Source organism: Exiguobacterium sp. A1_3_1 (assembly GCF_048985645.1).
GTDB lineage: Bacteria > Bacillota > Bacilli > Exiguobacteriales > Exiguobacteriaceae > Exiguobacterium_A > Exiguobacterium_A indicum.
Window position 1 is genome coordinate 1 of the sequence record NZ_WBYY01000008.1, and the last position, 40,395, is coordinate 40,395.

The window sequence follows — 40,395 nt, forward strand, 5'->3', positions numbered from 1 at the left end:
ATTATTTTTTGCTTGAAAAACAGTGCGTGACTTTCGAATCATTTCCGCGTTTTTTAAAATCAGACTAAAAGCAGAGAAGTTAGTCTAGCTTTTTTGATAAAAAAATCATTCGACACCCAGTCGTGAAAACGTGTCACTTTTTGTCGAAAAAAAGGTGTTTTTTAACAGTAGGGTAATCGGAAAATCATTTTCCATAAGACACCATGTAAAAAAATTTTAATAAGACCATTAGATTGCATTTTAGTTACAAATTTAGGGTTGTTGAAATGAAACACTTTCGGTATATTTATTCTTGTAGGTCGAGACAACTGGTAAACAGTGGGATTAACCTGCAAATTCATGAAAAACGATTTTTCTTCGAGAAATCGTTAAACATTGGAGTATCAGGTGTCGATAAGAATTATGGAATGACGATTACATACTGATTCGATAGAAAAGGGAAAATTAGGTTTCTAATATTACCTATTTTATCTAATTATCAATTTTCGTCAGGACGTAAGACTTCTTCCTTTATCTGACTTGGATTTGAAATACAATTGAAATTTAGTTGGTAGAAATAGCAACTTCATTACCATTGTATGGACGAGAAAAGGCTGGGTGAAGGAGATCCTGAAGTTTGTCTTTTGTCTTTTATTGGAGGCAAGTCGTCAAGTCAACTAGTAGTTTAATTAAGGGAGGATTTTTACACATGGGCACGAAGAAATCGAACAAATTATACGCTGCAGCAGCTGCTCTTGCAGTGACAGCTTCAGCAGTAGCACCAGGCCTTACGGCGGATGCTGCATCGAAAGTCACAGTTAAATCTGTTACAAACCCAGCTTCAATCTCACACTACGGTGGTTACACATTCGCAGTGAAAAAATTGTCACTTCCAAAAACGGTCAAAGTATTGCTTTCAAACAAGAAATACGAAAACCGTTCAGTCAAATGGGGCAAAGTCTCTTACGACAAAAAATACATCGGTAAATACCAAACAATCTCTGGTACTGTTTCAGGTACTACGAAAAAAGCTTCGATCAAAGTCAAGTTGAACAACTACCCAGTCGACGTTGTTGAGCCAAAGCTCGCTCCTGTCGCAGTTGGTGAGAAACTCAACCTTCCTTCAACAATCGACGTGAAATACAAAGACGGTAAAGTCATCGCTCGTTCTGCTAAATCTTTCAACCTCACGGCTGAAAAAACAGACAAAGCTGGCATGATGAAATTGTCTTACAACTACATGGGCAAAAACTCTTCAATCAAGGGTTCAATCGCTTATGAAGTCAAAGCTGCTGAAATCACAAACGTCATGGACTCAGTTAAAGAAGATACACTTTCAGTATCTGCTGACGTGAAATTCCCAGCGAAAGATGCGAAAGCTCAGCTTCTCATCTTCCCAGGTAAAGACGAAAGCAAAGCACTTCCAGCAATCGACGGTAAACTCGAAGGCGGTAAGTTCACTGCTGAAGGTAAAATGATTCCAGACGGAACACATTCTTACTCAATCAAAATCGGTGATGTTGTTACTTCTGCAAAAGAATTCAAAGTAGACAACGCAGCTAAATTAGTTAATGTAAGTGCTGTAAGCGCAAAATCATTTAAAATCGAGTTTAACAAAGCAGTAGAAGATACTAAAGCTAAATTCGAAGTGAAGAAGGGAACAATCACTGCTAACGTAGCTAAAGTAACATTCTCTGATGATAAAAAATCTGCAACAGTAGAATTATCTTCTAAACTTACTAAAGGAGACTATACTGTTAATGTTACTGGATTAACTACTGAGGCTTTAACTAAAGTTGTCGCTGTAGAAGACGAAAAAGTAGCTAAAGTTGAAGTACTAAGTGAAAATGCAGTTCTTAACAGTGACTCTACAGTTACTACTGGTTATAAAGTATCAAATCAATATGGAGAAGATATCACTAAATCAGCTACTGGTTTAACTGTTACTTCTAACATCTCTGGAACTGGAAGCAGCACAGTAGCTTCACCATCAACTGGAGTTGTAACAATTACAAATGCTACTGGATCTACTTTTAAAGTTGGGGATAAGATTTCTCTTAGCATTCTTGATGCAAATACTTCTACTTTTACTTCTAAAGTATTGACTGTATCTAACAAATCTGCTGTTTCTGATATTTCAGTTAAGGGATTATACAACGAAGATACAGCTGCTGTTTTAAACACAGATGCTACAGCTACTGACTTCCATCTTTTAGTAGATGCTAAAGATCAATATGGTCAAGAAGTTGCTTTCTCAAGTATTGCTAATGATGTAGTTGTTACTTCTTCAGATTCTTCAGTAATCGATGTTAAAGGTGGAACGGCAACTCCTACATTTGAGCAAGTTACTATCGATGGTAAAAAGCAATCGGTTCTTGAGCTCAAAGCGCCAACTGGTGGATTGAAAGCTGGTAAAGCAACGATTTCGATTATTTCTAAAACAACTGGTAAAGTTGCACAGTATGTTGTTGAAGTAAAAGAGGGTGTAAAAGCTGATGCAGTAACATTATCTGCACCAGAATTAGCGGTTGCTGGAGAGAAAACTGAAATTCCATTTACTGCATTTGATTTAGATGGAAAAGAAATCACTAAAGCCTCTACTTTGAATGGTCCTAAGGGTCTAACAATTTCAGATAATGATAGTAATTCTACTGTTTCTATCGTCAATGACACTAAAACAGGTAAAGCAAAATTAGTTTTAGATGATACTGCAGGTTCTACTGCACGTAAAGTAATTCTTACTGCTACATCAGCTAACGGGAAAGTTTCAACACTTATTGTTGATGTCAAAGCTGCTGCTGAGCCAAAAGTCATTACTGCAACTAAAGATGTTGTTACTGATCTTGCGGTAGGTGGTCAATTTAAATTAAATAAAGATACTTTAGTATTAAAAGATCAGTATGGTCGTGATTTCGACTTGACTGGCAAGCTTTCTGCAAAAGCACCTGCTGTTGCTGATGCTGGAAAGTATCTAATCAAAGTAGAAAAATCTGATACGTTAGCAGATAAAGTAGCACTTTCAACTGATAAGTTGATTGCTTCAAACAATGCCGATGTAACTGTTACTGGTTCGAAAAAAGGTTCTGAAGCGATTAAATTATCAATTCAAAAAGTTGATAATCTTGGTGTAGCGCAAACTGTAGCTTCGAGTGAGCTTGAAGTAAATGTAAAAGTTGCTGAGAAATCAGATATCGTTTCTTATGAACTTAAAGACATTTCGTCTATTTACGATGAGCCTACAGGTACTGTCGGTGAAGGGTATGCCAAAAAATTAGTTGTTTATGGTGTACTTGCAGACGGTAAAAAAGTAGTTCTTCCAAACACTGAGTATGCAGTTGTTACAGGAAACGAAAAGTTAGTTTATGACAAAACTACTAGTACATTAGATGTTGCGGTTGCTGATAATATCGTTGATCAAGATGGTAAGGATGTTGCAGTTAACGTTAAAGTAATTGTTGATTCTACAAACGGTCCAGTTGTTTTAGAAAAAGCTGTTACTGTTACAACTGCGAAACCTAAAGCTGATTCAGTTGAACTAAAGTCTAAAAATAACCTTAAAGTTGATGGCAATATTGTTACAGGATCGATTTCAGATGTAACTGATGCTGCAGATTTAAAATCAATCTTGTATGTAGTGGATCAGTACGGTGAAGATATTTCTTCAACTGCTGATGTCACATTGACTGCTACAAATCTCGTCAATTCTGATAAAGATAACACGGTTCCTGTTGCTGTAAATAATGGTTCTGCAACACTTTCGTTTACTGGTGTAGAGTCTGGTGATTCTTACAACTTGACATACGTAATCGATGGTAAAGTTGTAACTGTAAAAGTTATTGCTGACTAATCAAACAGGCAAAATTATTAATGCTGTCAGTTGTTAATATTTCTAATAAATAGCTCTAGCTGATAATTAGTTTTATTAATAATCGAATGACCGTCGACTTCTTATTTATTAAGAAGTTAACGGTCATTTTTTACGTGGAATAAATTATACTTGATTTTATATCACATATATTGATGTGTGAGAGGCAAGAAATATAACGAAAAGAGGAAAATAGAGTATTCTTTTAAAATCTTATATTTTCTAAAAAGGTATCTTAATTTAATTGAGAAAAATCATACTGGTATTCTAACTTAAAAAAATAAATATGAATAATTAGCCTAACAGTGTCATTATCTCCTGTCGCAGCAGAAGTCGATACACCAATGACGACATCATTCGAGCTATACGGACAGTTTAATATCATCAAAGGACAAGAACTCGTATGGGGATGGTCTTCTTATCAAAAACCGGGACTGATTAATCTTCAAAATGACGAACGTATTCAGTCGCTCCCGAATGGTGACTCGTCGATTGATGGGTTTTATGCATCCGATGATCAGAGTCTACGTGTTGCAGTATCAGATGGAATCAATTCATGTCTATGACGCCTTTGGATCGAAAATCAAAGAAAGATCGACGATTCTAAATAAGGAGGAAGAAATTTCTGACTTCGTTGAGGTTCAGTTCATTCCGGGTACGCATACGGTCATTTTACTAGTCGAAAATAGCGGGGATGGTAAGATGCTATCGTTTGACCTAGATTCGGAGCAACTCTTAAGTGTCCGAGGAACAAGTCAATTCGGTCAGATTTTAACGGCACGCGATTATGTAGCCATCATTTCTTCGTCAGATGCTAATGTCTATACATCCGATCTCTCCTATAAAGGCGTCATTCATGGAAAAGAAGAGGAAAGTATCGAAGCGTTTGATATGAATGATGATGGATTACTTATCATAGGAGAAAATAATACATCACAGCTTGATGTCTATGATTTGAATCGGGGATTCAGAAAGATTCAAACGAGTGGACAGTTCGTGACGGGAAAAGATATGTCGTATAACGATATCTCAATCTATGAGTCGGGCAAATTCATTGCCGTTACTTCTTATGGAAGCGGTCGACCGTTCTCTTTATTTGAACGGGAGACGGGGCGTCGTATTCATACGTCCCTCGACTATGATCGAGATCTTGCATACGAATCAAGAGTTGAACTTAGTAATGAAGCGCGCTCAATCGTCGTCGAAGGGTACAGTAGCACGAATGTCTATAGTGGGAAAGAGCTATACAAACGACCAAATACCAGCAGCTCATCAAAGTGTGGACAGTGGTTCTTCTGAAACGTTAGCCCTTGAAGTCATACGAGCTGATGGAAAAACGGTTCTCGTCAAATCTGGTGTCAGCTGGGCGACAGACAATCCAACGAAAGCCTATATTAAATCTGGAAAGCTGTACGGCAAAACACAAGGAACATACACCTTAAAAGCGACGTATGAAGGCTTTACGACGACAGTAACCGGTAAAGTCATGCCGCCGCCAAAGTTATCGTCGCTAAAGGATGTTCCGTGGTTGGAACGTCACCGACAGTCGCTCCTCGATAAACAGTCGTTCGAAGGACTACCGGTCCTCGTATCATCGTACTCGAAGCTAAAAGGAACGAAAGGGAGCATGTTCATTCCGGAAACGGATGCGAACACGAACGGAAAATGGAAAGGGAGCGTTCTCGCTTCACGGTATGTGCGCTACGGAGAGAGTCAGCCCAACCGAATTGAGTTGCTGACGATGCTTCCAGCACTTGAAAAACGTTTGATTTCAAAAGCAGAGATTAAATCTGCCTTTGGCAAATCGGAGACATCCGAGACGTACTCTTCTTCCGTACCACGTCATTTTTCAAAGTCTAATAAGACGTTCGCAAAGTATTCGGTCAAAAGTTACTATGAGTATCAATTAAAAAATCTATCCGTGGAAGTGTGCTTTGATAAACAAGATAACGTGAAGTTCATCACTGTAAGTAAGCGATAATATAAAACGGTTCATCGGAAGGTCTCATCATGGGATCTTCCGTTTGTCTGATAACTGATATAGAACGTAGAACGCGTTGCCTTTATACGTGTGTGCTCAGCACGAATAGCTGAGTAAGGAAAATAAGGCTAAAGAAATTACATTGATGAAGGAGAACGATCATATGCTTTACGTCATCATCGGAATCATCATTCTAGCGATTGTCTTAAGACTGACAGGACCAGTGGGATGCGGCTGTTTCGTATTTCTTGTAGTCGGCGGCTTCATCCTTTGGCGAATCGGCTTGTTAGGATTCGTCATCCGCATGATTAGTGGATTCGTACGTTGGTTGATCAGAAAAATCGTCTATTACTACTATAAGTTTTTTGGAGAAGAAAGCAGTGCGCTCGATTGGACACGTGAATTGATTTTAGCTGGTTTTTAAATGATTTAACTACTTCAATCTACGCGTTGATAAGAAGAGAGTAATTCTTAAGTTATCTGATCTAATAGTCGGATAACTATAAGACTCTCTGTCTTTCAAACGGTTGAAGACTTGTCCAAAACTGATTTTTTTAGCAGTTCTTCACTTCTATCACTTAGAAATGTAAGTATTTACGCTTGGTTTTGATGAAAAAAGGAGATGCATAACGTAATAATTTGGTCAGCCACCTTGAATATAGGGTGGCTTCTTCTAATTGTGAGATGTGTGGAAATTATTTTAATGGGATGCAATCAAAAAACTAAAAATAGATTTCCATCATGAAAAGAGTACTCCGAAAATCGTGCTTCAAGAGTTGATATCATGAAGTAAAGAATGAATTCATGAAGTAAAGAATGAATTAAAGAAAGGGGAGTAGGAATGATGAAGAAATGGATAGGCGTAAGTAGTCTGTTGATCTTGTTGTTTTTCTTTTATAGAGCAGACTCGGTATCAGCTGCGAGCTTCGTTGTGTCTCCTGAAAAAATGACACTCGTCACGGGACAAACGAAAACGATACAAGTGAAAACAAAAGGGATTTCTAAACCAAGCTATAGCTGGAAGACATCGGATCGTAACGTGGTAACCGTTTCAAAAGGAAAGGTAAAAGCGATTGGAGCGGGCAAGGCGACGATTACGGTATATGAGCAAAAAACGAAACGAAAACAAATCGTCGCGGTGACGGTAAACTGGAAAAAACTTGACGCACAGGCAGCTTTTAAATCCGTTAATCCATCTGTTGCATATATTGAAATGATAGATAGGAAAGGTGACGTTACTTCATTAGGGAGTGGCTTCGTCACAAAACAAGGAGAAGTCGTAACGAATCATCATGTCGTTTCAGGAACGGATAATGAGAGAGCACGTATTCATTTTCCGAACGGAATGATCTATGAGGCAAAATACGTCAAAGCAGTGAATGAACAATTAGATTTAGCTATATTAGATGTTCCTCAAATGGTGAATATTGCTTCCTTGCGTACAGCAAAAGCAGGAAGTACGGGTTCTGTTATCTATGCTCTCGGGAGTCCAAAAGGTATTAGTAATACGATCACTCAAGGGATTCTTAGTAATCGTAGAGTATATGATGGAGGACTTCCTTATATTCAATTCAGTGCGACCGTTAATCCTGGAAACTCGGGAGGACCACTCATCGATCAATATGGTCGGGTGATAGGTATCGTCTCTTGGAAACGTAGTGATGCGGAAAACATGAACTATGCTATTCCTTACGAACAATTAGATATCGTGTTACGGAAGCGTCAAACGATTTCGAACGTCCAACAGCAACTTGTCGAGGTACCAATTGTTCAAGGAGAAGGAGAGACATACGAACAGGAATTAAACGATACGTTCGATCAAGCAGACATCATTCCATACGCGCAAGGTTCGATTTCAGGTACGACATTCGATGACGAGGATGTGGATGTGTTTAGCTTTCGTATTGATAAACAAATGAAGTTTTTCATAGCAGGAGATTACGGAAGTCGATTAGCCGAATATTTTTACATCGGTCTCTACGGTGTGGAAGGTGAGCCGATTCAGTACAGTCAACCGTTTGATTATGAAGGAAATCCATTGCAAGGGTTATCAGTCGACCTTTCACCAGGAATATACGCGATTGCTGTATTCTCAAAAGAAGGGCTTGATCCAAAAAATTATCAAGAAACTCCGTATCAATTGTTATATCAACTGTCATCGGGTCAGTCGACGAACATTCCGAAGTCGAAGAAAATTATCCAACAAATCGAACACATTCTAAATGAAAAGAAAAAGTGAGAATATCAAACAATTTACTAGTTAAAATATATTTTTGATAAACGAGAAACGACCTGAATCTCTTCGGTATGAAGAATTCAGGTCGTTTCAGTATATTACAACGTATTCTACGCATGCTTATGCCGTTAAAAACTTATGGAAGAAGTACCGTAGTTTAAAATTTCATTCAATTGCTTAATCGTCTGCTGTTTGTCGAGTAGATTGATACGATGTATACGAATCTGACGAGAGGGTTGATCCTCAAGATGCCAGACGTCATCAGGAAGAGCAACGCACTCGTGATCGAACAAAGGATATAACAGAATGACGGTCGAGACATTTGTGAAACGTGTCAAATAGGCATACATCTGATAGATATCATTACGTTTGACATCAGAGTACGTGTCTTGTTGTACAAGACGTTTCCACTTCGTATCGAGTATGAGTAGACCGTTAGGACCGCTTATAAAAAAGTCAGGTCGAAGCGCAAGAACGTTTTTTTGATGTGCTCGGTGCAAGAGATACGTCGTCTTGCGGTTCATTAGTGAATAATTTGCAATGGAGTAACGGAGTAAAGATCCGATATAAGCCTCATAGACGCGTGGCATGTCAAACAGAAGCGAAATGGAGAGGTGTGAATCGGAAACTTTCTCCGTTGAGTGACCGAACATAATTTGTTTTGAGAGTTCTAACGCTCCGTAAAAACGTTGTTCGGTTCGATTTAGCGTGACGGATTGGATTTGTTCTTTTGTCCATGTGACATACGTGACATCGTCTAAGAGATGAGTCGTTTGACGTAATAGTTGTTGTGTCTCCATCTTTTCACACATCCTATGTAACAAATGATTCGTACTTAGAAATAAGCGATTCAAATCATGATCCACTATGCGTTCCTCATACTCACAGACTGCATGATGTCCTTGATTTCTACTCATTTGTTGTTGGATATACTGGTTGACGAGTAAGCGACCTTTCAAAACAGGAGAAGTCGCTCGTAAAGTCTGATACCGTAGAGTGGGTCCTTGGCGTAAAGCAGCTGCGAGTTCATTGGCGTACACATAACCAAGTATTTCGGGTAAGGGTTCATCGAATAACTCATAATGCGCAATTGGATTCACTTGAACGGGTAGAAGATTCGATTCAGATAGCATGTTAAGAAGTGCTCGTCTCATCATCGTATGATTAGCTCCGGGAATTTTCGGAAGAATTTCGATGATGAACGTCTCGCATTGAATGAAACCAACGTAATCAAGAATGCGTAGCGAATTGTATCCCCATACGAAATGACGAGATGAATAGTTTTGCTGTCGTCTATGCTGTTCTAACGCTTCTGCCTCTTCGTGCGTCAACCCCTGTGCTCCATCATTTGATATGTTCAAAGTGTCGAAGTTTTCGACGATCGTAAAGACACGTCGTGAATTACTCATATATTCTTCTCAGCGCATTTACAGATGGATTTGGAACCATCTCATATCGAATCTTTTCTTCACGCAATCCGGAGTGATTAGGGAACAGATCCTGAGCCTGTAAAGTCTTTTTACACAAGAAATAGGAGGAGTCATCCGAGTCGTTCGTCGCACCTCTGAGTACGAGAGCGATTTTTTCAAAATCATCATAGAAATACTCCTGTAACAACGGAATGATCTTTTTTTGCATGATGTGAATCAACGATTCTATCGTCAAGTGTTCATTCAAAAAGAAACCATGACCAATCGTATGATCACGATCATATAGATACTCGATGCGCTCATTCATCGTGATCAACATTTGCCGCACATCGACCCCTTCGATATTCTGAGGCAGCAGGTCTGGATCAGGCAGAAGTTCCGTGAACTCGAAGCGACGACGGAGAGCGGTATCCATCAAAGTGATGGAACGATCAGCGGTATTCATCGTACCGAGGATATGAAGGTTTGCCGGCACACTGAATAGTTCTTGCGAATAAGGGAGCGTGACAGTAATTTCATTCATAGCACCACGACGTTTATCGTCTTCGATTAATGTAATCAATTCACCAAAGATACGCGAGATGTTCCCGCGATTGATTTCATCGATTACGAGAACAACGTTTCCTGGTAAGATGTCCTGTGTACTAGAAGGTGTATGTCCTAGAAAGAGAGGAAGTTTCTCTACTTTCATTACTTCCTGAGACAGCGGATAAAGTGGAATTTGAACGAAATTATTCTTAAACAACTCTTTAGCTGGTATAACCGAATCTGCAGGACGATGGAATATCCAATCGACTTTACGAAAATGAGCGTAAGGAATAGGGGACGTCGAATCATAGTAATAATCACCTGTGACAATCCCAATCGCGCGGAAGTTATGATTGCCATGCGAGGCGATGATCATGTCACCGATTTGGATTTCGAATTTCAGCATATTAATTGTTCGAGAGACGGTATCAATATTTTCAATGGATCCGTCAGCGTGAATTTTTTGTGTGATGTCATTAGCATTATTACAATCCGTGAAGTCAATCTGACTACCGTATCCTAGCGCAATCACTGATTCATTCAGACAGTACTCGAAAATCTTTTCTTCTTGTTTTTGTCCGAGAGACATCTTATATACTGAGCGTTGCGCTACATCAATTGTCGAAGCTACTTGTGCGATTGTTTTTTTGATTGAATCAATGTGAGAGGCAGTCGTACAAATTTGTTTGAATATTCCGTTCTTCGGTTCGAATCCGCCTTTTCCGTCACTACGAAGACCTTCGACGAAGTCTTCGTATGAGAATGATTGATGGAAGGTGCAAAATTGGATACGATTCGCTTCCACGTGAGATTGATATAAACGAGTCCAGTCCTCACGAGGTGATTTTTGTTCTTTAAGACGTGCAACCCCTTCTGGGTCAACGATTGCTAATGTTCGTTCGACGACGGCATACGTTTTTCCGGTTCCAGGCGGACCGAATAAAATTTGGTTTTTAGTAGTCATAAATCACAAGTTCCTTTCTATAGGTGGTATAAAGATGAATTTTATTCCAAATAAAGTATTTAATGTAACAAGTTTGATTATAAAGGAATTTTTAATTGTATAGAAAGGGTATTTGTATTTTATGTAAATCGTTTTTTTATATTTATTCATTTCTGTTTTTAAAATAAAAAGTAAGATTATTCATGAGCGATATCTGTTTTTGGACGACGACAAAAAGCTCTCCTACCTATAAGGTCGAGAGTCATTTTGCCGTAATCGAAGAGAACATTCCTCTCTTTTAACGCTAATGTTGCGAAATATTATTTCTGTCTACTTAACATAGGTATCAAGTAGTTGCCGAACGGTAACAGACTTATGATAGCAACACGAACACGAGTAACGTCATTATTCATTCAATGAACTGAGTGCAAAAAGACGTACATGATCGTTTTTATCGAACGCAATATAAAGATATTGTCCGTTCACATGATAAACGGATGCATTGTATATTTTATATTTCGCAAAAGTTTTCTTAGATTTATCAATATGATACGTTAACGGTTTTTTATTAGTGTACGTCTTCGTAGCTTTGCCAAATACTTCTTTTACTTCGTTCTTCGTTAGTGTTCGTTTCTCTAGAGATGGCAGCATCACCACTAAGTCGATTTGATCAGTATTGTTCTCGTTTACTGAGGAGTCGCGTGAGTATAGGATATTTCCTTTCCACTTTCCAATCCATACCGCATCTGTGTTTGGGATAGATAGTTTTCCTGAAACTCCGCTGATTTTTTTATAAGAAGCGTTCGGGGCGATCGCTCCCTCAAACGACTTGTTTGTCAGGATTCCTTGTCGATGACGCTTTAACCAAGGAACATCTTTTAAGGATGATAGTTTAGGAGGTGCAACGACTTTTCCTTCTATACGCGTCGTATATCCTTCATACGTAGCTTTTAACGTGTACGTGCCAATACTTTTCCCGATTAGCTGATTTGATTTCAGATATGCGTTTGTCGGAGAGTTCGTCGCCCATTTGATGCCCTCTGTAATTGTCACTTTTTTTCCGTCAGCCTGTGTGACTTCTAACGAAAGTGATTTTGAAGTTCCCATTATCACTTCCTGATTCTCTTTTGGTATGTTGATTGCGACCGGTCGTTTGATGATGTTTCGACCGTCCATAACGAGTGTTTCTTCGTAATCTTTTCGAATCAAAATTTTTTTTGCGTCTTTCGTCAGTTCAATGGAAGTTGAAGGATAAATCGTGTCAGTTCCCGAATCAAGTGTCGTAAAAATCTTTTTTCCTGACCGCTCAAATAAAGAAAATTTGTCTGGGTAACCATCGTAAGTTGTTGCGATGAACTGACCCGATTCATCAATGTCAATATCTTCGTATTCTCGAAGAGACTCATTCATGAATGACATTGGAGTAGATATTTTTTTGAAGTCTTGTTTTCCATCGTATACTTTCAATTGTTTACTACCACTTTCACCAAGCACTAATAAACTGTCTTTGTTAAAATCATAAGCTTTGATATCACCGTTTTCTGGATGAATGACTGTGTCATAATTTCCATCATGGCTATAAAAATAGGCATCCTTTGAATTGATAACGGCTATTTTATCGTTTGAGATCAAAATTTCACCCAGATGGTCTGTTCCTCTTGAGAATGTTATTGTACCTTGATTTACATCATATCCAAACAACTTACCGTTTTTGTATTTATTCGCCAATCCGATTAGCGTATGAGAACCTGGTAAGAATGTAACATCATAAAAGTTTTCCAGCGTTTCTTCTTTGTAATTAATGGAATCAATGGTTTGAACAAGTTCAGCAAACTCATCGTAAATTCTTATTCTAGAACTATCAATTAAAGCGATATATTTTTGATCATCTGAAATTGAAAATTCTTTGATATTACTATTGTATTGAGTTTGAATGGTTTGAATTTTCTCTCCATTTTTTAAATCGATTAAAGCAATTTTTCCAGAACCAAGGTTAGTCCAAGCAAGATCTTTCCCGGAAATTAATTCGTAGTGCCCTTCACTCAGAAATGAGGCGGTGCTAGGTAAATCTATTACTGCTCCAACCTTGCTTCCCCCTAGGCTAACTACAATCAGTGTAACTAAACTAATAATTGTTTTTCTCATACTCCACACTCCTTCTTTGATATTATCCTTACGTATAGTGTAGCGAATTTATAATTTAATTATTTACTTTTTTGTTAAAATAAGTAAATATAATTTTTTTCATAGTGCTGGGCTGATGCTTTAACGGCCAAACTCGATGCAGAATTTTAATGAGAATCTTTCAAGGTTGCGATAATCATAACCATGACATTTCTTTGCGTGTAAGTACTCTTCTTTTAAAAGAGCGGACGAGAGATATCATGTAGACCAAAGACAATGGGAAACTCTTCATTTGACGACATTCGGATGTGAAAAAGATATGAATGTGGAAGAAGTAATTGATGAACTGCTGAGGAAAGGTGGAAACTCTAATCGTGACTTGTACTAAGAGGCGATTACAATATTGGGGTTTCTCTTTTTTTAAATAGCCGATAAATTTATATATTTTAAATAAAATATTGAAATAAACGCAATATGGTAATAAAATCAATTAGAGTTATTAATTTCAATGGAATCAAAAGGAGAGAAGGAATTGAAGCAAACGATCGTAGGCTATGTTTTGGGGGTGCTCTTATGTTTCTTACTTCCGAGCATGGTCCTGGCAACCGAACACCCGACGCTTCTGCCGTATAAGGTAGAAGATCAAATACTAAAAGGAAAGGCGGAAGCGAAGACGACCGTTCATGTTCATGTAGACGACGTCTTATATACGAGTCAAGCGGATGAATCTGGTAGCTTCTCGATTAAGCTTCCGCAGCCAGTTGGCATGAAATCCGTTCACCTATACATACTGGATATAGACGGATATAAAGAGAACCAGATTTCCTATGAACCGACGAATCCGACGCCGACCGAAGAACCATTACCATCCGTTACTTACGTCGGACAGACGGAGAATAGTTTCTATTTAACGACGTCACCCGACGCGACGATCTATGCGTCTTACGAGGGGGACATCTATACGGGGAGACAGCAGCTTCTCGTTCCGAAAGGCGTTATGTCAGAGATGCGGGTCTATGCGAAGACGGATCAAGGGGCGAAAAGCGAGACGACACTGCTATCGACAAAAGTGCCAGCCACAATCGCCATTGAACCCTATGCGTTCGAAACAAAACAATTCGTCGGGAAAGCGTGGCCGTATGCCGTTCTGACTTTCAAAGACGAAGAGACGGGAGCCAGCTGGACGGTCGTTGCAGATCCGAAGGGGAACGTGACGTTCCCGTATACGCCAACGCTCGAGACAGTGAAGACAGGACGTACGCTTCAAGTAGTGAGTGCAGGATCTGTCTCTACTAAAACGACAGCAATCCTCCCGGCGTATCAGCCAAGTCTGACCGCAACGTATTATCTACTCGTCGAAGCGCCACAAAACCAGATCGAAGGACTGACCTATGCAAACAGTCAAGTGCTGCTCGATGATACGATTTGCGCAACGAGTGACGCGACAGGTTATTTTCAGTGTGACGTCACGGAGATGCAGGAGCCGGTTCATGAAGTGACGTTCAAACATGATGAACGGTCCCGATCGACATTCGTCGAGTTACCGGCACGACCAGAATCGTTCCCGTTGACGCTCGATCAGCCGATTTCGTCCGAACATCCTGTTTTGTCCGGGAAGACCATTCCGAAGCGAGACTTTCGGGTCGAGTATGACGGATTAAGGTTTCTGCTGACTTCAGACGAGAACGGACAGTTTCAGATGGAGTTCCCGAAACAATATAAGAGTGAAATCCGTTTGTCCGTCCGCTCGTTAGATGGCACTTTCTACGAAGTACGGTCTTGGACGGTTCAAGACAGACGACCGCTCGCCAAACCAGCGATGTCGTTCAACGGGAACACACTGGAACTGACGAATCCACTGAAGGGGTTACCGGACGTCACCGGTAAGATCATCATCGAACATGCGGATGGCAGTTTTGATGCTCAAACGTTCCTCTTTCCGAAGCGAGACACTGAGGGGCAGCCTGTACAAATCACAGGAATTCAGGAGGGCGATCGTTATACGCTGACGCTCGTGACGGACGAGCAGGATGTCCGAAAAGCGACGTTCGAGGGTGTCCTTCATCCGTTGACTGAGATGACTCTCGACTCCTTCGGTCCGTATGACCAGACGTTGACGGGGAAAGGTGAACCTGGCACGCGGATCCGTCTAGAGATGCCGATTGCGTATGATGCGTATAACTCGGGCGGATACACTATATTTGAAGGGACAGTTTCAAAAGACGGGAAATTCCTTTTGAAAACCGCCTCTATCGATACGTCAAAGACACGATCCATCGATTACTCAGGATGGATGCGGATCTCCATCACGCGTCCAGGAACGAAAGATGTCCTGAAGTATAACCGTCAATTGACAGATGAAACCGTACCAGCGATTCGGATTCCGAAAATCAGTGACTCGAAGCGCGAAGTTTTGTTTAAATCCGACGATCTCCTGAAATCGGCGGACGTGCGTTATTACAAAGGAGAAACACTCGTTAAGACGGTGAAGCTGGACCTCTCACGATTCGGATTCTATCGCCATACGTGGGACAGCCAAACGAGCAGGACGTTCAAACAGGACGGCATCACCCGAATCGAAGTTCGGGGGACGAACCGTTCGGATATGACGTCCGATTGGGTGAGTACATCCGTTTTAAGTACAACTTATCCACCACTGACCGTCTACGAGATGCGTTTTGGTGAGACGGTGTTGCAAGCAAAAACAGCTCCACTTACGAAGGTCCAAGCTGTCATCGGTGAGCAAAAGTATGAAGCGACAGCCGATACAAAAGGTCTTGTGACGATGCGCTTAAAACGAGCGCTCACGCAGCAGGATATCGTTCGTGTCACAATCCGAAACGAGGCAGGCACAGCGAAAACGACGGAAAAACGACCAGTCGATTACCCGGTTCAAGATATCCACTGGAGTGAGAAGAAGAACAAGATCTGGTTCGTCACACGGGATACACATCTTCGTCCGAGCCGTTATACGTTCAAAATCAACGGAAAAGAAGTCAAGCTAGCCGGTACGCGTCCGCGCTCCGTCTTCACCTTACCGAAGAAGATGAAAGCACCATTCCAAGTCGAATTGACGTTACGTAATTCGGACGGGACCGCGCGAGCGACGTTGAAAAAGACGATCCGTTCGACGTATCAGAATCAAAAGGTGACGAAGCTGACAGCGTCCGCAAAGACACGCCTGATCAAAGGGATCGCACAGCCGTATCATGCCGTCGAAGCCTATGACGACAATGATATGAACTTAGCTGGTGTCGACTTGTATCAAGATCAGCAGTTTTCGATGAAAGCGTATCGTGCACTACGAATCGGGAAGACGATCACGATCCATTCACGTGATCCCTTCGGACAACGATCAATCGTTTCGTTGAAAATCAAAGACGATATCGAACCAAAAACGCCGACGGTTTCGCGTGTCACTTCAAAATCGACCCGGATCACCGGGAAGACGGAAGCGAAAGCGAACGTCGTCGTCATGTATAAGAAGAAAGCCTACCGGACGCAGGCAGATGCGAAAGGGAACTACGTCTTACGCATCAACGCTTGGAAAGCCGGAGAGACAGTCAGCATCTACGCAGAAGATGCTGCGAAGAATCGTTCCGCAAAAGTCATCACGAAAATCGTCAAATCCTAATCGGAATGATGTTCTAAGAAAGAGGGAGAAGAACCATGAAAAAATTCTTTAAGATCGTCTTAATCGTACTAGCCGTCTTAATCGGGCTGTTAGTATTGCTTGTCGCATGTAGCGACTCGGATACAGAGTCAGGTAAAGGAAAGAGCGGTACGAAGTCGGAAATCAAATCAAAAGGACCGTTGGCGGAGAAAGACTACGAGAAGATGTATACGGATCCGAAGAAATACAAAGGATATGAAGTAACGGTCCGTGGGAAAGTGTTCTCAGAACCAGAAAAGGATGAAGACGGTGTCTACTTCCAGATGTACGGGGATCCGAAGAATGCTGAAAAGAACACGATGGTCGCAGCAGATACGTCTTTGAAAATCAAAAGTGATCAGTATGTAGAAGTCAAAGGCATCGTAGTGGACGAATTTTCAGGGGAGAATGCATTCGGTGGAGAAATCTCTGCTGCCGGCATTCGAGCAGAAAGCGTCAAGGAAATCAGCTACATCGATGCGATGGCACCAACGAAAAAGACGATTGAGCTGAATAAAGTCGTCGATCAGCATGGTCTGAAGGTTGAACTGCAAAAGGTTGAACTAGCAGACAATCAGACACGTGTTTTCATAAAAATCACGAACAAGACGAACGTCAATGCGACGTTCTTCGATTCAGGCTCCAAACTAGTCGTAGGGAATAAACAACTCGAGACAGAATACCTCGATAGTGAAGAATCTGGTCTCGCAGAAGTCCAGTCGGATATTCTACCGGGAATCGAAACGGAAGGGGTCATGATCTACCCGGCGGTCGAAGCCGGAACGACAAGCATGAAACTGTTGATTGATGCTTCGAACGATAACTATGATATTGATTTCGCTCCATATACGTTCGAGATCCCAGTTAATTAAGTGTATTTCACAGTAATACTCAAAGCTACAGTACCGAGTTGATAACCGGAGACTGTGGCTTTTTTCTAGTACAGTATTCGTTAGGATCATACAGAGATAAAAAAGACCTGAACTCCATCTTGTGAGGAGTTCAGGTCGTCTACTATATAAAAACATTATCTCTTTTGTTTCGTTTTATCTTGAGTGAGTAATCGAAATTCATACAAGAAAACGGAAAGAATCACGGCGATCAGAATCGCAGCAAAGCTAGTCCCTTTTGGTAAATCGAGTGTAAAGATGACGATGGATGCGAAGATGACGATCAATAAAGAAATCAGATAATCTTTTTTTCGATTCGACATACGTTCACTCCTTAGAAAATGTATCAGATTCGATATGTTTACAATATTTAGTATAACATATCAGAAAGTTTAGCGTTCTAACAGTGAATCATGAAAGCAAGTGGTATGACTGAATCTATGAAAAAACTGTCCCGCGTATGCCGAGACAGTTTTTTCATAGTATCTGACATAGGGAAGATGAATCAACGGAAGGGTAATAAAAAGACAAGGATACTAAAGATAATCACAGCCAAAGAAGGTAAATAACGCGTTAAACGATTCATGAATAGTAGCTCCTTTAAATTAGAAAATTGAGGAATTAAATTTGGTTTAAAACCAAATAATGTAACCTTCTTTAGTTTAAAGGAAAAAATCTTTAATTATAGGCTTCGATTAACTTTTTATGGAAATGTGTTTTTGGATTAATTCGCTTTTAAGATAATTTTTAATCGCATCTACAAAATGTCATAGGTTTTTCGGATATTTATACAGAAAAACGGTGAGAAAAAAGAAGCATGACGTATTTATGTCACACTTCTATCGATGTTCTTATTTTATTTATATTTTTTACGAAGTGCTTTACTGAAACCATCTGCATCACGATTCCCGACGACGTAGAAGTTGACGCTCGCATCTTTCTTGTATAATTTTTTGTTAATCGACATTTTATACGAACCATTACTGCGTGGCTTCGCCTTACCAAGTAGTTTCCATGATTTGCTCGACTTATGGTAGACATAAGCTTCGACGCGTACATCCTTGTTCGAAACAGATCCGGTCACTGTCCGAGTCGTACGTGTCAGTATTTTCGTATCGACGGTTACTGCTTTTGGAATGAATGTCCGCACCGTGAGGTCGATTGGATCGAGGTCGTACGAGATCGGATCTCGTGGTTCTTCCGTCGTATCGCCATCATCCTCTCCCGGCTCGTCCCCTTCATCGCCATCGTCATATCCATCATCATCACCATCACCCGGTTCATCACCGTCGTCTCCTCCATCGTCATCGCCATAAGAAGCGGCACGCGCTACGTAATACTCGTCCCAGCCATCATCCATTCCATCATCATCGCCTGTGTAATCATCAACGCTTACGACTTCAAGGAAATAGTTCGGTGTGACATCGGAAGAGCTGTCTTCGTCCTCTTCATCATAGTCATACTCATCGGAATCAGATTGATGGTAGTCGTAGAAATCCTCGCCGATCAATCCTTCTTCGGGTAACTCGATCGAATAGTTCCCATTCGCATCCGCTTTTGCATGAGCGACTTCTTGTAAGTCTTCTTCCTCTGTGTCGTCCGACTGTAAGACGACGATTGCTCCGGCAGGTGCCTTTCCTTTTAAGACTTCCGTCCGTGTGTGGATATTTTTCGTTTCTACTGTGAATTCGTCCGTCGCTGCTTCAACAGGCGAGAGGTAGACTGCACTACTGAGACCGAGCGTCACGAGTGCTGTCCATGTCATACTTTTTTTCATCGTAAAACGCCTCCTTTTTCTGTAGTATAGCAAGGAAATTACTGGATATATTTTCAGTTTTAAATGATAAAGAAATGAGATTTTAAAAAACGTTAGTATAGAGAAAATTAAAAATCCCTCTGTACCGAAACACATACAGAGGGAAAAGAAATCTTATTTTTTTGCTGGAACCTTTATGAGGAATGGTACCGGTTTAGGAACATCTCCGAACTTTGCGAACAAGACGACGAGGTGTTCGTACTTGTCTGGTGTCACGACGGCTTGACTTCCTTGAATCGTTACGATGTCTGGATGAGAAGATTTCCATTCACTTATAGATTTTGATCCAATACCAAGAACACCACCATAACTTTGAGGAAGCGAAGCTGACTTACCTAACGTGAGTGAATCGACAATCGGATTGACGATGCCTCCGAGGACATTCAATAAACTTGAGAGTAAGGATGTCTGAGTATCTTGCGTAGCGAATGACAATATACTTGAAGTATTACCAGTTGTCGCAGAAAGCGTGAAAGGCGTAATTTGTGATCGATTCTTAACGATACCGAGACTCGTTAAAAGACTTTCATTACTTGATTTCCATGTAAGTGGAGATCCGTTTAACGTAGTCGGTAACTTTAAATCGAGGTAGACGTTCAGCGTCGGACTAACGGCTGCGATGCGCGCGAGATCTTCTTTAAGGATCAGACTGAGATTCCCAGCAATCGTTCCCTCAAATGTCTTGCTTTTTAGGACGCCGTTTTTTGTGATCCATGCCGTCAACGTAAACGCCTGTGAAGAAACTGCTGGGATGATAGTACCTGTATTTGTGATGGCATTGGTATTACTAGAGGTCCATGTGATCGGTAACTTATTGACTTCAGTCGGCAAGTTGAGTGGTAATTTCAAATCTGTTAGTGAAGAGAGGGAGAGATCTTTCACTGCCTGATTTAGTTCCGCTTCTAGAGTCCATGGAACTTCAATTTCAGGAAATGATTTTTCAGCAGTCACACCATCTTTCTCTACTTGAACCGTGACGACAATGTTTTTGGTCGTATCGCCTCGAACGATGACTCCGCTACTCGATAATACACCTGGATCATCAGACGAGAGGGATAATTTTACTCCTGTAGGAGGTTGAATCACTAGATTTTCTGTTAATTTAGTCGGAATGGTGAGGTTCTTAAGATATGACTCTAATAGATCCCTGACAGATAAACCTGCCTGTGGAACCACTAAATTAGAGAAGGTTTTCTGTAATGTGGAACTTCCTTTTTTAGCGGTTATTTTAAGTGAGACGAGCTCATCTTTAATACCTGGAATGACGATTCCATCGTTTGACAGTACATTCGTTTTGTCGGAAGATAACGTAACTTCAATTCCGGTAGGTGGCTGGATATTAAGATTATCATTGAGTAAAGAAGGAATTGATAGTTGATCGAGATACTTTTGTAATTCTTCGGTATCCGTCAATCCACGTTTCGGTACTGAAATTTTTTCAAATTGTTTATAAAGCGATATCCCATTTTTTGAAGCAATGACCGTAATATCAGTCGTTCGATCTACGGTATCGCGTGTTAGGATTCCGGTACTAGATAACAGCGAAGTAACGGAGGACTCGACACTAACGGTTATTCCTGCAGGTGGATTTAATGAAAGATCAGTTTCAAGTGATTTTGGTATCGAAACACCATTCAAATAGTTCGTCAGTTCTTCTGTGACTGTCAGAGGACGTGCAGGTACTGAAAGGTTTGAAAACATCCTCGTCCTTGAAACACCGTTCAGCAATGCTGTCACACTGACCGTAACAGTTTGAGCAGTGTCTGCTGGTTTAATAACGCCTGACGTTGCCACAATATCAGGTTGAGAAGAGGTCAGGTAGACGGTCATTCCTTCCGGTGCGAGAGGCAACTGAATGTTTTGGTTCAACGGACTAGCAATCTCGACTTGATCCAAATAAGTATCAATCAAGGCATCCGATAACACTTCTTGTTTTGGGATCGTGATCAGTGGAAACTCCTTCTTACGAATGAGTCCGTCTTTTGACGCCGTCACCGTCACGGAGACAATCTGATCAGTCAGACCGCGTGTCACTCTTCCAGTATTTGAAAGGATAGCTGTATTTGTTGAGAAGAGAGAGGTCTCGATTCCCGGTGTCATCGGGGTCGGCAAGTAATAATCAGTCGTCAGAGGTGACGGGATTTCGACCGTTCTCAAGTAATCATCAAGCAAATCGGACGTCGCGTTTTCTTTCTTTGGAATGGTCAAGTTCGAGAAAGTGCGTAATTTAGTAACGCCGTCTTTTGTCGCAATGACTGTTAATGAGACGATTTTATCCGTTTGACCACGGATGATTTGTCCTGTATTTGACAGGATGGATGTATTGGTTGAAGAAAGTGTCGTTTGAATTCCTTCAACTGTCGGAAGACTTACGTCACGCGTCAACGTACTCGGGATATCGAGTTTGTTCAAATAATCTGCTAACAGTTCGTCAATCGCCGTATCTCGTTTCGGGACTTGATAGTTCCAAAAACTACGTGTACGTGTCACGCCGTTTTTCGTCGCCGAAACAAGAAATGAGAGGGATTGATCGGTCAGTCCACGTGTCACCTTCCCCGTCGACGAGAGGACATCTGGAAGAGAAGAGGTCAGAGAAAGTGTCGTTCCCGTAGCGGCAGGTAATACTAAATCCCTTGTTAAAGGATTTGGGAATGTCAGACGACTCAAGTAATCGTCTAAGAATAATTCCGTCGCATTGTCAACTTTTGGGACAGTGATATTCGAGTAGAGACGTGATTTTTCGAGACTACCTTTTGAAGCTTTTAACGTGAGTGTGACGAGTTGATCTGTCAGATCACGGCGTACTTTACCGTCCGATGTGACGATTTTTTCGTTTGAAGACACTAATTGGAATGTTATACCTTCTGCTTGCGGCAGCTGAACGTCCTTCGTCAATGGACTTGCCAGCTTGAATTTGTCGAGAGTGAAGTCAATCAGTTCCTCGTCCGTCAGCTCACGTTTCGGAATCGTGATGCCCGAGAAGGAACGTGTTTCTTCAAGGCCATTCAATTTCCCGACGATCGTGAACGCGACGTCCCGTTCTTGATCTGTACGAGTGACTTGTCCGGTAGGCGATAGATTGCCGTCTGTGGAGCGAATACTAAATGTGGCACCATCCATTTGTGGCAACTGAATATTTTGGAGGAGTGGACTTGGAATCGTAATTCCTGCAAGCAATGCCTTCAAGATTTTTCGTGAGTCTTCCGGTGCTGGAGGCGTGACGACGTTACGAATCGTCACAGTGGAAGGCGCTGCATTTTGCGATCCACTTAAAATCGAGACATCATAGCGTCCGACCGGTAACATATTCGTTTCGATCCGGAAGTATCCTTGGCGATCACGTTTTAGTGGATACATGGATACACGGTCTTTATCGTCGATCAGGTACAGGTGATGTGTCATACCTTTTGCCGGATAGAGGATCCGACCGGTGACCAGCAGTCGGCGACCACTTTCAAACGGCGTATACTTCACGTTTTCATGTTTGACGTCTGAGACGCGCAATGTATTTTTTCCGGTAATCAAGACATTTCGTCCAACGGCTGTGTACTTCACGCTTTTCTTCCCAAAGGACGCTGTCGTCGTACGTGTCCATTTGAGTGGATACGAATAGCGCTGTCCACCAGCAAAAATCGTCGATAGCCGTTCTGGAAGTTTGGCCGATTGATTTTTCCCGACCGTCTTGACGACAGGAGGGAGAATCGATTTCGGATAGTTTTTAATCGTGACGTACCAGTAGGCACTCTTAGACGTTCCCGAAACATTTCCTTTTATTTTTTGTTTTCGATCAATGATTTTTTTATCGAAGCGAACATTACTCCACTTTACGGATCTTTTTACCTTTTTTCCGTTCGCAAGTTTGACACGAACGGTCTTCGGTGGAGAAAGAGGTTTGACCGCAAACACGTCACCGCCATAGTGAACAGTTGATGCAGGACGGTAGATTTTTTTGACGCTGCTTGATTTAGCGGCAGCAACGGATTGAAATGAGGCGGGGAAGGAAAGCAACAGACAGAGAAGAACGATGAGACTCTTTCGCATGACCAAACCTCCCTAGAAAATGTAGTGTCCAGGCAAATGATTGGCTCTCAGGTGTTGAAATTCCCTTGTTGTATGTAGACAAGAAAAGTAGAAAAATATGCGATGAACCTAATGAGAAGCTAGGTTCACCGCATATTTAGTTTAAACAGAAACGCACATCATTAACGTTTTGAAACTTTGATGATGATCGGAACTGGATTACTAAATCCTTCGAAGTTTGCATAGAGGACAACTACGTGATCATAGTCATCTCGTTTAAGCGTCAAGTTATTTCCTTGAATCGTTACGAGATCCGGATGAGAACTACTCCATCCTGTGATTTTACGTTCTCCGATACCCAGTAAGCCAATACCACCATATTTATCTGGCAGTGTGATGGTATTTTGATTCCCAGTGAGACCATTGAGGACCGGTTTCAGAACGTCTCCAAGTAAGTCAAGTAACCCACCGAGTAGACCACCATTAGGGCGTTGAATAGCAAGATTCAACGTTTCTGACGTCCCTCCAGATGTTGCTGTCAGTGTGAATGGCGTTGAACTAGAGTCGTTCAAGATGGCACCTGTGCTACTTAATAACGATGGTGCACTCGAAGTCCAAGTAACCGCTGAACCATTCAATGAAGTCGGAAGGTTGAGGTTGTAACCGACGTTCAGCGTACCGACGCTCGACTTGATTTTAGCGATATCATTTTTAAACGATAGCCCCAGATTAGCTGCGACTGTTCCTGCGAATGTTTTCGTTTTCGTGATACCACCTTTTGTGACGCTTGCTTTGAGTGTGAAGTTTTGTAAGTTCAATGCCCCTTTCACGACACCGTCGTTCGAGATGACGTCCGGATTGTTTGAAGTCCATTGAACCGCAATTCCTTTCGAACTACTCGGTAAATTGACGTTACCCGTTAAATTCAATAGATTCAGATTGATTGCATTCAGCGCAGCATCTAGCTCTGCTGAAAGACTGAGTGGCACAAGAATATTCGTAAACGTCCGCGATTTCGTGATGCCGTCTTTAGAGACGTTAACCGTCACAGAAATCGTTTTATCGACATCTGGTGGAGTCAGAATACCTGAGTTCGATAAAATATTTGGGTCTGACGCACTGATTGATAAGTTTACACCAGCTGGTGGTGTGAGCGACAAGTTCGTTGTCAACGGACTGCTAATTGTCAAACCAGACAGGTAAAGATCAAGTAATTCATCTGTCGTTGCATCTTGTTTTGGAACCGTTAAGTTCCAGAAATCACGTGATTTCGTGATACCGTCTTTTGTGACCGAGACGACGATCGAGACGGTTTGATCCGTCATACCGCGTGTGACGACACCTGTGTCTGAGATGACGCTAGGTTTAGTTGATGTGATGGAAACCGTAGCACCCGGAAGTGCTGGAAGAACGATATTTTTCGTCACTGGACTCTTGATATCGAGTTTATCGAGATAATCTTGCAACAGGCTATCTGTCGCATTGTCGACTTTCGGGACGAGGATGTTCGGGAAGCTCTTCGTTTTCGTCAAGCTGCCTTTCGTCGCGCGTAACGTCAAGTCGACTTGTTTATCTTCCATTCCGCGTTTGACGATTCCGCTGCTTGAGACAACGGCTTCATTCGACGAAATCAGCGAGAACGAGATTCCTTCAGCCGTTGGTAATGTGATATTCGTTTTGAGTGGATTGGCGATTGTGAAGTTCTGAAGCGTGAAGTCGATTAACTCTTCATCCGATAAATCTTTTCGTGGAACGAGGATGTTCGAGAACGATTTGCTTTCCGTCACACCGCCGAATGTCGCCTTGATCACAAAATTGACGGTTTGATCGGTCGCGCCACGCGTGACTTTTCCGCTGCTAGAGACAGCTGAGTTGTCTGAATCGACCGCGAACGAGACACCATCGACTTCTGGGAACTCGATGTCACTTAATAGGGGATTCGAGACGTTGATGACGAGAAGTAATTTTTGAAGCAATTCTCGTTTTTGTTCATCCGTTGGTTCCGTGATCGGTTTTTTAATCGTAATCGTGACGGATTTCGTTTTTTTCGAACCTGACAGGATGTAGACCGTGTAGTCTCCTGGTGCGAGTTCCTGACTAGTCACGTAGTAGTGACCTTTTTTGTCGAGCTTGAGATACATCTTCGTGCTCTCACCCGTCTTTTTATCCGTAATGACGAGGTAGCTCTTCATACCTTTTGCTTCATAGAGAATTTTGCCGGTTGCCCGGATTTTTTTCCCGTACGAGACGAGATAGTACTTCTGCATCGACTGAACGACATCGGATACTTTCAGCTTGGCAGCCCCGTAGATTTCGAGGTTGCGTCCGACTGTCGAATACGTCAGATTTTTCGTACCGAATGAAGCTGTTGAGACCTTACTCCATTTGAGCGGATACGAGTAGCGTTGTCCACCCTCGAAAATCGTTGAAAGACGTGTCGGCAAGTTCGCTGGTTGATTCTTTCCGACGGTCATGACATTCGGAGCAAGTACCTTCGCTGGATAGTTTTTGACTTTGACATACCAGTACGCATTTTTTGATGTACCATAGACATCTCCCTTGATCTTCTGTTTCTTTCCGATGTACTTCTTATCAAAGCTGACCTTACTCCATTTGACGGATCGATACGCATACTTCCCGTTCGAGAGCTTGACCTTGACGGATTTTGGATACGTCAATTTCTTCTTGGCATACTTCACGCCACCGTAGTGAACGAGATACTTCGGTGAGTAGACGGTCTTTACGCTACTCGAAGAAGCGGCAGAAGCACCCAATGGGGTCAACCCATAAGACAGAATGAGAAGAAGACTCAGAACAATTGCCAACCCTTTTTTCATCAATACAACCTCCTCTAAATCAATAGACTAAAGTGTGCATGGATGAACGTGCATCTCAGGTGTATAAAATAAAATTACCCTTTTATTATGGAAAATATGTAATATTTTTAACATAATTATATTAAATGGTATTTATTAGGCATCTAATATAGGTCAATTGACCTGAATCATTGGTATAGGTTAGTTTAAAACATGTAATTAATATTCAACAATTTAAGGAACATATACTCATAAAGTTTCAACGAATAGTAATTTTGGTCTAATTTTCAAATATATTACATACTTGTTTCTTTTATTTTCAAAAAGTACTAAATTCGGTCGTCCAGTGTATGAATTGAGTATTATTTCGAAATAAAGGTCATGAAAAAACGATAAAAATTGAATAAAAATGTAAAAATAAAAACTAAAAAGGAAAAATAGATAGAAAAAACCATTAAATCCATTATAATGAGATGAGGTATGAATGATGTATTCATGGAATGAACATAAAGAAAGAGGATGATCGAATGAAACGCATGACAACAACGGTACTTGCAGCAATGATCGCAGGCGCGACAGTATGTGCCGGAAGTGCAACGGCTGCTACGAAAGAGGAAACGAAGTATACGACGCAGTACACAAACTTAAAGACTGGTATGACGATGACGGAAGCAGCAAAAGTCTTATACGGTAAAGATTACAAAAAACAACTGGTGAAAAAGAGTGGCAGTACGGTTTTAAAGAAACAAGCGGAGTCGACGGAAATCTCGTATGGTCAAAAAACGAAGTTCTACTACTTCACGAATGGCAAGAACGGAGATAGCGATACGTCACTCATCTTCAAGACGAAAAAGAACAGTTCTGTCTATCGGTTGACTGGAAAATCGTTTGATATCTATCGTGAAAATACGAAGTCTGCCGCACGTGAAAGTACACGTAAGCTGGCAAAGGGTGCAAAGGTTAAAGAAGGAATGACTGCGAAGCAACTCGATGCGATTCTTTCTGGGACAGGTCTTGGGGAATGGACTGGACTCGAGGCGACGGATTGGTCGTCAATTCAATCGAAAGCGGACCTCGCTGCGATCGGTGCAGAGAAGTCATCGTATAAGACGTATGTTTTCCCGACTTCGACGGGTGGACGGAAGATGGTCCTCATGAGTTACGACTATAAGAAAAAAACCTTCAAAGTCGCAGATCATACGTCACTATGAATACATACAGGAGTCCATCTTTTGCTAGATGGACTCCTGTTGTCTAAGCGGAGCAGGAATTGACGAGATCGAGCAGATGAAATCATTTGGCTGAAGGAGGAATTCCCATGCAACACGACGAGTACTTGCACGAATATCTCATCTCACATCCGACGTTCGCAAAACCGACGATCAAAGCCTACCGTAGTGACGTCCGGCATATGGAACGTGCCGGTGTCTCGTGGTCGATCGCATCGCTCCAGCACTACTTCGATCAGATGCGTCTGAGCTATCAGCCGTCGACGATCCTGCGGCGCTTCCATGCCTTGCGCTCACTCGGGAATGTGCTTGTCCGAGCCGGGAGGTTGCAACGGAATCCCCTGCATGACGTGTCACCGATCACGCACCAACGTTTTCCGGACGAGACCTACTATGATTTACAAGAAGGGCTGTCAATCGTCCGCAGCATCGAGGACCCGATGTACCGTTTGTTTTTCGAAGTGATTTGCCAGACCGGTCTCCGCTTCACCGAAGCACGCCTCTTATCCGTTACGGATATCGATTTTAAGACGCATACGCTATTCGTCCGCTACGGCAAGGGACGTCGCCTGCGGACGATTCCGATCGGAATGATGCTGTCGCATCGTCTCCTACATTTCCTCGGTGAGCGCAAAGAGGGCATTCTGTTTCAGTCCGTGACCGGACGCCATCTGCACGAACAGACGGCGCGTCTCGTTCTCCGTGATGCAGCCTTGCGCTTGAGCGGCGCACCGCTCCGCCCGCATGCGCTCCGGATCGCATATGCGACCTATCTGCATCATGAAGGAGGCTGTACGATCGTTGAGATCCAGCGCTTACTCGGTCATGCGCATCCGACGACGACCGTCGGCTATATCCGGAGTCGTACGAACCGAATCCGGGAGATCCTCAATACGTTGTCGGCTTGAGTCGGTTGACCGAGGCACGATCAATATCGCTTGAAGGAAGGATATAGTGTTGGGTCGTCCGGACGTCCCGGTGACCGAGTAGACGCATGATCGTCAATACGTCCGTCTCATGTTCGTGGTAGAGCGTGGTCGCAAAGGTCACCCGAAGATCGTGCGGACGAAGAATCCGACCGAGCTGTGTCAGACTTGCTTCGCGTAACGTCGACCGAATCCGTTCTGCCGGGAAGCGACGACCCGTTTCCGTTGAAAACAATTCCTGCGAAGGGATGGAAGTCGTTTCAAGATAACGCAATAAGACGCGATGCAATTCGTCATGTAACGGCAGGTGACGCATGCGTCCTCCTTTTCCGTGACGAACGAATAGTTGCTTGGTGTCCCAATCGATATCCGTCCGGTGTAAAGCATGTGCCTCGGCGAAACGAAGTCCCGTATGGAGCAGTAAAAAGCAGAACGCGTAGATGGTCTCGTCCGTAATCCGTTCGAGGACGGACCGGACCTCATCATACGAAAAGCGGGGGCGTCGACGGGCAATCGGGGGATGACGTTTCGTTTGCGCGAGGGGATTGTGTGCTAAGGCGCGTTCAGTAACGAGTTGGTCGAACAGTGTCGACAGGGCGTGGAGACGACGAGCGACAGTCGTCGAAGCATACGACGTTCGCAGTAAGGTGCCGTACCGTTGCATCGAAGGAACATCGATTCGGGTCACGTTGCGACACAGATGACGGACGTCGCTGCGGTAAGCTTTTTTCGTCAATGGACTGTAGGGTCCTTGTTCGATCAACGTTAATAATCGTTCTTCATAGAACACCATCATCCGAGCAAATACTCGACTTTCTTACGGAGTTCGGATTTCAAGGACCGGAGCCGGGCGTGCGAGTACCCGAGCGTCTCTTCCGTCCCGTTCATCAACGACTCAAGAAACGTGAACTCCGTCGCCGATAAGTCACGCTTGAGTTCACTCATCAGATAGGTGAACGACAGGTGCGGGGTACGCGGGCGTTCCGGTAACGCGTCGGAGACGACTTCGGTCGCAAGCGTCCGGTTACGGGTCGCCAGGTAATCGAGCATCGCGCCTTTCGCGCGAATCCGAACGAAGGTGACGGTCAATGTCTTCCCGTCCTCGATCGATTTCCAGAGTCGGAGCAAGGCAGCTTGCCGGCATTCATCTTGTTCATTTGGGTGGATTGACAGGCGGGAGAGCAGGGAGTTGATAAGGGGAAGCCAGTTGCGAAGAAGTTCATTCATCGGAGGGAGTCCTTTTCGAGATATGCATATCTGCTATGTATTCCGCGGTAGTTTCAGTATAAGTAGAGTTATCCGATACAGCCATCTGATTTCATGCGGTTTTTCTCGATTAAAGAAGAGAATTTTTTCTGTATTGAAGGGTGAACGCATCGTAAAAGATGAGAAAACCGTTGGCACGATTCAAAAAAGTGACGTTGAAAGCCGAGGATAACTCTACTTATCCTCGGACGTGTTCGAAAAAAGTTTTATTTTTGGAAAAAGAAGGCAAATGTTGAGAATTTCATTATACTTATGAATAAGACGCCACTAAAAAGGAGAAACCACATATGAAAAAATTGATTGTCGGTCTTGCTGCGACCGTATTGTATTCTGCAACGTCGATGCATTCGTCGGCAGAAGTCAAAATGCCGTTCGTCACGTCACTCACTCCGTCATCCGCTTTTCAAGTCGTACCGGATGAGTCGCGTGTCTGGCGCTGGGGAACTTATGAAGCACCACGACTCTTCGATTTCGAGCAAGCGCGTGATTTGCAGGTGCTATCGACTGAAGAAGGAGCACCGATACAAGACTTTACGGTCTCGGACGATCAACAACGATTCGTCTTTGTGAAGGATCAGGTGCTTGAGGTACGTGACGCGACAGGAAACGTGCTACACGTCATCGATCAGATCAAGACACCTGCAGGAGCGCTCCAGTCGTTCACTCGTGCTCGCTTCTTCCCAGACTCACATCTCCTTGCTGTGAGCGCGAAACAAGAGGGGGTCGAGCAGACAGCCGTCTACGATTTAGATTCAGCAACCGTTCGTTTTGTCCAGGAGACGACAGGAGCAAAAGCGATTCGGACGTCGACTGCTTATTTAGCGATCATCCGTGAGACAAGCGTTGACGTCTACGAGAAAGACGGAACGCTCGCGAAACGTCTCACGCATCCATCCGGCTACGCCGCCTATGAGATGGGACGCGAGGGCACACTCGTACTCGCGAAGGCGAATGACCGCCGTCTACATGTCTATGATGGAGCACATCAATTCAAGGAAAGTACCTCCTCGCAGTTCATCACGGGGATGACCGGAACGTATAAAGATATCGCGGTCGACGAAAGTGGGAAGTTCATCGGTGCCTTGTATACGGGACGGGACGGTTACTTCGCCTTGTTTGAGAAAAACGGTCACCGGATCGAGACATCGCTGGATCGGGATGATTCCGTCAGTTACTCGTCGGTGCTCGGCATGACGAAAGGAGCCCGCTACCTTATCGCGAATGCCGATGGTGGTGAGCGGACGAACATGTACGATGGTCGCCTGCTCGTCGAGCGACCGGTCGCGCTTTCGATTCCGTCTTCCTTCAAGGAAGTGAAGGTCGGATCACCTGAGCCGCTTCTTCTCAACGTCACGCAAGCAGACGGCAAGAAAAAACAAGTCACGGCAAAAGTGAAGTGGGTTTCGGATCAACCGACGATCGCGAGCGTCTCGTCCGGAAAACTATACGGGAAAAAAGCGGGAGCCTACACGTTACGAGCATCCTACGGAGGCTACACTGCGACACTCAAAGGAAAAGTCATCCCGTTACCGAAGTTGTCGACTGTCTCCGACAGCAGTTGGTTGAAACGTCAAAAGCAGGCGATGCAAGAGAAGCAAGGGTTTGAAGGATCACCACGCGTCGGAGCTAGTTATGTCTCGTGGACAGGTACGTCCGGTAGCCTCGTTCAAACAGGAGAAAAGGTTCTCAACGGAAAGTGGAAAGGTCGTCATTTTGTAGCCCGTTATCCGCGCTTCGGCAGTCAAATCGATCGGATTGATCTCGTCACGCTCGCACCATCTCTTGAGAAACGGACGCTGACGAAAGCAGAAGTCAGCGCCGTGTTCGGGAAACCAACGTTCAAGGAAACGTATGCGACGTCCTACTCGCAACGCGTCGTCGAAGGCAAAACGACGCGCGCGACGTACGCGATCCGCAGCATCTACGAATATCGGATCGGACAAGTGACCTGCCAGTTCGCCTTTGACGCGAAAGGAACGGCACGGTTGATTCATGTGAATTAAACAGATGGATGGATTTGGAAAAATGAAGGAGTTGTGTTAGGGTAACGGTAATCCACGACAAAGGAGGAACATCGAATGAAATGGATGAAAGGATGTATGGCACTACTACTAGTGCTTGTATTACTTGTTCCAATGACGGTTGATGCGAAAACGATGTCGAATGCCGCGTACTTGAAAAAACAATTCGCAGCAGCAGAAAAAGGAACCTTGCTTGAGGCAAAGGCGAAGCTGTATGATCGTTTCACGATTAAAGGAAAGGACGCCAGCTATGGGGTCGATCAGACCGATTGTTGTGTCTTCGGGAAGTTGAAAGGAACGTATCTGTATTCCGATTTTCGGTTTAGTGCGAAGTACCCGGAGCATGTCGGAGTCTTGATGACGTTACCGCAGCTCAACGACCGTAAAATTAAGCTGAGTGAGGTCAAACAGGCGCTCGGGAAACCGAGTCAACACGAAACGCTACAAAAGGATGAAGTTCCAGCAAAGATGAGCTTTCAAATTAAAAAAGAAGAATATCTCCGATTCGAACAAAAGGGTACGTACTATTACAACGTAAGTAAAAAAGCCTTGCTGTGGTTTGACTACGATACTAAAGGCTATGTCCGCGCATTTGGTGTTTCAGCGACGGATCGATGAAGGAGAGTACGCAATATAAAACACGTCATCAGTCTACTGGATGCCATCTATCGATGGTGTCTGGTAGCTTTTTTTGTAGTGAACGAGGTGAAAACAGGCTTATTTCTTGAAGGAATAGTTTCTTAAATAATTAATATGGTTAGCTTTATAAAGTGGTGAAAGAATGGTATATTTTTGAATAATCTATCAGTTATATCAACAAGGATGGTGCAAATTTTGAAAAAGAATATGATGAGGTATACGGTGATTGCAATCATCGTACTGTTTGTTGCTGCCATAGCCATTCGTTACATGTATCCGTATAGCACTCTCAGCATCAACAAAAAAGTTGAAGTGGATTCGGACCAAATAACGAGTCGTTATCACAACAACCTTCAAAAGTTGTCTTCACACGTTCCGACTCTGTCGGAAGATGAAGAATACAATGAAAAAATAAAGGCGCAGGTGGAGAACGTCCTCGCTTCTTCTGCATTAAATGAGAAAGATGTACGTAAAGCGGATGTACTACAATTATTGAATGACATGAACGGTTTAGTGAAAAGCATAGGACATCACGTCAGATATCAACCAGAGTATTTTAATGAAAAGCAGCGATCGTATCTGATTGCATTCAAAAATCATCTTCAAGCGAACTCCTATAATACGAATCAAATCATCGAATACTCCTTTTCAAGCAACGATGAAATCGTCACTTCGATTCATGAGTTGTACAAAGGGATGAATCAAGACATCGAAGCCTTGTTACAACTGAGTTGAATCATTTTTACATCAAAGTAAAGCATCTGTGTCCATTTTAATGATGGATACAGATGCTTTTATTTTTATCGGTGTGAAACTAGAAGTTCCTACCTTGTGCTGCAGAATACGCGACGAAAGGATATAACTACGTAACTCCACATCATCGTACAGTTTACTGACATATAGTATATAAAACTTAATATTAATGAACGAGATATAATGTTGTCACTGCTTGTTCTGATTGTAGAATCAAATCATTCGTCTGATCATCTAATAAAACAGGAACGTCATTTGATTGCTTTTCTTGCTGAGTCAACTCTTGATTGATTAATTTATAAAGTATGGCAACTAGCTTGATATTTGTGTCGACTAGCATTTTTTCTTCTTGCGTATATGAAGCATAATCCGTATTACGCGCTACTAAAGTTTCAAATTCGTATACTTGCTTACGATAAATTTTGTGAATCATATTTAGATGAATTTCCATTTTAGTCGCCAGTACGTCTAGTCGTATTAAAAAATCGATTGATTTTCTGATGGATCTATTGATTTCGTTCACTTCTCGTTCAATTTCCAAAGCTTTTTCTAAATTTGAGTTATTTTTTAACTCTTTAAATATAGAGCCCATTGCTAAAAATTGGCCAATAAAGGGAATCACCAATATAGTTATAAAATATTGATGAATCTCTATTTGAAATGTTTTGAACTTTTGGAAATCATAAAAAGTGAGTTTAGGTAAAGTAAAAGATTCATTCGCTTTTTGTTCAAACTCTGGTCGGTTTTTAAGTTGTTCAAATGCGTTTGAAAACCGTTGAAAACTTTTAAAAATTTTAACCTCGAGTTTTTCAAGTTTTTCTATTTGTTCTGCCGTTTCTTTTTTGACATGAACCAGATTACTTTTACACCTATTATATTCAGCCTCAGAGTTTTGAACGATTTGCTGAGGTGCTTTAAGTTGCTGTACCTTTTGTTTAATACTTTTTGATTCTGATTTGAGTTTTTTTGTGATAAACGAAAATGGCATGTTATATACAGCTCCTTCTATTTAAAGCACTATTAAAACGTATGCATCATACGCCTAACTTTATATGACAGGATGATTTGATTTTATGAAGAAATCATAATTTAAATTGAAGCGTGCTAGTAGAGTCGTTCATAAAATCTGTTAATCCATCGATTGTCCCGTCGTAAGAAAGATGAATGTTATATTTTTGAACAATATCTGTTAGCGTTCGGTTGATTTCTAAATCGGAATGCGCGATAGTTAGTTGTAGTGCAATTTCGTGCGTCATTTCAACTCGTTTCGAAAGATGATGGAAATCTATTTTTTCAAGTGTCGCTACATACTCAAGTAAGTCCGTATTGATTTTTTTGAAGTTTTCTAATTTGTAATCCATTGAAGACTTTGATTGATTTAGCCAATCCATGATCTTTTTTACATTTTTCGAATGTTCAATGTAGTAAATCAAGCTGACACTTACTAAACCTGTGACGCTAGCACCGACGAAGGTCGTCAATACATCACCGACAATCGGAATGTTGAGTGCAGGAATCTTTCGCATAGCTTCCACAACAACTGTTCCTAAGACCACAGAAGCACCGGTAGAAATGAGGATAGCGACAGACTTCATGACTTCACCAGGTGGTAAGTTTTGCGGGTTAAGTATTAATATTTTCAAAGCTTCCACAATAGTAGAGAAACTTTCACGGATGATCTTGACTGTATTTTTGGCAGTTGTAACGAATATATTGATCAAGGTATTTGCTAACGATGATAAAATTCCTGATAATAGACCATCTTTAAATCCATGAATAATTTCTTTATATTTTTGACTGATACGCTTAAAGGCGCTCTTTACGATATGTGCTGTTTCTTTAAAAAATAATTGTAAATCGAATGAAGCGCGCATTTTTTTGATAAAAGGTGGTAATTCTGCTTTTACGATCATTACAAGCTCACCTAAAATCACACCCAGCGCCTGACGTAATCCCATCTTAATACCAAGTGCATAACTGGATTGAATCGTGTCATTTAAAAATTTAGTACTCGTGTAATATTTACTCTTCAACTGCTTCTCGTAGTTATCCCGTGCTTTTTTCTCTGCAGCTGCCATCCTTTTCGCATCAACGGATTCCAACTGAGTAAGTTTGTTTAATTCCTTTTTCTCCCGATTATCGAGTGAAGTTTGATTGGAAAGTTCGTTTATTCGTTCTTGTCTTTCTGGTCTCATTTGATCGAGTGAATCAGTGAATTGTTCCGTTGTCTTCGCGCCTTTCGAACGATTGATGGAACGATTCGTATGCTTGAGGTTCATCGATTGATTGGCAAGTTCAACACCATCTGCATCAGCTAAAATTCGACCAGCATCTCCTTGAATTTCTTTCGCAGAAATGACATGGTCTAGATCAATCTTTTCATTTTGAGAAATTCTTTTTCCTGTATAGGCATCCTGTAAAATCCCTTGTTCTTTTTTGATAGCACCTTCTCTGTTGCGATTGATGTAGTTTTTGTGACTGTGGTATTTAGCAGATGTTGATTTATCATAGCTACTCTGGGTTTCGTAATCATACTGATTGTTCTTATTGGCATACCCTTCGAATTGAGAATCACCCTTTTGAATAGCTCTTACGTTATGAATAGTATCGACATCTCCGCCATGACGATCTTTTACGAACAGAAGATCTAATCCAAATGAAGTAATTAAACTTCTAATAATGACCTCTTGATATTGATCTAACAGACTCCTTACCGGTGATTTTTCTAAAGTATCTGCAGGTGTATTAGTCTTTAAATTTTGAATAATACCGTACGTTTCAATTGTATTCATATAACACCTCATTCTATTTTTGATATGGGAAAGTATAGAACGAATCATTTTTATCATTTGTAGCTTCTGGATTCAGCTAAATCAAAGAAGGAGGTAAGTATCCGGTGTTCAATTCGGAAACTTATCTCCTTTAATAACAACTATTCAAGCTATTCTTTCATGTAATTTAAAATCAAAAATTAAGATAAAAAGAAAGCATCTAACTCTTCGTGATTGTGAAGGATATTGGAAGAGGGGACGTTTAACTCTTCAGCTAATTCAATTGAAGCTGCTGCGATAGATGCTGAGTTTGCTTCCATATCAAAGGCAGCGTCAATTAGAGAATGATAACGTGAAAAAGTAGCGTTAATCTTTTCGATCAATTGGCGATACGCTGAATCCATTTGCCGTAGAAGAGAATCCGAATAAGCGTCTAACACTTTTTTCAAAGCCTCTTCGCGCTGGCCAAGCTTTCCTTTTGCGAATTTCCAAATAAAATCAGTAGCAACCGTTCCAATAACAGCACCTAAAAGTGGTATCGGAATTAGTGCCTGTCCTAATGCAGCACCAATTGCTGTAACACCTGCTTCAAAACAAATAATTTGTCCCTCAGTTAAAACTTCATCAGCTTCGATTTCTCCAGCGTAGTATTGCTTAAATAAAGAAGTCATACCAAACGCAGCACTTGTGACTGCTCCTGCAAAAGGTGCCGAAAGGGCAGTGGTGTTTGTAAGAGTATAGATTGATCCAGCAGTTATTCCAGCGCGAAGACCGTTCTTTCCAGCATCCAAACCGAGTTCTTTCCAATCTTCCGAATTAAGATGGGATAGCGCTTTTCCTTCTTTTTTCTTGCTATATAGTCCTTTAAATAATGATAAAGAAGCTGTTACAGTAGCAGCGCTACCGGCGACCTTTAATCCTTCTCCAACAGAAGGACCGCGCATAGCATTTGTAGCTTTTGTTTTTTCTTTCGCTTTACGATCAATTTCTTTTTTAATCTCGTGGTTTTGATCGACTATATCATCTTGATGATTAGTCACTGTTTCAAATACTTTACCAAGTTGTACCTCATCATAATTTGAAATCGAGGGATGGCACATGTCAGAGAAAGAACGACCTGATAGAGCTTCTAACTTATTAACTTTATTTAAAATTGATTGTGCGGACTTTGCTGAAAGTGATTCTGGTACAATACCATTTCGTATCTGTTCAATTAAAGCAAATTGATCTTTAGGAATCATGTAATCAATAGAAGAGTCCTGGTATGTTTGAAGATGCTTAGCAACATGACTCAACGTATTTCCTGTTCCGTTAATGAATTTTGATTGGATTTTGACACCATTTAGTATGAAATCTTCTGGTGCCGTTCGTCCTACACCATCGAATGTAGCATCCGCATTTAATCCAAGTAGTGTATTTTTTGCATTCCTTACATTTACTTCGAGGTGCTCTGCAACCTCTCCATGCTTTGTTCGAAGCGTACCTAAAATGTTTTGTGGAGAAGATAGAAACTGACGCATTTTGGATAAATGAATTAATGCATTTTCAAAATTAATATCTTGTTGTGATTGAGATTTGAGTTGATCTTTAATGATTTGATCAATTTGATTATTGAGATATGACTGTTTGAATGTATTAAATCCGTCTACACCAGAAGCAATAAATTGATCTTTGATTGTTTGGTCCATGATTTATCCGATCGCTTTCATGAATAAGGCAGATAGGCTATGAGCATTATTAACGATTGCAAGTAACTTATTCTTTTGATCAGAAGTGAACGAAGTATAAGATGTAATGTCTTGTGCGCCGCGAGTAAATTGATGGAACATCATATAAAGTTCATTTGCTAGTCGTTTTGTTGCGCCATCTAGCTCTATGATTTCACGAGTAATTGCCTGTAATTTTTTCTTCTCGGCTGTAATCTTTATTCGTTCTGAATCTGCTTTAATTGCAGCCTCCTTATTTTTCTTACTTGCAAAAATACCTCCGGTAATCAGTGTGGCTGCTCCAATAGTCCAACCGATAGGACCTGCCAAAGCTAATAAAGCACTGCCACCTGCCATACCACTTCCACCAATAGTAAGGGCACCTCCACCTAGCCATGCAAGAGCAGCATTTGTTGCTGCAACACCACTAAGGCCTGAAATGGCTGCTCCAGTAGACGCTGTACCAAACGTAGTGGCGATCGCCATAGCAGCCGTTGGCGCGAATGCTGCTGTCGCTACACCTGCGGCTACACCGGCAGCAGTACCTCCACCAGCAATTTTGAGCATAGTTTTCTCGTCATATTCAATTTCACTGAGTACTTTAAAACTGGAAAGGTTAACTTTGATTTCCTCTAATTCTTTTTCAAATTCTTTTGGTGTATTTGCAAGACTGTTAACATATTGCTCAATACTATCGATGACAACGACTGAATTGTTTCGTGTTTCATGAAGTTTAATCGCTTCGGTTGTTGTTTCTTTACCAGCAAATTCATAATCAGCTATTTCATTTTCTAATTTGCGAATTGCATCTTTTTTTAATGTTGTATTTAGCATGTTCATCCTCCTAACAATATATGCTAATTCTATAAAAATAAGTATTTAATTTCCTGTATTTTTACCTTAAAAAGTAAATGATTTTTCGATAATCTGTAAATACGAAATATTTTTTATAGGGTTAAAGATAAATTACAGCTAAACATAGTGAATATTCAGTTGAAATTAAAAAAAGAATAAATGATTTGATGACCAAAGTTATATTATTTTTATTTTGTGAAATATTTTTAAATCAATTTATTGGTAGTTATATTGATTATTTAAAACAATAGTTAATTAAAAAAGATATTTTTTAGTGTTTAATTTTAATTATTATCGTGTAAACGATTCCATGATACGCTAGGGAACAGAAAAACCTGTTCAGAAAGAAGGAATTCCTATGCATATTCTTGTCATCGATGATGAGGCGAGCATCCGGCATCTCGTCAAACTACAACTTGAGCTCGATGGTCAGACGGTCGAGACGGCAGCGGACGGGGCAACGGCACTCGCATTGCAAGAGACGCAGACGTTTGATTTGATCGTCCTCGATTTGATGCTCCCGGATACGACCGGCTTCGATTTGATTCCCAAGCTGCGGAAGACGACACCTGATTTACCGATCTTGATGCTGACAGCACGTGATCAAATGAATGATAAGATCATCGGTCTGCAGCTCGGAGCGGATGATTATATGACGAAACCGTTTAATGGAACAGAGCTCGTTTTACGTGTGAAAAATCTGTTGAAACGTGTAAAGACGGTCGCACCACCCATGCCTGTCGTGACGGATCCCTTCTTATCGGTTGATCCGGAAGAACGCGTCATTCGTCTCGATGGTCAACCGTTGCCGCTGACGTACCGAGAGTATGCGTTGCTCGCACTCTTCCTGACCCATCCGAAACGGGTCTTCGAGCGTGACGAACTGCTCGAACAGGTCTGGGGCTTTGACTTCTCCGGTCAGACCCGTGCCGTCGATATTATGGTCCAGCGTTTACGGAAGAAACTCGGAGCGCAAGGGGAGCGGATCAAGACGATTTACGGTGTCGGCTACAAATGGGTCGACGCATGAAGCTACGTCAAGTCATCACGGAAAACTTCGTTTTGCTCCTCGTTCCGGCACTGCTCGTTCTCTTCTTGATTCTTTATGCCTTCATCCAATCGAACCTCTATGAGAACGCCGTCGAGTCTGTCCAAAAACTGAGTCGGGAAGCAGAACTCTATACGACGAACTATCTCGCGAGCGAAGAGACGGACTCGCTCGCCGATACGGCTGTCCCAATCGCTTCATACTTAGCAGACCGGTTTGACGCGCGCGTCCAACTGTTCGGACCGAATGCGGAACTACTCGCCGATTCGGAGCGCGATCAATTACCGCTTCTCGCAGGGGACATTGATCAAGCCTTAAAAGGAAAATCGAGTTATCTGTTCCTCAAAGAGACCGATGTTCCTGTACTATTCTTCTCGAGCCCGCTGTATGGTGAGACAGACGTCATCGGTTCAGTCCGCTTTCTCGTCGATCTCCGGACGGAAGCGGAACTGCTTCGACAATTTACCTATGTCTTCACCGGTGTGTTTCTGATGTTGATTGTGATTGCCGTTTGGACGGCCCGTCGAATGGCGAAGACGTTAATCGGACCAATCGACGATTTACGTAGCGTCTCGCATGCCTTGACGAAGGGGCATTATGCAAACGCACTTCCAGCCTATCCATACGAAGAACTGAATCGACTGGCAGCGGACTTTTCGACGCTTGCTGACGCGATTCAGCACAACATCGGGCAGTTGGAGCGACAACGAAACGACCAACAGACGTTCATTGATCACATTACCCATGAACTCCGGACGCCGATGACGGCGATCATGGGCTATGTCGAGTTGATCCCGAAACTACCGCCGGACGAAGCGGCACACTGTTATCACTACATCGAAGTCGAGAGCCAGCGCTTATTGCGACTCGTCTCACACAATCTTGAACCTGTCTCTTATAC

At 42.1% G+C, this 40,395-nt stretch carries 28 protein-coding genes; 15 read left to right on the forward strand and 13 right to left on the reverse strand.

All coding sequences use genetic code 11. From position 1 onward, the window contains the following. Positions 1-688 precede the first annotated feature (688 nt). The 6 genes from F8N00_RS01810 (at position 689) to F8N00_RS01835 (ending at position 8,064) form a co-directional block, all read left to right on the forward strand. Entirely contained in the window at positions 689-3,826 is a 3,138-nt protein-coding gene (locus F8N00_RS01810; RefSeq protein ID WP_421017641.1) for an Ig-like domain-containing protein, read from the forward strand. Between the two features lie 323 nt (positions 3,827-4,149). Then, positions 4,150-4,410 carry a hypothetical protein gene (locus tag F8N00_RS01815; protein WP_421017642.1) on the forward strand — a complete coding sequence of 87 codons (261 nt, stop codon included), beginning with the start codon at positions 4,150-4,152 and terminating at the stop codon, positions 4,408-4,410. Further along, positions 4,388-5,143 (forward strand): hypothetical protein, encoded by a 756-nt coding sequence (locus F8N00_RS01820; protein ID WP_421017643.1) that lies wholly within the window; start codon positions 4,388-4,390, stop codon positions 5,141-5,143. Before F8N00_RS01815 ends, F8N00_RS01820 begins: the two co-directional genes overlap by 23 nt. Continuing rightward, positions 5,124-5,825, forward strand: coding sequence for a hypothetical protein (locus F8N00_RS01825; RefSeq protein ID WP_421017644.1), 702 nt, complete (start codon positions 5,124-5,126; stop codon positions 5,823-5,825). The genes F8N00_RS01820 and F8N00_RS01825 overlap by 20 nt, the downstream gene beginning before the upstream one ends. Positions 5,826-5,988: 163 nt before the next feature. Then, the gene (locus F8N00_RS01830) at positions 5,989-6,249 is read left to right on the forward strand and encodes a hypothetical protein (RefSeq protein ID WP_421017645.1); all 261 of its coding nucleotides are present in this window, start codon (positions 5,989-5,991) and stop codon (positions 6,247-6,249) included. A 420-nt stretch (positions 6,250-6,669) separates the two neighbouring features. Further along, positions 6,670-8,064: a trypsin-like peptidase domain-containing protein gene (locus tag F8N00_RS01835; RefSeq protein ID WP_421017646.1), complete on the forward strand. Its 1,395-nt coding sequence runs from the start codon at positions 6,670-6,672 to the stop codon at positions 8,062-8,064. Between the two features lie 125 nt (positions 8,065-8,189). On the opposite strand, the gene F8N00_RS01840 is transcribed toward F8N00_RS01835, so the two are convergent. From F8N00_RS01840 to F8N00_RS01850, 3 genes are all read right to left on the reverse strand, one after another. Further along, complete coding sequence (locus tag F8N00_RS01840) at positions 8,190-9,470, reverse strand: McrC family protein (RefSeq protein ID WP_421017647.1); 1,281 nt, start codon at positions 9,468-9,470, stop codon at positions 8,190-8,192. Continuing rightward, positions 9,463-10,983 (reverse strand): AAA family ATPase, encoded by a 1,521-nt coding sequence (locus tag F8N00_RS01845; RefSeq protein ID WP_421017648.1) that lies wholly within the window; start codon positions 10,981-10,983, stop codon positions 9,463-9,465. The genes F8N00_RS01840 and F8N00_RS01845 overlap by 8 nt, the downstream gene beginning before the upstream one ends. A 384-nt stretch (positions 10,984-11,367) precedes the next feature. Beyond that, on the reverse strand, positions 11,368-13,107 hold the full coding sequence (locus tag F8N00_RS01850) for a hypothetical protein (RefSeq protein WP_421017649.1): 1,740 nt from the start codon (positions 13,105-13,107) through the stop codon (positions 11,368-11,370). A gap of 511 nt (positions 13,108-13,618) precedes the next feature. On the opposite strand from F8N00_RS01850, the gene F8N00_RS01855 reads away from it, so the two are divergent. Next, entirely contained in the window at positions 13,619-16,720 is a 3,102-nt protein-coding gene (locus F8N00_RS01855) for an Ig-like domain-containing protein (RefSeq protein WP_421017650.1), read from the forward strand. Positions 16,721-16,755: 35 nt separating this feature from the next. Further along, complete coding sequence (locus F8N00_RS01860) at positions 16,756-17,610, forward strand: DUF4352 domain-containing protein (RefSeq protein WP_421017651.1); 855 nt, start codon at positions 16,756-16,758, stop codon at positions 17,608-17,610. Positions 17,611-17,765: 155 nt separating this feature from the next. Here F8N00_RS01860 and F8N00_RS01865 read toward each other — a convergent pair whose 3' ends face one another. From F8N00_RS01865 to F8N00_RS01880, 4 genes are all read right to left on the reverse strand, one after another. Next, positions 17,766-17,951 carry a hypothetical protein gene (locus tag F8N00_RS01865; protein WP_421017652.1) on the reverse strand — a complete coding sequence of 62 codons (186 nt, stop codon included), beginning with the start codon at positions 17,949-17,951 and terminating at the stop codon, positions 17,766-17,768. 533 nt (positions 17,952-18,484) lie between these two features. Continuing rightward, complete coding sequence (locus F8N00_RS01870; RefSeq protein ID WP_421017653.1) at positions 18,485-19,405, reverse strand: hypothetical protein; 921 nt, start codon at positions 19,403-19,405, stop codon at positions 18,485-18,487. 153 nt (positions 19,406-19,558) lie between these two features. Further along, on the reverse strand, positions 19,559-23,485 hold the full coding sequence (locus F8N00_RS01875; RefSeq protein WP_421017654.1) for an immunoglobulin-like domain-containing protein: 3,927 nt from the start codon (positions 23,483-23,485) through the stop codon (positions 19,559-19,561). A gap of 161 nt (positions 23,486-23,646) precedes the next feature. Continuing rightward, positions 23,647-26,301: an immunoglobulin-like domain-containing protein gene (locus F8N00_RS01880; RefSeq protein ID WP_421017655.1), complete on the reverse strand. Its 2,655-nt coding sequence runs from the start codon at positions 26,299-26,301 to the stop codon at positions 23,647-23,649. A gap of 506 nt (positions 26,302-26,807) precedes the next feature. Here F8N00_RS01880 and F8N00_RS01885 point away from each other — a divergent pair. Together F8N00_RS01885 and F8N00_RS01890 are read left to right on the forward strand one after the other, a co-directional pair. Next, the gene (locus F8N00_RS01885; RefSeq protein WP_421017656.1) at positions 26,808-27,491 is read left to right on the forward strand and encodes a hypothetical protein; all 684 of its coding nucleotides are present in this window, start codon (positions 26,808-26,810) and stop codon (positions 27,489-27,491) included. A gap of 107 nt (positions 27,492-27,598) precedes the next feature. Next, positions 27,599-28,417 (forward strand): tyrosine-type recombinase/integrase, encoded by an 819-nt coding sequence (locus tag F8N00_RS01890; protein ID WP_421017657.1) that lies wholly within the window; start codon positions 27,599-27,601, stop codon positions 28,415-28,417. Here F8N00_RS01890 and F8N00_RS01895 read toward each other — a convergent pair. Together F8N00_RS01895 and F8N00_RS01900 are read right to left on the reverse strand one after the other, a co-directional pair. Then, positions 28,398-29,231 carry a tyrosine-type recombinase/integrase gene (locus tag F8N00_RS01895; RefSeq protein ID WP_421017658.1) on the reverse strand — a complete coding sequence of 278 codons (834 nt, stop codon included), beginning with the start codon at positions 29,229-29,231 and terminating at the stop codon, positions 28,398-28,400. The two genes, F8N00_RS01890 and F8N00_RS01895, sit on opposite strands and share 20 nt — an antisense overlap. Then, the gene (locus tag F8N00_RS01900; protein WP_421017659.1) at positions 29,228-29,662 is read right to left on the reverse strand and encodes a sigma factor; all 435 of its coding nucleotides are present in this window, start codon (positions 29,660-29,662) and stop codon (positions 29,228-29,230) included. The genes F8N00_RS01895 and F8N00_RS01900 overlap by 4 nt, the downstream gene beginning before the upstream one ends. Positions 29,663-29,988: 326 nt before the next feature. On the opposite strand from F8N00_RS01900, the gene F8N00_RS01905 reads away from it, so the two are divergent. From F8N00_RS01905 to F8N00_RS01915, 3 genes are all read left to right on the forward strand, one after another. Next, positions 29,989-31,704, forward strand: a complete 1,716-nt coding sequence (locus F8N00_RS01905; RefSeq protein ID WP_421017660.1) for a hypothetical protein — start codon at positions 29,989-29,991, stop codon at positions 31,702-31,704. Positions 31,705-31,779: 75 nt separating this feature from the next. Beyond that, on the forward strand, positions 31,780-32,340 hold the full coding sequence (locus F8N00_RS01910) for a hypothetical protein (protein WP_421017661.1): 561 nt from the start codon (positions 31,780-31,782) through the stop codon (positions 32,338-32,340). Positions 32,341-32,583: 243 nt separating this feature from the next. Continuing rightward, entirely contained in the window at positions 32,584-33,096 is a 513-nt protein-coding gene (locus F8N00_RS01915; RefSeq protein ID WP_421017662.1) for a hypothetical protein, read from the forward strand. A 184-nt stretch (positions 33,097-33,280) separates the two neighbouring features. Here the strand turns inward: F8N00_RS01915 and F8N00_RS01920 are convergent, their stop codons facing one another. From F8N00_RS01920 to F8N00_RS01935, 4 genes are all read right to left on the reverse strand, one after another. Continuing rightward, a complete protein-coding gene (locus F8N00_RS01920; RefSeq protein ID WP_421017663.1) occupies positions 33,281-34,102 on the reverse strand; it encodes a hypothetical protein in 822 nt (273 codons plus the stop codon). A gap of 94 nt (positions 34,103-34,196) precedes the next feature. After that, positions 34,197-35,906 (reverse strand): hypothetical protein, encoded by a 1,710-nt coding sequence (locus tag F8N00_RS01925; RefSeq protein ID WP_421017664.1) that lies wholly within the window; start codon positions 35,904-35,906, stop codon positions 34,197-34,199. A 179-nt stretch (positions 35,907-36,085) separates the two neighbouring features. Continuing rightward, positions 36,086-37,573, reverse strand: coding sequence for a hypothetical protein (locus F8N00_RS01930; protein ID WP_421017665.1), 1,488 nt, complete (start codon positions 37,571-37,573; stop codon positions 36,086-36,088). Positions 37,574-37,576: 3 nt separating this feature from the next. Then, on the reverse strand, positions 37,577-38,425 hold the full coding sequence (locus F8N00_RS01935; protein ID WP_421017666.1) for a hypothetical protein: 849 nt from the start codon (positions 38,423-38,425) through the stop codon (positions 37,577-37,579). Between the two features lie 379 nt (positions 38,426-38,804). On the opposite strand from F8N00_RS01935, the gene F8N00_RS01940 reads away from it, so the two are divergent. Beyond that, a complete protein-coding gene (locus tag F8N00_RS01940; RefSeq protein WP_023469441.1) occupies positions 38,805-39,476 on the forward strand; it encodes a response regulator transcription factor in 672 nt (223 codons plus the stop codon). Beyond that, positions 39,473-40,395, forward strand: a 923-nt coding sequence (locus tag F8N00_RS01945) for a histidine kinase dimerization/phospho-acceptor domain-containing protein (protein WP_421017667.1), incomplete at its 3' end; no start/stop codon positions are given. The genes F8N00_RS01940 and F8N00_RS01945, both read left to right, overlap by 4 nt.

Excerpts from the sequence above, each read along its gene's own strand:
- F8N00_RS01900 (WP_421017659.1), bottom strand. The coding sequence starts at position 29,662 with ATGAATGAACTTCTTCGCAACTGGCTTCCCCTTATCAACTCCCTGCTC.
- F8N00_RS01895 (WP_421017658.1), bottom strand. The coding sequence starts at position 29,231 with ATGATGGTGTTCTATGAAGAACGATTATTAACGTTGATCGAACAAGGA.
- F8N00_RS01940 (WP_023469441.1), top strand. The coding sequence starts at position 38,805 with ATGCATATTCTTGTCATCGATGATGAGGCGAGCATCCGGCATCTCGTC.
- F8N00_RS01925 (WP_421017664.1), bottom strand. The coding sequence starts at position 35,906 with ATGAATACAATTGAAACGTACGGTATTATTCAAAATTTAAAGACTAAT.
- F8N00_RS01910 (WP_421017661.1), top strand. The coding sequence starts at position 31,780 with ATGAAATGGATGAAAGGATGTATGGCACTACTACTAGTGCTTGTATTA.
- F8N00_RS01845 (WP_421017648.1), bottom strand. The coding sequence starts at position 10,983 with ATGACTACTAAAAACCAAATTTTATTCGGTCCGCCTGGAACCGGAAAA.
- F8N00_RS01860 (WP_421017651.1), top strand. The coding sequence starts at position 16,756 with ATGAAAAAATTCTTTAAGATCGTCTTAATCGTACTAGCCGTCTTAATC.
- F8N00_RS01820 (WP_421017643.1), top strand. The coding sequence starts at position 4,388 with ATGGAATCAATTCATGTCTATGACGCCTTTGGATCGAAAATCAAAGAA.
- F8N00_RS01850 (WP_421017649.1), bottom strand. The coding sequence starts at position 13,107 with ATGAGAAAAACAATTATTAGTTTAGTTACACTGATTGTAGTTAGCCTA.
- F8N00_RS01905 (WP_421017660.1), top strand. The coding sequence starts at position 29,989 with ATGAAAAAATTGATTGTCGGTCTTGCTGCGACCGTATTGTATTCTGCA.
- F8N00_RS01875 (WP_421017654.1), bottom strand. The coding sequence starts at position 23,485 with ATGCGAAAGAGTCTCATCGTTCTTCTCTGTCTGTTGCTTTCCTTCCCC.
- F8N00_RS01840 (WP_421017647.1), bottom strand. The coding sequence starts at position 9,470 with ATGAGTAATTCACGACGTGTCTTTACGATCGTCGAAAACTTCGACACT.
- F8N00_RS01830 (WP_421017645.1), top strand. The coding sequence starts at position 5,989 with ATGCTTTACGTCATCATCGGAATCATCATTCTAGCGATTGTCTTAAGA.
- F8N00_RS01835 (WP_421017646.1), top strand. The coding sequence starts at position 6,670 with ATGAAGAAATGGATAGGCGTAAGTAGTCTGTTGATCTTGTTGTTTTTC.
- F8N00_RS01880 (WP_421017655.1), bottom strand. The coding sequence starts at position 26,301 with ATGAAAAAAGGGTTGGCAATTGTTCTGAGTCTTCTTCTCATTCTGTCT.
- F8N00_RS01935 (WP_421017666.1), bottom strand. The coding sequence starts at position 38,425 with ATGCTAAATACAACATTAAAAAAAGATGCAATTCGCAAATTAGAAAAT.
- F8N00_RS01890 (WP_421017657.1), top strand. The coding sequence starts at position 27,599 with ATGCAACACGACGAGTACTTGCACGAATATCTCATCTCACATCCGACG.
- F8N00_RS01930 (WP_421017665.1), bottom strand. The coding sequence starts at position 37,573 with ATGGACCAAACAATCAAAGATCAATTTATTGCTTCTGGTGTAGACGGA.
- F8N00_RS01920 (WP_421017663.1), bottom strand. The coding sequence starts at position 34,102 with ATGCCATTTTCGTTTATCACAAAAAAACTCAAATCAGAATCAAAAAGT.
- F8N00_RS01810 (WP_421017641.1), top strand. The coding sequence starts at position 689 with ATGGGCACGAAGAAATCGAACAAATTATACGCTGCAGCAGCTGCTCTT.
- F8N00_RS01870 (WP_421017653.1), bottom strand. The coding sequence starts at position 19,405 with ATGAAAAAAAGTATGACATGGACAGCACTCGTGACGCTCGGTCTCAGT.
- F8N00_RS01885 (WP_421017656.1), top strand. The coding sequence starts at position 26,808 with ATGAAACGCATGACAACAACGGTACTTGCAGCAATGATCGCAGGCGCG.
- F8N00_RS01865 (WP_421017652.1), bottom strand. The coding sequence starts at position 17,951 with ATGTCGAATCGAAAAAAAGATTATCTGATTTCTTTATTGATCGTCATC.